This is a genomic window from Microcoleus sp. FACHB-1515, from assembly GCF_014696105.1.
Taxonomy (GTDB): domain Bacteria; phylum Cyanobacteriota; class Cyanobacteriia; order Elainellales; family Elainellaceae; genus JAAUTJ01.
Map to the genome: position 1 here is coordinate 1 of NZ_JACJPO010000078.1, position 57,083 is coordinate 57,083.

At 52.4% G+C, this 57,083-nt stretch carries 51 protein-coding genes, 1 tRNA gene and 1 pseudogene (1 of these 53 running past the window's edge); 28 read left to right on the forward strand and 25 right to left on the reverse strand.

Annotated features, from left to right (window positions below):
- Nucleotides 1-111 precede the first annotated feature (111 nt).
- From H6F67_RS25860 to H6F67_RS25875, 4 genes and pseudogenes are all read left to right on the forward strand, one after another.
- Nucleotides 112-507: pseudogene (locus H6F67_RS25860) on the forward strand (winged helix-turn-helix domain-containing protein); the annotation flags it as partial.
- Between the two features lie 9 nt (nucleotides 508-516).
- Nucleotides 517-1,905 carry a two-component system sensor histidine kinase RppB gene (gene rppB, locus H6F67_RS25865; protein ID WP_190769539.1) on the forward strand — a complete coding sequence of 463 codons (1,389 nt, stop codon included), beginning with the start codon at nucleotides 517-519 and terminating at the stop codon, nucleotides 1,903-1,905.
- 347 nt (nucleotides 1,906-2,252) lie between these two features.
- Entirely contained in the window at nucleotides 2,253-2,696 is a 444-nt protein-coding gene (locus H6F67_RS25870; protein ID WP_206753945.1) for a hypothetical protein, read from the forward strand.
- Nucleotides 2,697-3,016: 320 nt separating this feature from the next.
- Complete coding sequence (locus tag H6F67_RS25875; RefSeq protein WP_190769541.1) at nucleotides 3,017-4,504, forward strand: multicopper oxidase family protein; 1,488 nt, start codon at nucleotides 3,017-3,019, stop codon at nucleotides 4,502-4,504.
- 282 nt (nucleotides 4,505-4,786) lie between these two features.
- On the opposite strand, the gene arsH is transcribed toward H6F67_RS25875, so the two are convergent.
- The 6 genes from arsH to H6F67_RS25905 all read right to left on the reverse strand — a co-directional run bounded on the left by arsH (nucleotide 4,787) and on the right by H6F67_RS25905 (nucleotide 8,707).
- The gene (gene arsH / locus H6F67_RS25880) at nucleotides 4,787-5,458 is read right to left on the reverse strand and encodes an arsenical resistance protein ArsH (protein ID WP_190769542.1); all 672 of its coding nucleotides are present in this window, start codon (nucleotides 5,456-5,458) and stop codon (nucleotides 4,787-4,789) included.
- On the reverse strand, nucleotides 5,442-5,918 hold the full coding sequence (locus H6F67_RS25885) for a dual specificity protein phosphatase family protein (RefSeq protein WP_190769543.1): 477 nt from the start codon (nucleotides 5,916-5,918) through the stop codon (nucleotides 5,442-5,444). Before H6F67_RS25885 ends, arsH begins: the two co-directional genes overlap by 17 nt.
- Nucleotides 5,911-6,336, reverse strand: a complete 426-nt coding sequence (gene arsC / locus H6F67_RS25890; protein ID WP_190769544.1) for an arsenate reductase, glutathione/glutaredoxin type — start codon at nucleotides 6,334-6,336, stop codon at nucleotides 5,911-5,913. Before arsC ends, H6F67_RS25885 begins: the two co-directional genes overlap by 8 nt.
- A 27-nt stretch (nucleotides 6,337-6,363) precedes the next feature.
- On the reverse strand, nucleotides 6,364-7,122 hold the full coding sequence (locus H6F67_RS25895; RefSeq protein ID WP_190769545.1) for an MIP/aquaporin family protein: 759 nt from the start codon (nucleotides 7,120-7,122) through the stop codon (nucleotides 6,364-6,366).
- A 32-nt stretch (nucleotides 7,123-7,154) separates the two neighbouring features.
- Nucleotides 7,155-8,210 carry a PstS family phosphate ABC transporter substrate-binding protein gene (locus tag H6F67_RS25900; protein WP_190769546.1) on the reverse strand — a complete coding sequence of 352 codons (1,056 nt, stop codon included), beginning with the start codon at nucleotides 8,208-8,210 and terminating at the stop codon, nucleotides 7,155-7,157.
- Between the two features lie 173 nt (nucleotides 8,211-8,383).
- The gene (locus H6F67_RS25905; RefSeq protein ID WP_190769547.1) at nucleotides 8,384-8,707 is read right to left on the reverse strand and encodes a helix-turn-helix transcriptional regulator; all 324 of its coding nucleotides are present in this window, start codon (nucleotides 8,705-8,707) and stop codon (nucleotides 8,384-8,386) included.
- A 224-nt stretch (nucleotides 8,708-8,931) separates the two neighbouring features.
- On the opposite strand from H6F67_RS25905, the gene H6F67_RS25910 reads away from it, so the two are divergent.
- From H6F67_RS25910 to H6F67_RS28280, 5 genes are all read left to right on the forward strand, one after another.
- On the forward strand, nucleotides 8,932-10,587 hold the full coding sequence (locus H6F67_RS25910) for an efflux RND transporter periplasmic adaptor subunit (protein WP_190769548.1): 1,656 nt from the start codon (nucleotides 8,932-8,934) through the stop codon (nucleotides 10,585-10,587).
- 49 nt (nucleotides 10,588-10,636) lie between these two features.
- Nucleotides 10,637-13,795 carry an efflux RND transporter permease subunit gene (locus tag H6F67_RS25915; protein WP_190769549.1) on the forward strand — a complete coding sequence of 1,053 codons (3,159 nt, stop codon included), beginning with the start codon at nucleotides 10,637-10,639 and terminating at the stop codon, nucleotides 13,793-13,795.
- 27 nt (nucleotides 13,796-13,822) lie between these two features.
- Complete coding sequence (locus H6F67_RS25920) at nucleotides 13,823-14,308, forward strand: hypothetical protein (protein WP_190769550.1); 486 nt, start codon at nucleotides 13,823-13,825, stop codon at nucleotides 14,306-14,308.
- Between the two features lie 149 nt (nucleotides 14,309-14,457).
- Entirely contained in the window at nucleotides 14,458-14,781 is a 324-nt protein-coding gene (locus tag H6F67_RS25925) for a hypothetical protein (RefSeq protein WP_242020804.1), read from the forward strand.
- A gap of 470 nt (nucleotides 14,782-15,251) precedes the next feature.
- Nucleotides 15,252-15,977, forward strand: coding sequence for an acyltransferase (locus H6F67_RS28280; protein ID WP_190769552.1), 726 nt, complete (start codon nucleotides 15,252-15,254; stop codon nucleotides 15,975-15,977).
- A 206-nt stretch (nucleotides 15,978-16,183) separates the two neighbouring features.
- Here the strand turns inward: H6F67_RS28280 and H6F67_RS25935 are convergent, their stop codons facing one another.
- From H6F67_RS25935 to H6F67_RS25945, 3 genes are all read right to left on the reverse strand, one after another.
- On the reverse strand, nucleotides 16,184-17,593 hold the full coding sequence (locus H6F67_RS25935; protein ID WP_190769553.1) for an alpha/beta fold hydrolase: 1,410 nt from the start codon (nucleotides 17,591-17,593) through the stop codon (nucleotides 16,184-16,186).
- Between the two features lie 424 nt (nucleotides 17,594-18,017).
- Nucleotides 18,018-21,200, reverse strand: coding sequence for an exodeoxyribonuclease V subunit beta (locus tag H6F67_RS25940; protein WP_190769554.1), 3,183 nt, complete (start codon nucleotides 21,198-21,200; stop codon nucleotides 18,018-18,020).
- A complete protein-coding gene (locus tag H6F67_RS25945) occupies nucleotides 21,197-23,824 on the reverse strand; it encodes a PD-(D/E)XK nuclease family protein (protein WP_190769555.1) in 2,628 nt (875 codons plus the stop codon). The genes H6F67_RS25940 and H6F67_RS25945 overlap by 4 nt, the downstream gene beginning before the upstream one ends.
- Nucleotides 23,825-24,163: 339 nt before the next feature.
- Between H6F67_RS25945 and H6F67_RS25950 the strand changes: the two genes are divergently transcribed.
- The 4 genes from H6F67_RS25950 (at nucleotide 24,164) to H6F67_RS25965 (ending at nucleotide 27,611) form a co-directional block, all read left to right on the forward strand.
- The gene (locus H6F67_RS25950; RefSeq protein WP_190769556.1) at nucleotides 24,164-24,772 is read left to right on the forward strand and encodes a ParA family protein; all 609 of its coding nucleotides are present in this window, start codon (nucleotides 24,164-24,166) and stop codon (nucleotides 24,770-24,772) included.
- Nucleotides 24,765-25,781 carry a ParB/RepB/Spo0J family partition protein gene (locus H6F67_RS25955; RefSeq protein WP_190769557.1) on the forward strand — a complete coding sequence of 339 codons (1,017 nt, stop codon included), beginning with the start codon at nucleotides 24,765-24,767 and terminating at the stop codon, nucleotides 25,779-25,781. The genes H6F67_RS25950 and H6F67_RS25955 overlap by 8 nt, the downstream gene beginning before the upstream one ends.
- 100 nt (nucleotides 25,782-25,881) lie before the next feature.
- Complete coding sequence (locus H6F67_RS25960; protein WP_190769558.1) at nucleotides 25,882-26,874, forward strand: tyrosine-type recombinase/integrase; 993 nt, start codon at nucleotides 25,882-25,884, stop codon at nucleotides 26,872-26,874.
- Between the two features lie 521 nt (nucleotides 26,875-27,395).
- Nucleotides 27,396-27,611 (forward strand): helix-turn-helix transcriptional regulator, encoded by a 216-nt coding sequence (locus tag H6F67_RS25965; RefSeq protein WP_277874633.1) that lies wholly within the window; start codon nucleotides 27,396-27,398, stop codon nucleotides 27,609-27,611.
- Between the two features lie 87 nt (nucleotides 27,612-27,698).
- Here H6F67_RS25965 and H6F67_RS25970 read toward each other — a convergent pair whose 3' ends face one another.
- The 7 genes from H6F67_RS25970 to H6F67_RS26000 all read right to left on the reverse strand — a co-directional run bounded on the left by H6F67_RS25970 (nucleotide 27,699) and on the right by H6F67_RS26000 (nucleotide 33,515).
- The gene (locus tag H6F67_RS25970; protein ID WP_190769560.1) at nucleotides 27,699-28,466 is read right to left on the reverse strand and encodes an SDR family NAD(P)-dependent oxidoreductase; all 768 of its coding nucleotides are present in this window, start codon (nucleotides 28,464-28,466) and stop codon (nucleotides 27,699-27,701) included.
- A gap of 44 nt (nucleotides 28,467-28,510) precedes the next feature.
- Nucleotides 28,511-29,506, reverse strand: a complete 996-nt coding sequence (locus H6F67_RS25975) for an aldo/keto reductase (protein ID WP_190769561.1) — start codon at nucleotides 29,504-29,506, stop codon at nucleotides 28,511-28,513.
- 31 nt (nucleotides 29,507-29,537) lie between these two features.
- Nucleotides 29,538-30,389: an aldo/keto reductase gene (locus H6F67_RS25980; protein ID WP_190769562.1), complete on the reverse strand. Its 852-nt coding sequence runs from the start codon at nucleotides 30,387-30,389 to the stop codon at nucleotides 29,538-29,540.
- Nucleotides 30,390-30,455: 66 nt separating this feature from the next.
- A complete protein-coding gene (locus tag H6F67_RS25985) occupies nucleotides 30,456-31,100 on the reverse strand; it encodes a TMEM175 family protein (RefSeq protein WP_190769563.1) in 645 nt (214 codons plus the stop codon).
- Nucleotides 31,101-31,138: 38 nt separating this feature from the next.
- On the reverse strand, nucleotides 31,139-32,188 hold the full coding sequence (locus H6F67_RS25990; protein WP_190769564.1) for an NAD(P)-dependent alcohol dehydrogenase: 1,050 nt from the start codon (nucleotides 32,186-32,188) through the stop codon (nucleotides 31,139-31,141).
- 28 nt (nucleotides 32,189-32,216) lie between these two features.
- Entirely contained in the window at nucleotides 32,217-33,053 is an 837-nt protein-coding gene (locus H6F67_RS25995; RefSeq protein ID WP_190769565.1) for an SDR family NAD(P)-dependent oxidoreductase, read from the reverse strand.
- 54 nt (nucleotides 33,054-33,107) lie between these two features.
- On the reverse strand, nucleotides 33,108-33,515 hold the full coding sequence (locus H6F67_RS26000) for a cupin domain-containing protein (RefSeq protein ID WP_190769566.1): 408 nt from the start codon (nucleotides 33,513-33,515) through the stop codon (nucleotides 33,108-33,110).
- Between the two features lie 300 nt (nucleotides 33,516-33,815).
- Here H6F67_RS26000 and H6F67_RS26005 point away from each other — a divergent pair, with 300 nt between their 5' ends.
- From H6F67_RS26005 to H6F67_RS26020, 4 genes are all read left to right on the forward strand, one after another.
- On the forward strand, nucleotides 33,816-34,793 hold the full coding sequence (locus H6F67_RS26005) for an AraC family transcriptional regulator (RefSeq protein WP_190769567.1): 978 nt from the start codon (nucleotides 33,816-33,818) through the stop codon (nucleotides 34,791-34,793).
- 80 nt (nucleotides 34,794-34,873) lie between these two features.
- Entirely contained in the window at nucleotides 34,874-35,725 is an 852-nt protein-coding gene (locus tag H6F67_RS26010) for an AraC family transcriptional regulator (RefSeq protein ID WP_199304647.1), read from the forward strand.
- A gap of 133 nt (nucleotides 35,726-35,858) precedes the next feature.
- Nucleotides 35,859-36,749 (forward strand): NmrA family NAD(P)-binding protein, encoded by an 891-nt coding sequence (locus H6F67_RS26015; RefSeq protein ID WP_190769568.1) that lies wholly within the window; start codon nucleotides 35,859-35,861, stop codon nucleotides 36,747-36,749.
- 309 nt (nucleotides 36,750-37,058) lie between these two features.
- Nucleotides 37,059-37,571 (forward strand): quercetin 2,3-dioxygenase, encoded by a 513-nt coding sequence (locus H6F67_RS26020; RefSeq protein WP_190769569.1) that lies wholly within the window; start codon nucleotides 37,059-37,061, stop codon nucleotides 37,569-37,571.
- A gap of 77 nt (nucleotides 37,572-37,648) precedes the next feature.
- On the opposite strand, the gene H6F67_RS26025 is transcribed toward H6F67_RS26020, so the two are convergent.
- The gene (locus H6F67_RS26025) at nucleotides 37,649-38,761 is read right to left on the reverse strand and encodes a cell wall metabolism sensor histidine kinase WalK (RefSeq protein ID WP_190769570.1); all 1,113 of its coding nucleotides are present in this window, start codon (nucleotides 38,759-38,761) and stop codon (nucleotides 37,649-37,651) included.
- 144 nt (nucleotides 38,762-38,905) lie between these two features.
- On the opposite strand from H6F67_RS26025, the gene H6F67_RS26030 reads away from it, so the two are divergent.
- Entirely contained in the window at nucleotides 38,906-39,658 is a 753-nt protein-coding gene (locus H6F67_RS26030; protein WP_242020806.1) for a response regulator transcription factor, read from the forward strand.
- Nucleotides 39,659-39,926: 268 nt separating this feature from the next.
- On the opposite strand, the gene H6F67_RS26035 is transcribed toward H6F67_RS26030, so the two are convergent.
- The 3 genes from H6F67_RS26035 to H6F67_RS26045 all read right to left on the reverse strand — a co-directional run bounded on the left by H6F67_RS26035 (nucleotide 39,927) and on the right by H6F67_RS26045 (nucleotide 43,196).
- Nucleotides 39,927-41,060: a hypothetical protein gene (locus tag H6F67_RS26035; RefSeq protein WP_190769572.1), complete on the reverse strand. Its 1,134-nt coding sequence runs from the start codon at nucleotides 41,058-41,060 to the stop codon at nucleotides 39,927-39,929.
- Nucleotides 41,017-42,030, reverse strand: a complete 1,014-nt coding sequence (locus H6F67_RS26040; RefSeq protein ID WP_199304648.1) for a site-specific DNA-methyltransferase — start codon at nucleotides 42,028-42,030, stop codon at nucleotides 41,017-41,019. The genes H6F67_RS26035 and H6F67_RS26040 overlap by 44 nt, the downstream gene beginning before the upstream one ends.
- 296 nt (nucleotides 42,031-42,326) lie before the next feature.
- Nucleotides 42,327-43,196, reverse strand: a complete 870-nt coding sequence (locus tag H6F67_RS26045; protein WP_190769574.1) for a hypothetical protein — start codon at nucleotides 43,194-43,196, stop codon at nucleotides 42,327-42,329.
- Between the two features lie 187 nt (nucleotides 43,197-43,383).
- On the opposite strand from H6F67_RS26045, the gene H6F67_RS26050 reads away from it, so the two are divergent.
- The gene (locus H6F67_RS26050; RefSeq protein ID WP_190769575.1) at nucleotides 43,384-43,785 is read left to right on the forward strand and encodes a hypothetical protein; all 402 of its coding nucleotides are present in this window, start codon (nucleotides 43,384-43,386) and stop codon (nucleotides 43,783-43,785) included.
- Between the two features lie 18 nt (nucleotides 43,786-43,803).
- On the forward strand, nucleotides 43,804-44,430 hold the full coding sequence (locus tag H6F67_RS26055; protein WP_190769576.1) for a hypothetical protein: 627 nt from the start codon (nucleotides 43,804-43,806) through the stop codon (nucleotides 44,428-44,430).
- 157 nt (nucleotides 44,431-44,587) lie between these two features.
- On the opposite strand, the gene H6F67_RS26060 is transcribed toward H6F67_RS26055, so the two are convergent.
- Nucleotides 44,588-45,529 (reverse strand): DUF2891 family protein, encoded by a 942-nt coding sequence (locus H6F67_RS26060; protein ID WP_190769577.1) that lies wholly within the window; start codon nucleotides 45,527-45,529, stop codon nucleotides 44,588-44,590.
- Between the two features lie 181 nt (nucleotides 45,530-45,710).
- Between H6F67_RS26060 and H6F67_RS26065 the strand changes: the two genes are divergently transcribed.
- The 4 genes from H6F67_RS26065 to holA all read left to right on the forward strand — a co-directional run bounded on the left by H6F67_RS26065 (nucleotide 45,711) and on the right by holA (nucleotide 50,981).
- Complete coding sequence (locus H6F67_RS26065) at nucleotides 45,711-47,087, forward strand: ATP-dependent RecD-like DNA helicase (protein WP_190769578.1); 1,377 nt, start codon at nucleotides 45,711-45,713, stop codon at nucleotides 47,085-47,087.
- Between the two features lie 79 nt (nucleotides 47,088-47,166).
- Nucleotides 47,167-48,522, forward strand: a complete 1,356-nt coding sequence (gene dnaN, locus H6F67_RS26070; protein ID WP_190769579.1) for a DNA polymerase III subunit beta — start codon at nucleotides 47,167-47,169, stop codon at nucleotides 48,520-48,522.
- Nucleotides 48,523-48,621: 99 nt separating this feature from the next.
- Nucleotides 48,622-50,043, forward strand: a complete 1,422-nt coding sequence (gene dnaX / locus H6F67_RS26075; RefSeq protein WP_190769580.1) for a DNA polymerase III subunit gamma/tau — start codon at nucleotides 48,622-48,624, stop codon at nucleotides 50,041-50,043.
- Nucleotides 50,040-50,981 (forward strand): DNA polymerase III subunit delta, encoded by a 942-nt coding sequence (gene holA / locus H6F67_RS26080; RefSeq protein WP_190769581.1) that lies wholly within the window; start codon nucleotides 50,040-50,042, stop codon nucleotides 50,979-50,981. The genes dnaX and holA overlap by 4 nt, the downstream gene beginning before the upstream one ends.
- Before the next feature lie 272 nt (nucleotides 50,982-51,253).
- Here holA and H6F67_RS26085 read toward each other — a convergent pair whose 3' ends face one another.
- Nucleotides 51,254-51,481, reverse strand: coding sequence for a hypothetical protein (locus H6F67_RS26085; protein WP_190769582.1), 228 nt, complete (start codon nucleotides 51,479-51,481; stop codon nucleotides 51,254-51,256).
- Between the two features lie 121 nt (nucleotides 51,482-51,602).
- On the opposite strand from H6F67_RS26085, the gene H6F67_RS26090 reads away from it, so the two are divergent.
- Nucleotides 51,603-51,866, forward strand: a complete 264-nt coding sequence (locus tag H6F67_RS26090) for a hypothetical protein (RefSeq protein WP_190769583.1) — start codon at nucleotides 51,603-51,605, stop codon at nucleotides 51,864-51,866.
- Nucleotides 51,867-51,893: 27 nt separating this feature from the next.
- On the opposite strand, the gene H6F67_RS26095 is transcribed toward H6F67_RS26090, so the two are convergent.
- The gene (locus H6F67_RS26095; protein ID WP_190769584.1) at nucleotides 51,894-52,361 is read right to left on the reverse strand and encodes a hypothetical protein; all 468 of its coding nucleotides are present in this window, start codon (nucleotides 52,359-52,361) and stop codon (nucleotides 51,894-51,896) included.
- A gap of 217 nt (nucleotides 52,362-52,578) precedes the next feature.
- On the opposite strand from H6F67_RS26095, the gene H6F67_RS26100 reads away from it, so the two are divergent.
- The 3 genes from H6F67_RS26100 to H6F67_RS26110 all read left to right on the forward strand — a co-directional run bounded on the left by H6F67_RS26100 (nucleotide 52,579) and on the right by H6F67_RS26110 (nucleotide 54,534).
- Complete coding sequence (locus H6F67_RS26100; RefSeq protein WP_190769585.1) at nucleotides 52,579-53,994, forward strand: hypothetical protein; 1,416 nt, start codon at nucleotides 52,579-52,581, stop codon at nucleotides 53,992-53,994.
- 5 nt (nucleotides 53,995-53,999) lie between these two features.
- Nucleotides 54,000-54,065: transfer RNA gene (locus H6F67_RS26105), tRNA-Thr, on the forward strand.
- A 79-nt stretch (nucleotides 54,066-54,144) separates the two neighbouring features.
- The gene (locus tag H6F67_RS26110; protein ID WP_190769586.1) at nucleotides 54,145-54,534 is read left to right on the forward strand and encodes a hypothetical protein; all 390 of its coding nucleotides are present in this window, start codon (nucleotides 54,145-54,147) and stop codon (nucleotides 54,532-54,534) included.
- 22 nt (nucleotides 54,535-54,556) lie between these two features.
- On the opposite strand, the gene H6F67_RS26115 is transcribed toward H6F67_RS26110, so the two are convergent.
- On the reverse strand, nucleotides 54,557-55,129 hold the full coding sequence (locus tag H6F67_RS26115; protein WP_190769587.1) for a Uma2 family endonuclease: 573 nt from the start codon (nucleotides 55,127-55,129) through the stop codon (nucleotides 54,557-54,559).
- Nucleotides 55,130-55,333: 204 nt separating this feature from the next.
- On the reverse strand, nucleotides 55,334-57,083 hold the 3' portion of the coding sequence (locus tag H6F67_RS26120) for a type IV secretory system conjugative DNA transfer family protein (RefSeq protein ID WP_190769588.1). 158 nt of this gene lie beyond the right edge of the window; only the last 1,750 of its 1,908 coding nucleotides appear in the window; its start codon lies beyond the right edge, outside the window; its stop codon occupies nucleotides 55,334-55,336.

Here is a 57,083-nt window from a genome sequence, read left to right on the forward strand (position 1 = left end):
TCTCAAATTCATTGAGTACTTCAATTGCACGAGTGCAAAACCGTTCAACTGGAAGTTTGAAGGCTTCAAGGATGGCTAACAAGCTGGCTGCTTACTTTTGCCAGCTTGCACTACCTAGTCAAGCCGTTTGTGATGGCCGAACTGCTGGCGCGGCTGCGGGCACTCCAGCGGCGATCGCCCAGCCTGCAACCGCGATCGCTCACGGTCGGAAGCTTGACTTTGGACTACGCCAACAACGCCTTGCAGCGGGAGCAAGATCCATCTCCGCAAACGATTCCGCTGACGGTCAAGGAATTTCAAATTCTGGCCTACCTGATGCAAAATCCCGATCGCATCCTGTCCGGCAGCAAGATTCGCCATCAGCTTTGGGACATGGACGAAGAGCCGATCAGCAACGTCGTCGCCGCGCAGATGCGCTTGTTGCGCCGCAAGTTCGCCAGCTACGGCTGCGACTGCCCGATCGAAACGATTCCCGGTCAAGGCTATCGATTCAACACCGCGTTGTGAAGCATCCCAATGAACCGTCACCAGCTTTTTCGCCGCAGTCGCATTCGGTTCGCCCTGGGGTATGCCTTGGTCATGGGACTGATTTTGTGCCTGTTTGGGCTGGGCATGTCTCGATCGCTGGTGCAGTCTAACTGGGCAGCAATGGAGCGCGAACTCGAATCGATCGCCGGAACCCTGCACGATAGCTTGGAGCCAAGGCTGCCCGCGACTGCCGACCCCACGACTGTGCTGCGGCAGATTTTGCCAGAACTGTGTTTAGCAGGGCAAGCTTGCCCCGATCGCGCCACCTGGATTGAGCGGCACACGCTCGGCATTAGCGATCGCAGCACCTACTACATTCGGCTGTTCGATCATCAAGGCAAACTTCTAGCGTTTTCACCCCATCCGGCTTTGCCGCTGCCAAACGCCTTCGACCCCGCACCCTGGCAAACTCGCACCGCTGAGGGCATTCGCTATCACCAGTTCACGACGATTTTGCACCCTGCCCATACCCATCCGGTGTCACCTCAAAGTCACGCTCATGCGTCTTGGGGCTATCTGCAAATTGGCCGGACTCTCGAATCGTTTGATGCGCAAGTTAACCGCATGAAGTGGATTTTGATCGTTGGTTTTTTGATCGCCCTCAGCTTTATCGCCATTTCAAGCTGGTGGCTTTCGGGCTTGGCGATGCGACCGATTTATCAGTCTTACCAGCAACAGCAGCAGTTCACCGCCGATGCCGCGCACGAGCTGCGATCGCCGCTGGCTGCACTGTTAGCCACTGTCGAGGCGATTTTGCGAATGCCACGTCAAGGGACGGCGATCCAGCCGATGCTCCACACCATCGATCGACAGGGACGACGCTTGAGCCACCTAATTGCCGATCTGCTGCTGTTGAGCAGCCTGGAAGACAATGCCGCAGCCAAGCCCGTTCACCTCTGCTGTCTCAACGATTTGATCAGTGATTTGAGCGAAGAATTTCTAGAGCTAGCCACCCGCGCTGAAATTCACCTGATGCATCAAAGTCCTGACCGCGCCATTCTCGTGGCTGGAAACGAATCTCAGCTTTACCGATTGGTGTCCAACTTAATTGCCAATGCGATTCACTATACGCCCAGTGGCGGACAGGTGCGAATTTGCCTAACCGCCCGCGATCGCATGGCACTCATTACCGTGCAAGATACGGGCGTTGGCATTGCCCCCGACCAACACACGCGCATTTTCGATCGCTTCTACCGCGTGGACGGTGATCGATCGCGGCAAACGGGCGGAGCCGGATTGGGACTAGCGATGGCTCAGGCGATCGCGCAAGCCCATCAGGGCAAGATTCAAGTGCAAAGCGACATGGGCAAAGGCAGCGTTTTCACAGTACACCTGCCTCTGAATTCAGCGTTAGCTCAGCATTCGGGAACTCAATGAGATTGAATTAGCAAATTTGACCGCTCAAGCTACTCAACACCTTAGCTATCTTCTGCGGTGGTTAAGCGCGATCGTGTCAATTAAGCGGTTAAGTTGCTGATTTTCGATGGATTGACAATTGGCACAAATGGAAGGGCAAAATGGCGATCGATCTGAGGCGATCGCGAACCCTTGAAACCAAGCATTCTTGTCAATTTTGAATCAATGAAGCGGCAAGTTTCTTTCGCTTTGAGAAAGGTGTCAAACTTTTCAAAACCGAAAGATTTTTCATCTTCATTTCACTTTTGTGTTCCAGACTACATAGGAAGTAGTTCAAGATTAATTTAGTGAATCACCTAACCCTTTCGATGTTGCTGTCTTTGACCCTTAGTAGTCTCTTTGCCGCAACTGCTCAGGCAGCCAATCCACCCTCAAATCACGTGAATTCATCTAATTTTGGCAGCCTGACTGCTGCTACTGATGACCCACTTGCTGACAGACCTGAAACCGCGATTCAGGTTGCTGGCTTGCCTCCTTCCGGTGACATGAATCCTGCGGATATGCAGAACTCTACGGTCGATACGAGCGAGGTGCTTTCTCATGAGGCTAGACCACAGAGAGACCGTCAAGCAGCCAATCCTCCTTCCGGTGACATGAATCCTGCGGATTTGGGAAATGCGGCTGTTGATACCAGCGAAGTGCTTTCTCACGAAGCCCGACCAACGGCTCGCCGCGCAGGTTTTCCGCCTTCGGGTGATATGAATCCTTCAGATCGAGCAAATAGAACTGTTGATACAAGCGAGATTGATTGACCATTACTTCAGGCCACGTCAGTTTTAGTTTGAGTCCGCCCTAATTAGATTGGTGGACTTAAAGCAAAACTGCTTGGTGTTGAACCTCTAGGCAGTCTCGCTTGTGGGACTGTTACCTTCTTTTGAAGATAAACGCTGTAGCATTAAGCATTCAGCGTTTATTTCGTATTTCACAGCAATTTCATTTTCTTGCGTTTAGATAGAAGTTAAGTTCAGAAGCACTACAAAAAATAGACTTGACTATCTAGCTGACTGAAGCATTTAGGGCAATAGAACACTGAACTTGAGTTAACGCCTTATCGTAAACAGCAAGGGTCATTATGAAACTTCATCGTCGTCATTTTCTAGCGCTCAGTGTAGCGAGTGCAGGTGGCATTTTGCTTTCGCGCTGGGCAGTTGGACAAAACCAAACTCCTCATTCTGTGACGCTCTCTCCTGATGTGTACAAAAGCACCGGAGGACTGCTGGAACTGAGTCTGGAAGCTGGTAGCCAGAATTTTATCATCGGCGATCGACAAGTCAGTTTACTGAGCTATAACGGTCAGGTTCCGGCTCCGCGCCTCGAAGCAAAACCCGGAGACACAGTACGAATTCATTTCACCAACAAGCTTTCGCAGCCTACTAATCTTCACTATCACGGTCTACATGTTACACCAGCGGATAATGCAGACAATGTGTTTTTGAGCATTTCACCCAATGAGCAACTAACCTACGAATTTCAAATCCCGCAAAACCATCCGGCTGGAACGTTCTGGTATCATCCTCATCGTCATGGCACAGTTGCAGAGCAGGTATTTGGTGGGTTGGCAGGGCTTTTCATTGTTCGAGGAGATCTAGATGAAATTCCAGAAGTGAAAGCGGCTCAGGAAGAGTTTTTAGTGCTTCAAGACTTTGACCCGAATGCTAGCGGTCAACCAAATGCTCCAGATCCAATGACACTGATGAGGGGACGCGAAGGCGCACTGATCACCGTCAACAGACAGGTAAACCCCACGCTTTCGATCGCCTCTGGTGGATTACTGCGCCTCCGGCTGCTAAACGCTTCTCCTTCTCGCTTTTACCGACTGGCATTAGAAAACCATCCGCTATATCTGATTGCCACAGACGGCGGAGCCATTGCAAATCCGATTGAACTTGAAGAACTTCTGCTAGCTCCCGGAGAACGAGCTGAGGTTTTAGTCAGGGGCGATCGTCCGGTCAGGCAGTATCGGTTGCTGAACCTGCCCTACGATCGCGGCGGGATGGGTGGTATGACGATGCCCAACATGGCTAGCATGAGCGGCATGAACGGGATGAGCGGCATGATGAACCCCAGTCAAAGCCAGCCGCCTCAAACTTCTCTGCCACTGGCAACTCTGACCTATCAGGGATCAACAGCTTCTCTGAAGTTGCCCGAAAAACTGATTGAAGTTGAATCACTCCCAGAGCCGAGCAAAACTCGTCGAATTGAGCTATCGATGGCAATGGGCAACAAGATGTCATTTCTGTTCAACGGCAAAACGTTTGACCCAGAGCGGGTTGACGCCGATCCAAAACTTGGCACTGTAGAGGACTGGGAACTGGTAAACGTTGACCCCGATCGCATGGATCATCCATTCCACCTGCATGTCAATCCCTTTCAGGTCATTTCTCGCAACGGTCAACCGGAACCCGATCGCGCCTGGAAAGATACGGTGTTAGTGAAGGGTGGGGAAACAGTTCGGATTCGGATTCCATTTAGAGACTTTGCCGGAAAGACGGTGTATCACTGCCACATTCTCGATCACGAAGATCTGGGAATGATGGGTCGTCTCGATATTCAGTCCTGATCGGGTTCTCTCTTTAGTCAAACTGTTTTCCTGCTTCAGACTGTGCGTGAGACAGTTTCAAGGGTCGTCGAACCCTGAACTTGCTACCCTTCAGATTCTCAAGCCTAACCTGGATGCTGCAATTGCAGAGGCATCTAAAGTGTCTGACCTCAACTGCAAAATTTCATCTTGATTTTACATTTGCAGGAGAATCTGGGTCTTACGCAAAAGCGGTGACATAGGTGCGATCGCCCTATTGCCAGAACCCGTAAGCTGAGCTTCTGTGCTGAATCTTGAGGGTTTCTACATTGCCTTCAGGTTCACTGGATTTACCGCTGCGTCCACTGTTTCCAACGCTGCTTTTGCTGCTTTTTCTTTACGCTCACTGTGGCGATCGGTTAGATAATCCACCTGATCGCGCAACAGCAGGGTGAATTTGTAAAGCTCCTCCATTACATCGATGACGCGATCGCGGTAAGCCGAATCTTTCATCGTGCCGTCTTCATTGAATTCCTGATAGGCTTTCGCCACCGACGATTGATTGGGGATAGTGAACATCCGCATCCAGCGACCGAGCAGGCGCATGGTGTTGACGGCGTTGAACGATTGCGAACCGCCGCTCACCTGCATCACGGCCAGCGTTCTACCCTGCGTGGGGCGAACCGCTCCGATGCTCAACGGAATCCAGTCAATTTGGTTTTTCAGGATGCCCGTAATCTGTCCGTGCATTTCGGGACTTGTCCACACTTGACCTTCTGACCATTGGCTGAGTTCTCGTAGCTCCTGCACTTTTGGATGCGTGTCCGGTACACTGCCGTAGATCGGCAATTCACGCGGGTCAAAGAATTTGACTTCAGCACCAAATTCTTGAATGATGCGGGCGGCTTCTTCGGCGAGCAAGCGGCTGTAAGAGCGATCGCGCAACGAACCGTACAAAAACAGAATCCGAGGGGGATGATCAAATCTGCTTGCCAAATGATTCTCCTGCTAACTGTTGTAGAAACGTGGTTTGGGCTGTTCGCAATTCAGCGTTAGGGTTAGCCGTTTGGATGATTTGCATGGCTTCCTCATACGATGTTCCGGTGCGAATTAGGTAAGCCGCCAGCATCGTTCCGGTGCGACGATTGCCGCTGGTGCAATGCACGGTGATCGCATTGCCAAGCTGATGTTGCTGCTCAACAAAGGCTTGAAGCTCCTGAATTTGTTCGAGCGTGGGAGCCGTGCCGCCCTTGGTGGGCAGCCAGCGGAAGGGAAGCTTAGCCTGTTCATATAGGTCAAGATTCGAGGAATCATCCATGACTGAGACGATCGCTCCAACTCCTGCCGCCTGTAAATCAGCTAGCTCTTCCACTGTAGGTTTGCGAACTCCAGCGAGCTTGCCTGGAATCACCCACCACAGGTTTTTCGCGATCGGCTGTAGTTGCGGCTCACTCATGCGACTTGCCGGACACGACAGGTTCAGCATCTAGGGAGGCAATCAAGTCAACTACCCGTTCTCGCACTTGATCGCGCACTCTGGGGAAGATTTCAGGTTGCTCAGCCGGATCGTCTAGCTGCCAGTCTTCAAAGACTTCGCGTGTGACCCATTCGGGCGGCAGGTTGACCCCGCAGCCACACAGCGAAATGACGATATCGAAATCTGCTGGATCAAAGTCGCTTAACGGCTTAGAAGTTTTGCGGCTGATATCAACGCCCGCTTCTTGCATGGTGGCGATCGCTTCTGTCCGCACTTGACTCGCCTCTAATCCAGAACTAGTCACGTCGATTTTTCCGGCTCCCAAGTGCTTGGCGAATCCTTCGGCCATTTGCGATCGCGCCGAGTTCTTTTTGCACACAAACATTACTTTTTTCATGTCAATTCCTCTGAAAGCTTGAACGGATTAATCCAACGACTCCAACTCAATCCGGTCGAACGACCCTTTGGCGAACAAGCGTTTGTAAACCAATACGGCAAGTTGCGCTCCGACGATCGGTGCGACCCAATACACCCAATGGTGCTGCCAGAGATTGCCGACGAAGGCAGGCCCTAGCGATCGCGCCGGATTCATGCTCGCTCCGGTGATTGGCCCCATGACAGCGGCTTCCAGTCCGACCGTCAGGCCGATCGCAATGCCAGCAAAGCCCATCAGTGCCCGCCGATCCAAGCCCGCCCCCAGAATCACCAGCATCAAAATGAACGTCAAAATGCCCTCCAGCACCAACGACTGAAGCCAGTTGTCTTGAAGCGGCAAGGTTGCACCGAGATTGGCGACAAACCCGAAGGACAACCACAGCACGAATGAAGCGGCGATCGCTCCAACCGACTGAGCAAAGATGTAGGGCAGCACTTGATGTCCAGGGAAGAAGCCACCGCTCCACACCGCTAATGTCACGGCGGGATTCAGGTGTGCCCCGCTAATGTGACCGAGCGTGTAGATCAAAGCGGACACCACTGCCCCAAACACCAAACTGATCCCCAAATGCTTGATCGCGCCGTCTGTGATGTGGTTGACCATCACGGCTCCTGTGCCTGCAAACACCAGCACAAACGTTCCGATCGCTTCGGCAATCACAACGGCGGAAGTGAGTGGCTTAACGCCTCTGACCCAAACTTGGACAAGCGAGCGGGACTGCGAATAGCGGCTGGATTTCAAGCTCATCTTCGAGTGCAGTAGGTGGACAGCGATCGGGGTTAGAACGTCCGCTCTTTGCGGAGAACTTCTTCAATCGTGAGGTTGGGCTGCGGTTTGCCTTCGTAGGCACTGCCCACTTCTCCTTGATAAAAATGCACCTGGTTGATGTCGTAAGCTTCCTGCGGCAGCGGAATGTAGTCAACCGACTCGATCACAGTGATGGCGTCCTTCAGGTAGAACTCGACAAAATCACGCAGGGCTGGATTCTCTTGCGAGGCTTGGGCGTTGACGTAGATGAATAGCGGACGCGAGAGCGGCTGATACTTGGCATCCTCGACCGTTTGACGAGAGGGTGCAACCGCTCCGCTGCCGTTATCGATCGCCAGCGCTTTGAGTTGGTTTTGATTGGTTTCAAAGTAGGAGAACCCAAAGTAGCCCAAAGCATTCGGGTCGCGGCTCACGCCTTGAACCAGAACATTATCGTCTTCGCTCGCAGTGTAGTCGCGACGGGTATTGGCCTCGCCTGTGATCACTTCGGCAAAGTAGTCATACGTGCCCGAATCTGTCCCCGCGCCATATAAGCGCAGCGGTCGGTTGGGAAATGTCGATCGAATCTGATTCCAGTTGGTGATTTTGCCTTCAGCCGCAGCTTCCCAAGCTCGCTTTAATTCTTCGACCGTCAACTCCTGCGCCCAGTCGTTCTGCGGATTGACGGCGATCGTCAGGGCGTCAAAGGCGATCGGCAGTTCGAGAAAGCGAATCCCCGCGCGGTTGCAAGCGGCCATCTCCTCGGTTGAAATCGGACGAGAGGCATCGTTGATGTCGGTTTCCCCTGCACAGAATTTGCGGAAGCCGCTGCTGGTTCCAGAAAATGCCGCCGTCACTTCCACATCGCTACGTCGATCGCGAAACGCTTTCACGACCGCTTCGGTGATGGGATAGACGGTGCTGGAGCCGTCAATTTCGATCGCCTCGGTCGCGGCAGCAGTCGTGGCACTTTGAGGCTGAACCTGGTTGGGGCTTGAGGTTTGGGTTGGTGCGCTACAGGCGGTGAACAGCAGGAGCGTCGCGATACCAGTCAGAGCCGTTCGTTGAGTTCGGATCGCACAAGCCATAGATCTCCTTTACGAAGGATTTGCACCTATCGGAGTGTTGAGGTGGTCTTCGTGTCATATCTAAAAATATTGATACATCAAAATATGTTGATGAGTCAAGTAGCTAGACGGACTGCATCACACCTTGTCAACAAAGATTTAGACTTCGATTCTAAAAAAACTTGATGAAAAGTTCAGTCGTTACAAGGACGAGCAGGTGCAATTGGACTGAAGCGGCGGTATTCCGCCAAATACTGCTCCAGCACCACAAATTGCGGTAGATTCAGGCTGTAGTAAATCCAGCGTCCTGCTTGGCGCGATCGCACCAACTCGGCTTCCCGCAACACTTTGAGATGAAACGACAGCTTCGACTGCGGCAGGTTCAAGACCTCACACAAATCGCACACGCACAGTTCCTTGGTTCGCAGCAGATCCAGGACTTGCACACGCAGCGGTTCCGAGAGCGCATGAAAGCCAGCAGCAATTGAATTGGATGCGAGGGTGGACTGCTTTAACATCAACTTTTTTTGAAATGCAATTCATCCAGTATAGAACGCGGACGAATTGGACGCATTGAAGGACAGTCCGCTTGAAGTGTCTAACCTCAACTGCAAAATTTCATCTTGATTTCACATTTGCATGAGAATCTGGGTTTGACGCAAAAGCAGCGATTTTAGCTTGCTTCATAGATTTATTTCGATAACAATCCTTCTGACCCTTCTGATTTCATTCCAAAGTGCCCATGCTTCAAGTACTTTCACGTGCGGCTCGATCGAACTCGGCTTGGTGTTTCTTGGGTCTACTCCTGAGTTTGCTGTTGATCCCTTCGATCGCGGCGATCGCACATCCGGGGCATGGCAATGAGTTCGAGGACAGTGGAACTGCTGCGACCGCCGAATCGATTCAGGTGGATGAAACGACGGCTGAACGGTTGGGAATCGAAGTCGAAGTGGTGGAGCCGCAGCGCCTCGCGGTGGGCATCGAAACGACGGGGCAGGTGGAAGCCTTGCCAAATCAGCAAGCAAAAGTCACGGCTCCGGTCGGTGGAACGGTTGTGCGCCTGCTGGTGGAACCGGGCGATCGCGTCCGGGCGGGTCAGGCGGTTGCGCTGATGACCAGTCCAGATTTAGCCAGCTTGCGAACTGAAGCGCTCGATCGCCGCACGGATGCAGTGGGCAGTGTGCAGAGTGCTGAGGCCGATTTGCGACTGGCGCAACAAACCTATGCGCGACAACAGCAAATTGCCGCTGCCGAAATTCAAGAAGCGCAAGCCGCCTTCAATCTTGCTCAGGAACGCCACGATCGCAACCGCGAACTCGCTGCCCAAGGAGCGATTCCGCAGCAGCAGGTGATGGAATCAGAAGCCGAGCGAGCGACTGCCAGAGCCGCCCTGACTTCTGCCCAAAGTCGGCTGTCCGTTTCGGAAGCGGCGGCAGCACTGGAACGGGCGCGATCGCAAGTGCAGGTCGCCCAGTCTCGCCTGCAACTAAGCGACGATGCCTATCAAACTCGCTTGCGTCAGTTGGGCGTTCAGCCGCACAGTGACGGGCTGATTACGATCGTCGCTCCGATCGCTGGCACTGTTGCGGAACCGATGATTACGGCAGGGGAATCGATCGATGCCGCAGGTGCGGTGCTAATGACGCTGCTCGACGGGCAGGGCGTTTGGGCAACCGCGAATGTGTTTGAGAAGGATTTGCCAAAAATCTCGATGGGTCAGTCGGTGCGGGTGCGAGTGGCCGGATCGGACAAGACCTTTACGGGCAACATTGCCTTTATTGGCTCAACCGTGCAGGGTGACAGCCGCGTGGTTCCGGTGCGGGCGGAGTTGAACAATCCCAACGGCATCCTCAAACCGGGCATGTTTGCCGAACTAGAATTGCTCACGGGTCAAACTTCCGATCGCGTGTTGAGCCTTCCGGCAACGGCGATCGTCGATGCCAACGGGCGCAAGCTGGTCTACGTCCAGAACGGGCAGAATTTTGAGCCGACCGATGTGGAACTGGGGCGCACGGATGGCGATCGCGTCGAAATCAAAAGCGGCCTGTTTGAAGGCGATCGCGTTGTCATTCAGGGTGCACCGATGCTCTACGCCCAATCCTTACGCGGCGGCAGTGCAAACGCTGAGGCAGACCATTCCGAACCCGCTCCAGCCGCGACCGTGCAGGCGAGCAGTGCCAGCGGCGCAGCAATTCCCTGGTGGGCGATGGGATTGGGCGGCGGCGCGATCGCGCTGAGTACCTTTGCAGCAGGCATGGCGCTGGCAACGCATCGCAGCCGCAAAACGATCGCGCTGAGTGCTGCGGCACTTCAGACGGCCAGCCACTCTAACGGCTCGACTCCGCGTTTGAGCGAGCAAACGGGCGATGCCGCGTCGTCGCAACGGCCTCACCTGTAGTCATGCCCTCTTCCCGTCCCGCTGGATTCCACCTTAATTTTTTTAACCGATGCTAAGCGCTATTGTTCGGTGGGTGATCGATCGCCGCTGGCTGGTTCTGATTGCCACAATTCTGATTTCGCTGTGGACGGTGCGAGCCATTCCGCAGATGCCGCTGGATGTCTTTCCGGCTTTTGCGCCGCCGCAGGTTGAGATCGAAACCGAGTCGCCCGGTTTAGCCCCGGAAGAGGTCGAGTCGCTGGTGACGCTGCCGATCGAAAGCGCCATCAACGGGACACCGGGCGTAACGGCGGTGCGATCGTCCTCGGCTACCGGGGTTTCGGTTGTCGAAGTGGTGTTTGAGTGGGGAACCAATATTTTTCAGGCGCGGCAGCTTGTCACCGAACGCTTGCAGCAGGTGCAGGGCAATTTACCTGAAGGCGTTGAAGTGCCGCTCGTCTCGCCGCCCAGTTCCCCGATCGGCACGATCTTAAAGTTTGCGCTGACGATCGATCCGACCGTTCCCGTCGAGGGTAGCCCGACTTCTTTGATGGAACTGCGCCGCATCGTCGATTGGAAGATTTCTAATCGGCTGCTGGCCGTGCCGGGAGTCAGTCAGCTTGCCGTTTATGGTGGCGATGTCAAGCAGTATCAGGTACTTGCTGATCCCGCCAGACTCGCAGCGTTCAACGTCTCGCTCGATCAGGTGACACAAGCTGCTGCTGGAGCCAATCTCAATGCTCCAGGCGGGTATTTGATCACGCCCGATCGCGAACAAATCATTCGCGGGATTGGGCGGATTGAATCGATCGAGGATCTGGGCGCTTCGACGGTCGATGCTCGGCAGGGAACTCCGGTGCGGCTCTCGGACGTGGCTGAGGTGCAAATTGGCGCGGGCGTTAAGCGCGGCGATGGCAGCGTCAACGGTCAACCCGCCGTCATCATCATGGTCAGCAGACAGCCCCAGGGTGACACGCCAACGGTGACTCGTGCGGTTGAAGCGGCGATGGCGGAAACTCAGGTCGGACTGCCCCAGGATGTGAAGGTGGATGTCACCTTTCGGCAAGAGAGCTACATCGAATCCTCAGTTGACAATGTGCGATCGGCCTTGATTGAAGGCAGCATCATTGTCGCCGCCGTTCTGATTCCGTTTTTGATGAACTGGCGCACCCTAACCGTTTGCCTGCTCGACTTTTTCTTGACGCTGCTGTTTTCCCTGCTGGTGGCCGATCTAATCGGCTTGGGACTCAACACGATGACGCTGGGCGGTTTAGCCATTGCGATCGGCACAGCAGTCGATGATGCGATCGTCTATGGCGAAAACACCTATCGCCGCCTGCGCGAAAATCGATTTTCCGATCGCCCGCAGTCGCCCCTAGAAATCATCTTTGAGGGCAGTCAGGAAGTCCGCGAATCGCTATTGGGCGCAATGCTGATCGGTATCGTCGTGTTCTCTCCGATTTTCACGCTCTCCGGCGTGGAGGGGCGAATTTTTACGCCGATGGGAATTGCCTATTTGATCGTCGTCGTCGTGTCGAGTCTCGAATCGCTGCTCGTCTCTCCGGCTTTGTGTGCGCTCTTGCTGCCGCACGGACGCATGGCCGTTGAAGAACCCTGGGTGGCTCGCTTTTTCAAACGTCGCTATCAGCCGTTTTTGCTGTTTTCGATGCGGCGATCGACCCTAGTGATGGGCTTTGCCGCCGCCGCAATGGTCGCAGCCTTGGTAATCACGCCGAACTTGGGGCGCAGCTTTCTACCGGAATTTCAAGAGCAAACCCTGGTCAACACCATCACGCTCTATCCTGGCACTTCACTGGCCGCCACCAATCGGGCGGGTCACGCGCTGGAACTCGCCTTAAAAGACGATCCGCGCTTCACCTACATTCAAACTCGCTCTGGTCGTGCCCCCGGTGATGGCGATGCGGGCGGCGTCAATTTTGCTCACGTAGACGTGACGCTGAGCGAGGCAGGTTTGGAGAATCGACCCGCCACGATCGAAAAGCTGCGCGAAGAATTCACCAAACTTCCCGGCGTTGCCAGCGGCATTGGCGGCTTCATTTCGCACCGCATGGATGAAGTTTTGTCGGGCGTGAGAAGCCAAATTGCCGTCAAAGTGTTTGGCTCAGAGCTAGACGAACTGCGATCGATCGGTGAGCAGATTGAAGCGCAAATGCAAACGGTCGCAAACATTGTGGACTTGCAGCTAGAGCCGCAGGTGCCGATCGATCAAATTCAAATTGCCTTCGACAGGCAGGCTGCCGCCCGCTACGGCCTGACGGTGGGCAGTCTCGCCGAAGTGGTTGAAACGGCTCTCAACGGCAAAGTCGTCTCGCAGGTACTCGACAGCCAGCAAACCTTTGATCTCGTCGTCTGGCTCGATGAGCGCGATCGCAACAACCTCAGCACGATCGAAAACCTCTTAGTAGACACACCTGCCGGACAAAAAATTCCGCTCGGACAGGTTGCCACGATTCGCAACGGCACAGGGCCAAACACGATCAACCGCGAAAATGTCTCGCGTCGCATTGTGGTTTCCGCCAACGTCAGCGGTCGCGATTTGCGATCGGTGGTCAACGAAATCCAAGCCAAAGTCAAGGAAAATGTGACTGTGCCATCCGGCTATTTCATTCAGTACGGCGGCCAGTTTGAAGCAGAAGAGCGAGCCACGCAAAACATTTTGGTGTTCAGCCTGATCGCCGCTGTCGTGATCACCGTGCTGATGTATCTGTCCGTCAAGTCGATCGCCTCCACCCTCATGATCATGATCAACCTGCCGATCGCCTTGGTCGGCGGTGTGATCTCGGTTGCGCTCACGGGCGGCGTGCTTTCGGTTGCGTCTCTAGTCGGCTTCGTCACCCTGTTTGGCGTCGCCACCCGCAACGGCCTCCTGCTGGTGGATAACTACAACACCAAATTCGCTGCCGGAATCCCGCTGCGCGAAACCTTGATCACTGGCTCAATGGAACGGCTCAACGCCATTTTGATGACGGCTTTTACCTCAGCTTTGGGACTGCTTCCCCTCACCTTGAGCGACGGCCCCGGACGCGAAATTCTGCGACCGCTGGCGATCGTCGTTTTGGGCGGGCTGTTCACCTCGACGGCACTCACCTTGCTGATCATTCCCGCCCTCTACTCGCGGTTTGGCAAATACCTGATTCCCAACCACCAACCCGCCGCCGCACCCGCTGAAACTTCCGTACCCGAAACGGTCGGAACTGCCGAAGTCTAACCAACAACTCTAAACCAGGAGACACCCATGCCCCTCAAAACAACCGTCGCGCTACTGAGTGGAATCGCCTTGCTTACCCTGAGCGCCTGCAACTCAACTTCACCCGCCCCGACAGAAACACCCGCCGCTTCTGCCTCTGCACCCGCCGCCAGCCCTGCACCCACTACCGCAACTTCAGCAGATACCGCTCAAACCACTGCTCAAAATGGCGGCCAGGTCGTTGAAGTGGGCGACTATCATCTAGAACTGCTCGCCGCCCCAGAAGGAGACGGCCTGCACGTTGATTTTTGGCTTCAAACTGGCTCTGACCATGCCAGCATTTCAGACGCAGAAGTAACGGCTAATATTCAATTCCCAGACGGCACAAGTAAACCCGTTGATCTGACCTACGATGCTGCTGGCGAACACTACAAAGCGTTTGTTTCTGGCTTTGCTGCTGGCGAATATCGAGTTGTCGTGCAGACAGATATTGATGGCGAAAAGGTGAATGGACGGTTCAATTTCAATCTGTAACCACAATCAACGATTCCATTTTTCTTAACGCTGCGATGTTGAATTCACCGGAATGGAACATTAGCCTATTTTCATTTCTGCTGTCTTTCGTTTGGGAGATTCAGCAGATGCCATTCTACCGAATATCTCCTACTCTTTCTTGCTTCGATATGAATCGAAATTGTACGCTGGCAACCGTTGGTGATGTTGGAATTTCGCTGGTCTCTTTCTGGGTAGTGGCAGCCTTATTAAACTCGCGGCGATGGGTTCGTCAACCGAGTCGCTGGCAAGTTAATGTTTTCATTCTGGTCGGAGTTCTAATCACGATCGCTTTTGAAGCCTTAGCAACGCAATCGCTCGGAATCTGGTCATATGCTGACTCCATGCCATCAGTTCCGATATTGGGAACCGGACTGCTGCCGCTACTTATGTGGCTGGTCATTCCACCCGTGACTCTCTGGCTCGTCAAACGTCAACTTCGGGCAGCGAACTGAGTAACCAGTCGATCGCGCTACGGTCGATCGACTGGTTGACTGATTGTATTACCTGGCGGTCGCAGAATAATTCTTCAAAAACTGAACAAATTCGCAAAGCTTTCATAAAGGCTGCCGCTACTAATTTTTTAGACACTATTAAATTGATAGATTGTGAAAGAAGTCGGGAATACTTTCGTTAGTGAATCCCGAAGAAATAGTCTCATCTTCTCTGCTCTATGGAAGCGATTGAAAAAATATTATGAACAACGCTTGACAACTTTGTAATACTCGAATGGGTTAAAGTTTTCGCATTTTAAAGCGAAATTAGTCGCAACACAAGAAAGCACAATCTGATTTAGACAAAAGGCAGGCTTCAAGCAATTCTTCACGGTTTGATGAGAGAAATGTATCTCGATCGCTGCTTTTTCGACTTCACAATTCCACAGCTTTGAATTGAAACTTTCTAACCACAGGAGTCCTTAAACCCCATGAACTCACCTTCTTTTGTTTCTCGTGTGCAGAAATATTGGAAAGAGTATTTGATCACTGGAATGTTTGGAGGAATTTCAACGCCGATCGGTCAGCTTTTCCGCAATTCTGTTTACCGCTTCATCCTTAGCAAGATGGGCAAATCGGTTTGCATTTTGCCCAACGTTCGCCTGATTGGTACAAGTCACATTGCAATTGGCGATCGCGTCAAACTGCAACCCAGCGCATATCTTCACACGCACGGAAACCCGATTCATCTAGGCAATCACGTTGTACTTGATCAGGGCGTAAACATTCGGGCAGGCGGCGGCGAAATGGGCGTCTACACTGACGGCATCTCGATCGGAGAAAACACTTACATCAGCGCTTATGCGTTTATTGCAGGTCCCGGTTCTGTTCGCATTGGGCGCGACTGCCTGATTGCGTCTCACTGCTCAATTTACGCGAGCAACCATATTTTTGCTGATCGAAATACGCCCATTCACGCGCAAGGATTAACCATGAAAGGCGTGACGATCGAAGATGACTGCTGGCTCGGTTCAGGTGTCCGAGTCCTCGATGGCGTCACGATTGGCCGAGGCAGCGTAATTGGTGCAGGAGCCGTCGTCACCAAAAGCATTCCGCCCTTTTCGATCGCGGTGGGCGTACCTGCCAAAGTCATTGGCACACGAGGTTCTGACGATCGCAGTGCAGCTTTAGAAAAAGCGCTGGCACTACAGAATTAGCCCTTTTGTACTCCTTACTTTCTCATCATCTCAAATAGCAATCATGCGCCTATCGAGTGGCGGATAAATGGCGACGGAAGAATTTTAGCTACGGGCGGAAATGAAATTGCAGTACCTTTTTCCTCAACCTCTGAGAAGGCGAGAAAGAGCAAAGTAACGCGCAGTATTGTTACGCTGTAACTTTTGATACTAGCATTCTTGCAATATTATCTGTTCCAAGTCACACTCTGGCGCAAGCCGCTAGAAGTTTTGCGCTCGACATAAAGCAGCCTTCTAACTTTTCCTGTACGAGTTGCAATCACGCGGCCTTCGTGCAATCCGTTCCGCTGTACTAGCCTTCCAGAATTGTTGTAAACATCATCCAAACCAGATGGCAAAGCAAGATCGTTTTCTAACTTTAGATACTGCTCGGATAGAGTATTGCTAAAAACATCGATGACTGTTGTATGAGCTTTCGTAGCCCCTAAATTGGCCGCTCCATTATATTGAACCAACAGCGAATCTGCTGCCGTGCCTGCTTGGGTGTTGTCTCCAGCAATTGAGTCACTGGAGGGAAACTCATCTTCAACCACTAAAGCGATCGATCGCTTTGCTACGGCTTTGAGGTCCGATGCTTTTTGGTCGCCGGGTTCATTTCCGTTCAGATCATACTGGTCAGCCGGAAAAGCTGGATCTAGCGCCACAAGTTGATCAACCCCTCTGAACTCTCGACCGATTTCAGCACTCACATAAGCACCTAAGCTATGACCAAAGACAGTAATCTTATTTCTAGTCAATCCCAAATTCTTTAGCGTTTGCGTTGCCCACTGAGCAACAGGCGTAATAGAACGAGCCGCCGTAAACGGTACAGGAATTGGATCGTTGGCTGGTTCTCTCCAATCGAGAGCGAGTACCTGATAATCTTGGTTTTCATACAGTCTTGCCGTCGTCTGTAATAGCTTTCTAATTCGGCTACCCTCGCTGCTATCGCCGCGACCATGAACTACAACAACTGTTTTCTTGCTGGGGTCAATTCCAATATTTGTTCTACCGTTCTTAGTATATCGGTAGAGGTTGACGCCATTCTCGTAGTTCAGGTCGGGATAGTTTTGAAGAAATGAAAGCCCTTTGTTTTCAATATTACCGACTAGACTGACAGGTTCTAACCGCAGATTATATCTGGCTCTACCAGTCGTTTGATTGACTTGAATATAGTAAGTGCCTGGATTCAAAATTCGGGTATATCCGATCGATTGCTTCGCTTCAGCTAGCTTAGAGTTGTTGCGAAAGAGGTTGCTGCCGTTTACACCGAAAAGCCTTAGATTGGGGCCAGAGCTTACCCCGGACAGAACAGCTTTGAGGTTACTTCGAGTACCAACTGTGAACGTGTAATAGTCGTTCCGATCAGCCCTGCCCACTTCATCTCTGAAGCGGTAGGGTCGGTTGTCTGTTAGAGTGCCGATTTGTTTCGCTGAGTTTCTGTTATTTCCTGCCGAATCACGCGATCGCCTTGCAATGCTTCGCACCGCAACTATGTGCGTCAAGTTGTTTCCCTGAACGGCTGCATCGCCTAAATCACCTGCTAGCTTTAGAGAAGAATTTGCGTTTTGAGAACGCTTCTTAAATTGAATTCCCATGATGCTGCTTTGTGGTGACTGCTCAAATAACTGGCAATTTAGCAGATAGCTCACTTAGCCAGAGTCGCCTGTCACGACCAACAGAAGCCATCATTCATACCGTGAATTATAGTTTGCTGCAATTTTCGGCAAAACCACTCTGAAGGCGGATTTAGGGCTTTCTCCCACCCAATGACATACTCTTATATTCAGCAGTGAGCCGAGCCAAAAAACGGGAGTCGATCGCTCCTCCTCGACCTGTCCCTTAAGAATTGCGCCGGAATTACGATATCGCGCCCATCGATCGCGCCTCAGTGTCGTCGGGTTTCTGGTTTGGTTTCGCATAGATAGTAGACGCGATCGAAATTCGTCTTAGATTTTTATATTCAAGATAATGTTCGTTATCTTGAATTAGCACGGCGCGATCGAACTACCCCAAGCTACTTTAACCGCTGCCTACCTGATGCTGGCAGACTTCACCATAAGGGCAACCCTGGCAGCTTATAGGCGTTGGATTTGCAGGATATCGTCCGCTGATGATGCCCTGCACGATCGCTTCAGATGCCAGTCCAACCTTTTCGAGATCGGCTGCTGTCCACGAGTGCAGGCGATCGTGTCGCAAATAAGCAATGTGAGCAGTCGATCGATTCAATGCTCGCGCATATGCCCAAAGCTGAAAGCGGTGATGGGCTGGGGCAACAATGCGATCGGTCTTGAAGTCCAAAATCCAATCTGTCCCGACTAAATCTACGATTCCCCGGAGCCTGAGTTTGCCTATTTTCCAGGAAATTGACTGTTCTCGCTCGATCGCAGTCGATCGCAAGGCTGCAAATGCCGCCGCTTGATCGAAGCGTTTCGCCAGCGCGATCGCCTCATCGACCAGCAGTTGAGCGGCAGTTGGGTCAAACTGGGCGAGGGCGATCGGATCGCGGATATCTAGCTCTAGGGCTTTGTGGGTTAGTGTGCCGACGCGACGAGCCGCGCTGCTGCCTTCTCCTGCACCCGGATGTCCGTCCACATAGCGAAACTGGAAGCGCTTGGGGCAGAGTGCGTAGTCGCTGAGCGCAGTGACGGGCAGGTCAGACAAGCCCGGAGCGATCGCGCCGAGCAGCAGTTGTGTTGGCTGGGCGGGTGGAAGCGGGTCGGGTGGCAAAACGGGCAGGGCTGCTTCAGCCGAGAAGGGAACTGCAACAATTTCAATACCTGCCACAGCCAAGCCGGGACGCAGAATTTCTAGTCCGCCGCCTGTGCTATCTGCTGCCGTCAGGAGCAGGTGATCTCTGGCTCTGGTGAGGGCGACATAAAGGACTCGCTTGGCTTCTGCCGCTTCGCGCTGCTGTCTTAACTGCTTGAGGTGGCGGTAAAGGACGGGCTGTGAATCTTCTGTCTCTAGCGCTTTTAAAGCCACACCGACTTTCGGGTCAAAGTAGATGGCAGGCGAATCGGAGGCGGCAGCGCGAGTCAAGTCGGGCACTACGACGATCGGCCATTCCAGCCCCTTTGCGGCGTGGATAGTCATCAGTGCGACAGCTTGCGCTTCTAGTGTCGGGCGGGGCACTTCGATCGCGGCTTGAACAAGCTGTTTGCACTGGCGCACCACGCCAAACAAATCGAGATTGCGGCGCTCTAGTTTGCCAACGAGTTCTCGCAGTCCGCGCCAGTCGGCCAAACGACGATCGCCCCCGCTCAAGTTGGTAATCACGGCAGTATAGCCCGTGAGCCGATCGGCAATTTGCAGCAGGCGGCTGGGCGATTCTGCTTGTCGATCGCCCAATAGCTGACTGAACACTCGAATCGGGAAAGCGAGTTCGGGCGCATGGCTTGATCGAATTCGCTGCCACCAAACAGCGTTCGACGTTCTCTCAGCCTGCATCACCTCAAACAGCAGGCGATCGCTGATCGCGAAAAACGGACTGCGGAGGACAGCAATCAGCGCCAAATCGTCTTTCGGATCGGCTAAAAACCGCAGCAGTGCGAGTCCATCTTTGGCCGTGCGCGTTGCCAGCAAATCGCCGCCTCCCGTTTCAACAGCGGGAATTCCCAGCGCTTGTAGCGTTTCGCCATACAGTGCCAGCGGTTCGCGAGTGCGTGACAAAATCGCAATGTCTCGGTATTCGACTGGACGCAGGCGATCGCTGGCTTTGTCGTGAATCATTGTGCCGCGATCGAGCATTTGCCTGAGCGTTTGGGCAATGTGGAGCGCTTCGGCCTGCTGACGCTGCGGCTTGTTGATTGCTGGCTCAGCCTGAATTGCGAAAACGCGCAGATGCGGTGCAAGGTGAGGAACTTGCTGACGGTGGGCGGTGAGGTTTTGGTGCAGGTTCGCTAGAACGGGCGCAAAGATTTGGTTAACCTGACCAATCAGGCCGTGATGGGTGCGGAAGCTTTGCGCCAAACCGACTGCCAAACCATCCCCTGAAACGATGCGATCGCGAAACTGCTGAAACACCTCGACATCCGCTCGCCGAAATCCGTAGATCGACTGTTTAACATCGCCCACGATTGTCAAATAGGTGGCAGCGGTCGAGATTTGCAGCAGTTCGGCCTGAACCGGATTGGTGTCTTGAAACTCGTCAATCAAAAAGACTTTCCAGCGGCGGGCGTAGTAGTCACGAACTTGAGGATTCCGCAGGGCTTTGAGCGCTCCCACTTCGAGATCGGCAAAAGTGAGAATGCGCCTGCGCTGCTTTGCCGCATTGAGAAAATTCTGCACAAGCTGAAAGGCTTGCCGCAGTGCGGACAGACAGATTGATAAGCGATCGTCTGCTTCTCCTAATTGCAGCGTAATCAATTGACGCTCCAGCGTTTTTTGAACAAGAGTTTTGAGCGCCTTTAGGCTTTCCTGCACAAATGCCTGTGGGCCCGCCTGCCAGTTTTTCGCACTGCCTTTGGAGCGCAAATTCAGGTCTCGAATCGTCTGCAAGCTGAATTCAATTTGGCTGGACTGCTCGATCGATTCGATCGCCCCAACTGCAAGTCTACGATTGTTCTCTAGACTGTCACCTGCTGCACCTTCATGAGCGTTAAGCGTTGATTTTGCCGAGCGCCAGACGGAATGATGCCGCAGTTCCATCAGCGCATTTTGGCGTATTTGCGCGGCGAGATCTGCCCAAGTGCTGCAATCGTGCTTCAAGGCATATTCAGCCGCGATCGGATCGTCGAGCATTGCCTGTAGCGCTTCTGCCATCTGCGAATGAGGAATCTGGGCATAAAGTTCAAGCGGCAATCGATCGAGGGCGATCGCAAGCTGTTCGGCCTGCCAAAGCTGGCTGTCGATTTCATCGAGCATTCCAAAGCTGAAAGGGACGCTGGCGGCTGTGGGATGTTCGCGGCAGACACGAGCGGCGATCGCGTGGAGTGTGGTAATTTGGGCGGCTTCTAGCTCAGCGAGCAAATCCGATCGCTGCGGTAGCTGCTGAGCAACCAAGGCTCGAATGCGCGATCGCAATTCGGAGGCGGCTTTTTCGGTGAAGGTTGCTGCCACAATTTCGAGCGGCCTGTAGCCCTGCCGCAGATGAAACAAATAGCGCTCGGCGAGCATATGCGTTTTGCCCGTGCCTGCTCCGGCTGTGACGGCCACACTTGCTTCCGCATGAGCGGCTTGCTGCTGCTGTTCAGTCAGGCTCATGCGAATTCTCCTTTGCGCTTAATTCTGCTGCCGCCCCGACAGGCCAAATCCATCGAGCAGTATTTGCAGGCGGCTCGATCGCGATCGGGGTGGACGGGGTAGTGTCCCTGCTGCAAGTGCTGTTTGACGCGATCGACAAATGCTTGCAGTGCAGGTTCATCGATCGTGACGCGCTGCAAGGTTTTTCCCTTGGTGAGCGAGTAGTAGTAGGCGTGATGCGGCGATCGATCGGGAAACAGCGAGGCGGCAGCTTGAACGTAGAGCGGTAATTGCAGGTCGAACGTTGCCTTGCCTGCGGCATCTTTGGCTCCGATCGGCGGGCTGGAACTTGTTTTGTAGTCGAGAAAAATCAGACCGTTTTCGCTCTCATCAACGCGATCGATCACGCCTTGAACATTGAGGCCGAACCAGGTTGCGGTGAAAGCTTGCTCCTGGGCAATCACGGTTGCGTCTGGATGTAGAAAATCTGAAGCCGCGATCGCCCGTCGCAGCTTGATTAGATGTTCCTGCCTGCGGGCAGACCAAGCTGGAAGGGGAGGGAGCGAAACTTCAATCTCGGCAGCTTCAAAAGCGGCATCGAGGCGATCGAGGATCTGCTGGCGAACATCACCAGCTTCGATCGGCTGGCGAAACGCAACTTCGAGCGCTTTGTGATACAGCCGTCCGCGCAGAGAAGGACTGAGTTCTGTTTCTGCTTCCTCTGCGTCTCGCAGCTTCAGCAGGTAGCGAGTAAACCACTTGAATGGGCAGTGTCCCAAAGCTGTTAGTTGAGAAGCGCTAAACACCCAATCGGCAGGATCGATCGCCTGCCCCACAATGCCGTCAAATTCATCCCATGTGGTCGATCGCTCTCGCCGCTGCTCAACTGTCCACGCACGGATTGCACTGGGTAAAACGTCATCTTCGAGTAAGTTGCCGTGCTGAAGCTGGATCGATCGCATCTCTTCGCGGCTGGCAATTGGTAGGCTAGAACGTGATGGCTGGAGTTTGAGCCGAGCTAGATAGGGACTGGGCAGAACTGCCGCGTCTTCAATCAGCTTGGGGTAAGAAAGCGTTAGCCTGTCGATCGCCGTTCCCAGCAGGGCATAAAAAGACAGCGTTTCTCGTCGGGCAGTTGCGGCAGCATCGTCGAAGCGGAACCCCTGCGCGATCAGTTGTTGACGCTCATAGAAGTCCAGCACCGGATCATCTCGCACGATCGCAGGCAGCATTCCTTCTGCCATGCCCAACACAAACACGTGACGATACTGAGCGCCCATGACTGAAAGAGGAGTGTGCAGTTCAACGCCGCCTCGTCCCGGTTGGGCTGGAACGGTGAGCAGCGAAAGCAAGATGGCAATTTCTTCTGTAAATTCGATTAGCGTCAGGCGATCGGCTTCTGGCTGAGCCAGTTCGACAAGTCCAGCTTGCAGCTTGTAATAGGCCAGCATTTCACGCGGCCATCGCCTGCACCGCTGCCGCAAGTTAAACGCTTTTAGGGCAAGTTGCAGTCGCTCTACCCAGTTTTCGCGAGTGTCTTGCCGCTGCCAATCGAGCATGGTCAAATCGACGCCGCACCGTTCCCAGGCCGATCGCCCCTGCGGATGGCTGCGTCTGGCGATCGCCCAAGTCTCATCCGGCAGCGCTTCAGACAAGACGTGGTTCAGCAGCTTTGCGGTTGCTTCAAAAGCAAAATCGCTCTGCACAACTTCAATCAGCAGTTGCAGCCACGCACCCAAACGAGTTTCGTGCAGAGGCACAGCGTACAGCGCCCGAATTGGAATTTCATATTCCCAAGCAACATCCAACAGCGTCGAGCCGTAAAAGGCATCATCTCGCGCCACCAGCACGATGTCAGCCGCCGCGCCACCTTGATGCAGAAGCTGTTTCACCTGCGCCAAGGCACCGCGCACTTCTGCTTCGAGATTGTCGTAGACCTGAGCTTGAATGGCGGCCAACGGCATATCCGTTTGCTGCAAAAAACGCTGCTGAGCCGGAGTGCTTGTTGCTCCCGAAAGCGGTTCGATCGCCCAGCCCCGCTGCTGTAACCAGGCGATTGTCTGCTGATTGTCCACATCACTCGATCCGGCACAAGGTAAAAACAGGACGCTACCGTCAGCGGCGATCGCATCGAGAAACGCCAGTTCGTCCCAGCGCGGCTGCACATAGCCGTAGACGCAAATTTGCTGGCAATCCTGCTCTTGTATGAGATCAGTCGCTCGCCAAAGTAGTTCTGCTGGATCGATCAGGCTAGCTGCTTGGAGTTGAGCTTGATAGGCAATCGCCAATTCTGCCAGCGATCGAATGCGCTCAGAAGTTCTTGCTGCAAGCGCTTGAAGTGAAACTCCAGAGCGCAAAATGGTGGCGATCGCTGGCTGGATGCGCTCAGCCATGCCTGCCACGTCGATCGTGGGTGACTGCTTGCGGATAGTGCTGCTTAAACTGCGATGGCTGGCGATCGCGGAGGCAATATGCAGCCCGTGCCGCTGACAAATTTCTTGCGCGAGTTGCTTAAGGCTGCAATGCGGCTGATCAAATAGTCGAGCCGCTTGGGGAGTTGCCGTAACGCTTCTCAAATTCGGCGCTGCCGCAATTTCTCGTACTGCATCGCTAAATGCTGAAGTGAGGTACAAAGTCCGGCTCATGCTTGGGAATGCTGTGAGTTTGGTAGGCGATCTACTTCAAGCATTCCCAAAATTTCTTCAAACTCCCGGAGGACGAGTCTGTCCCTATCGAAGCAATATGTAGTTCACTGGCCTGCTTGATGATTGCTTCAAAGTTGAGGGATGCGATCGCACTTGAAAGCCCCATTTCGTTTGGCGATTGAGTAGGAGTGATTGGATGATTGATGCTAATTTCGATCGCTGCTTCAGAAATTTCACTATTGTGGTTCCTCGTTCGGGTATAACTATAATTTGAATTCACGTTACGTCCAACGTTGGACGTAGCTGCCCCAGTCGGTAGTTTTAGCTGGAGCGCACCGCATGATTATTACGACTGCCTCGATGAAAGGCGGTGTTGCCAAGACGACTACGGCGATTCATCTTGCCGCCTACCTGCAACTACAAGGAACAACACTATTGATTGATGGAGACCCCAACCGCTCGGCAACGCGCTGGGCAGAACGAGGCATGGAGCAAGATGGGCTTCCCTTCAAAGTGGTTGGTGTCAATCAGGCTGCGCGATATAGCCGAGGAATCGAGCATTTTGTAATTGATACCGAGGCGAGCGCGGAGGAAGAGGAAATGAAGGAAATTGTAGACGGTTGCGACGTGCTGGTTCTGCCAACCACGCCTGACTCACTCTCGCTCGACGCGCTGATTCAGACTGTCGAGTTACTCAAGAAACTGAAAGCCGACAAGTATTGTGTTCTGCTTACGCGCATTCATCCCCCTCCTCGACGCGAAGGCGAAGAAGCACGGGAGTTTCTTGAACAAATGGAATTTCCGCTGTTCAAGGGCAAGATCCGAGAGGCGGTCGCTTTCCAGAAGGCGGCCAATCAGGGCACGATTGTCAAGAACGTGAAAGACCAGCGAGCAAAGACGGCTTGGAAAGACTACTGTGATATTGGCAAGGAGATTTACGGTGGCTGACATCAAAAAACCAAATCGCTTCAGCGGCTTGATGCAGACGATTCGCAAAGAGTCGGAGGCGGTGTCTGTTGAGCCTGCTGCCTTGCCCGCTCCGCTTCCTCAAGCGATCGCTTCCCCAGATCCGATCGCTCCCCCAGATCTGATCGCCGCTCCCAGCCAAGCTGAAGTACTTTGGGTGGCACGCACTAAAATCCACCGTGATCTCGACCAAGACCGCCGCTACTTTGATGAAACCGAACTAGACAACATGGCTGCGTCCATGCGATCGGTTGGCATGATCGATCCGTTATCCGTTCGTAGGCGGCCTGGAACAGTGGACGAGTATGATCTGCTCGCGGGCGAAAAGCGTCATCGAGCGGCTGAACGAGCAGAACTTGACTTGGTTCTGGTACGAATTTTTGAAATTGATGACCAGACAGCCGATGATATCAAATCGATCAGCAACCTTCAGCGCAGCGACCTGAATGCTTGGGAAGAAACGGCTGCGATGATGAAAATGCTGATGAGGCATTTGGGGCGATCGCAAGCCGAAGTCGTCAGCCTGCTCAATCAGGCAGCAAATGAGAAGCGCGGCCTTACGTCCAACGTTGTCCGTAAAGAAGATTGGGCAATTGTAGAAGACGTCTTTGAGATTGCTGGACGACTTTCGCCAGAAAGTTTCCGCAAGCATCGTCTGCCTTTGCTGCGGCTACCTGACGAGGTGCAAACTGTCTTACAGCAAGGCAAACTGCACTATACTAAAGTCAATGAAATTCTCAAAGTGAAGGATGCCGACTTGCAGCAACAACTGTTGCAAGAGGCAACCGAGCAGGAACTATCTTTCGATCAGCTTCAAGAAAAAGTTAAGGCTCTGCGGCCTGTGCGAATTGAGAAACCGATCGATTTGCCGCAACGTCTGGTCGCGGTGCCCAGGCAGTTGAAGCAGGCTAAGGTCTGGACTGATCCAGGCAAACGCAAAAAGCTCGAAAAACTGCTAGCTGAGATGGAGCGATTGCTTGAAAAAGGCTAGGCGAAGTGCGACTACCTGATTGATTTCGATCGCGGTCCCTATCAACTCCCGCTGCAAAATCAGCAAATTGAGAACACTCTTTCAATAACCAGTCCTCATTATGCCTTTACCTGATCCGGTTCCTCGTCTTATCCATCCGCTTCCTACTTCTGCCTCGCAAGCTCGATCGAAGCCCATACTGCCAACAGATTTAAGGCAGCTTCGGGTTGACGAATTTCTTCAGGCGCGATCGCTCAACCCCCACAGCCGAAGAGCCTATCGGCAAGACTTGCAGTGCTTCCTTGACTGGACACCAATCGCTTGGGTAGACCTGACCCCTCGACTGATCGCCCAGTACAAAACCTATTTGCTGAGAATCAACGGCGAAACCGGAGAGCGCTACTACTCGGATGCTACGGTTGTCCGCAAGCTGGGCACACTCAAAACCTTTTTCGGATGGCTGGTAAACTGCCGATACATCGAGTTTGATCCCACCCTGGAAGTGCAAGTGCCGAAGCTGCCAGAGCCGAAGGCAGACAACCTGAGCGATGAGCTTGTCTCGCAGCTTTACACTTGGGCCGCGACGAGTTCGCTACCGGAGCGCAACATCGCTTTGCTCTCAGTTCTGGGGCAAGGTTTACGTGCTAGTTCCGTCTCGCGTCTTGACCTGCAAGACTACGATGGCAAGCGGCTTACGGTTGAACACGACAAGCGCGATACGAGTCGATCGGTTCCGCTCTACCCGCATACGCAAACTCACCTGAACAACTATTTGGAATGGCGATCGCACCAAGGGGAGGCATTGCAACCCGATCGTCCTTTGTTTCTATCACACTCGCGGCGCAATGCAGGCGATCGCTTGAGCTATGCCGGAATTCACAGCGTTATGCAGGCGATCGAGCGGGACACGGGCATCAAAGTTCATGCCCACCAATTGCGGCACACCTTTGGCACGAACCTCGTAGCACAGCGCCTCAATCCTTATCATGTCAAGACCATCATGGGCATTAAGTCTGATGCAGTTCTGCACCGCTACACTCAGGCTGCCGAAGCCCAAGCTGCTGAAACGGAATTTTGGGAGCTTGCCTGCAAGCAGCAGCCTCCAACCGAGTGAAACTCAATGCCCGGTTAAGATATTTGCATGGTCTAGTGGCTACACTTGAGCATTCGGTCGAATGCTGGACTAGATGCAGCTTGCGCCCAAAGGCAGCGTATCGCTGCTTCTCAATACTGCCGCAATTTGCTTGCTTATTCGGCTTTTGCCATAGATTTTCCTATAGATTGCCGAAAATTTCCTATTTTGCCTCACCACAGTCTTAACGTGAAACGCGAGGTTGACATGGAAAGCTGAAAGTGGCTGAGGCTGTACGACTGAGCGATCGCTGATGACCTCAAGGACTTTGTACGGCAAATCGGAATTGAACCGAGCAAAATCAAAGAGCTAAACAAGCTGAGTGCTGAAGCTCTCAATTTGGATGAGCCAACCGCCCAGTAGGTGCGACTGCAAACAGCCCAAAAGGTTACATGCAGCTTGACCCAGGACTGATCGAAAAGGCGCTTAGCGCATAGCGCAACTCCGAAGGGATCGCCTTCACCCAAACAGTAGAACCGTCACCCGCTTGTCTCCTGCCGGAACTGACAGGATTAACCGCTCGCGAACGCGAAGTTTTGAGCCTGATTGTCGCGGGGCAAGCAATCGAGAGATTGGGGAAAGGCTCTACATCTCAGGACGAACAGCGAACCGTGAAAAATCACATCACGCATATTCTCAAGCAGTTGAGTGTGCGCGATCGCACTCAAGCAGCCGTGTTCGCCAACGCTTTCTTACCTTTGCTAGAACGGCTTAAATGACCGCGATTAGCGCAATGCACGAAAGAAAATTGGACAGATCGAGGATCGTTTGCCTCTGATTCTAAAACGATTTATCGTTGGTGCAAATCAAATCGACTGACCGCCAGAAACTTCAATTCTTTGGGCGTTTACCCATCGATTGTCGTCTGATAGCAAAGCGGCGATCGCACCGCCAATATCATCCGGCTCACCCACGCGACCTAAAGCCGTTTGTGACGCAATAAACTTGTTAACTTCTGGATTGTCTCGCACCACGCCACCCCCAAAATCAGTGGCGATCGCCCCTGGAGCAATCACGTTCGCTGTGATTTGCCGCTGTCCCAACTCTTTCGCCAGGTATCGAGTCAAAACCTCGATCGCGCCCTTCATGCTGGCATACGCTGAGTAGCCCGGTAGCGTAAATCGCGCCAGACCCGACGAGAGATTTACAATCCGTCCGCCGTCTTTGATCAAGGGCAGGAGCTTCTGGGTGAGGAAGAAAACGCCCTTGAATTGAATATTCATCAACTGATCAAAGTCTTCCTCAGTCGTTTCGGCAAACGGCTTATTAATCCCAATGCCCGCATTATTGATGAGAAAATCAAATTGCTCAGTCTGCCAGGTCGTTTGGAGTGACTGCTTGAGTTGTTCAACAAAGCGATCGAAGCTTTTAATATCTGACACATCGAGTGGCAGTGTAACGGCTTGACTGCCCATTTCGGTAATCGCAGCAACAACGCTGTTTGCTTCCGCCTCATTGCTGCGATAGGTCACGATCACACCGACCCCTTTTTTGGCTAACGCCAGAGCAGTATTTTTGCCCAGTCCTCGGCTCGATCCGGTCACTAGCGCAATCTTTGCGTTGTCTTGTGTCATTGCTTTATCCTTTCAGCTTTGTGTTTCAGAACGATAGGTGTCGTTTAGCGACCCGTCATTTGCTCCAGCTTTTCGGGGTAGCGATCGCCCTGCACTGTAATTTGAGAGGCAGCATGACCAATGTCGCGCAGATCATCGGGCGTGAGTTCGACGGAGACTGCTCCAATGTTTTCGTCTAAGCGATGCAGCTTGGTCGTGCCTGGGATCGGGACAATCCAGGGCTTCTGGGCAAGCAGCCAAGCGATCGCAATCTGAGCTGGAGTCGCTTGCTTTTGTTCTGCAATACTGCCAAGCAGATCAATCAAGGCCTGATTTACCCTGAGCGCCTCCGGTGTGAAGCGAGGTAGAGTGCTACGGAAGTCGGAACTGTCGAAGGTTGTGGTCTCGTCGATCGCACCTGTGAGAAAGCCCTTACCGAGTGGGCTATAGGGGACAAAGCCGATGCCAAGTTCCTCCAGGGTTGGGATGACTTCCGCTTCAGGCTTTCTCCACCACAGCGAGTATTCGCTCTGGAGGGCAGTGATCGGCTGGACTGCATGAGCGCGACGGATCGTTTGCACGCCTGCTTCAGAAAGTCCAAAGTGTTTCACCTTCCCTGCCTCAATGAGATCCTTGACTGCTCCTGCCACGTCTTCGATCGGCACATTTGGATCAACCCGGTGCTGATAGAGCAGGTCGATCGCCTCCACCTTGAGGCGCTTCAACGAACCCTCTACCGCCTGCTTGATGTGTTCGGGTCGGCTGTCCAATTCACTCCATCTTGATTCGCCGTTGGAAGCAGGTTTGAACCCGAACTTAGTCGCGATCGCGACTTCCCCCCGAAAAGGAGCCAGCGCTTCGCCCACCAACTCTTCGTTCAAAAACGGGCCGTAAACTTCGGCGGTGTCAAAGAATGTAATGCCGCGATCGACCGCCGCCCGCAGCAGAGCGATCATTTCCTGCGTGTCTTTGGGCGGCCCATAGGAAAAGCTCATGCCCATACAGCCCAGCCCAATCGCTGAGACTTCTAAGTTGCTGTTGCCAAGTTTGCGTTTTTGCATTGTTTTCCTCTTTGATTGGTTTTAGATCGGCTCAGTCATGGATTTTTCTGGTGCCCAACGATTTCACCATCGCAGGATCACGGTGGTCGAAGAAAGCGCTTTGCTTGCTATCCAAACTCGCAACTGCGTTCATGTCGTCGGCGCTTAGCTCGAAGTCAAAAACGTTGAAGTTTTCGGCCATCCGTTCCCTGCGAACCGACTTGGGAATCGCCACCACGCCGCGTTGCGTCAGCCAGCGCAGGACGACCTGAGCCACGCTTTTGCCGTGTCTTCCGGCAATGGACAGCAAAACATCGTTGTGGAAGATGTTGTTTTTGCCTTCAGCGAACGGTCCCCACGCTTCGATCTGGACGTTGTTTTCCTTCAGAAACTTCTGGGTTTCGATCTGCTGGTGGAAGGGGTGGGTTTCGATTTGGTTGACTGCCGGAACCACTTCGTTGTGGATGATGAAGTCTACGAGCCGATCGGGATAGAAGTTGCTCACACCGATCGCTTTAACGCGACCCTCTTGATACAACTCTTGCATCGCCCGCCACGCACCGTAAACATCGCCGTAGGGCTGGTGGATCAGATACAGGTCGAGGTAATCCAATCTCAGATTGTCCAACGATCGTTGAAAAGCCTGCTTAGTGCTTTCGTAACCCGCATCCTGAACCCAGAGTTTGGTGGTGACGAAAATCTCGTTCCGCGCCACGCCACTTTTTTGGATGGCTTTGCCAACGGCTGCTTCGTTGCCGTAAGACGCTGCCGTATCAATCAGACGGTAGCCAACTTCGATCGCGTCCGAGACGCTTCTTTCACACGCCTCCAGATCGCTCATCTGGAAGACACCAAATCCCAAAATGGGCATTTCCAACTTGTTGTTTAGAACAACTTTCTGCATGATTTCTCTTGTTTTTTCCGTTGATGTGGAATTGATCGTATTTGCTGTCAATCGACCTCATCGTTGTTAGTCGTTTTCGCTGCGATCGCGGCTCATTTCAGGGTCATCAATGCCGGATTGAGCGGTCTTATGACCCCAGCGAGGCCACAGATAAAAGAGGTTGAGGACGATGAAGAGCAGCACTGCCAGCCAGGGAAAGACCAGCGCGATTAGAGTGGCGATCGCGTAAGTAATTGGCCCAATCAGAAACTGCCGATCGAGTTTCTGTATCTTGGTTGCCGTGATGTGGGGACTGAGCAATTGACCGTCACGCGCCGCATACCGCCACATGACATTGACGAAGATACCGAGGACAGTCAAGATGCCACCGTAGAACGCAGCGGCGATCGACTCGTCCACGCCCCGGTGAAACGCTTCAGCGAGGACAGCAGTGGGGAACGGCAGAAATGCAATCAGCATCAGGTTGAGGATGTTCAGCAGCAGCAGCGTTCCATCCACGCGGACGATGTGGTGGAACATGGCGTGATGGTTGATCCAGATTGCGCCGATCACCAGGAAGCTCACCACGTAGGCAAGGTAGGACGGCCAGAGCTGGAGAAGTTCCGCCCCAAGCACTGTGTCGGGTGGCGGCACTTTGATTTCGAGGACTAGCAGAGTGATGGCGATCGCAAAGACACCATCACTGAACGCTTCTAAGCGGGCGGTATTCACACTTCCTCTCCTACGAATCGTTCTTCGAGTCCTCCCAGTTATGCAGATTTGAGAGAGGCCATATCGATCGAAAAGCGGTACTTCACATCAGATTTGAGGAGGCGATCGTAGGCTTCGTTCACCTGCTGAATCGGAATGACTTCGACATCAGCGGTGATGTTGTGTTCGCCGCAAAAGTCAAGCATCTCCTGCGTTTCCGCAATGCCGCCAATGTTTGAGCCAGAGAGCGATCGACGCCCTATGATCAAGCTAAATGCCGCGACCTCCAGCGGCTTCGGGGGTGCGCCGACCAGGGTAAGATTCCCGTCACGAGCCAGTAGATTGAGATAGGCGTTGATGTCGTGATCGGCAGCAACCGTATCGAGAATGAAGTCGAAACTACCCATGTGCTGCTGCATCTCATCGGGATTGCGGGAAACCACGACTTCGTGAGCACCAATGCGGAGTGCGTCTTCCTTCTTGCCCTCAGACGTAGTGAAGACAACCACGTGCGCTCCCATTGCATGAGCTAACTTCACGCCCATGTGCCCTAAACCGCCAAGACCAACTACGCCGACCTTCTTACCTTCGATGGCTCCCCAGTGACGCAGCGGCGAATACGTGGTGATGCCTGCACACAACAGCGGTGCAACGCCAGCCAGATCGAGATTCGGGGGAACGCGCAGCACAAAGCGCTGATCGACAACGACGCTATCCGAGTAGCCGCCATAGGTGACGCCGCCCAAGTGCTTATCTGGGGAGTTGTAGGTGAGGGTCATGTTCGGGCAGAACTGCTCAAACCCTTCTTTGCACTGGCGACAGGTTCCATCCGAATCGACCATGCAGCCCACTCCGACTTGATCGCCGAACTTGAACTTCGTCACTGCTGAACCGACTTGTGTGACGCGACCGACGATTTCATGACCGGGCACGATCGGGTAAACCGCGCCGCCCCACTCGTCTCGCACCATATGCAGGTCAGAATGACAGATGCCGCAGAAGAGGATTTCGATTTGAACATCGGTTTCGGTTAAATCGCGCCGCTCGATCGAGTCAGCCGCGAGTGGTGCGGTCGCACTGGCAGCAGAGTAAGCTTTGGCGTTGTACATGGATTGATGCTCCTAAATGATGAGTGTGCTAGAAATTTCCGTCTGTAGACTTGGAAAGCGCCTCGTGGTCTTTGATCTCTTGCAGGCGGGACTCTAGAGCTGGCTTGATCGATGCGACAGCATCACTGCCCGCATAGAACTGCTTTGGCGGGTTCGGCAGGGCTGCAATTTTGACGAGAGCCTCGCCCAGCTTCGCTGGGTCGCCCTGCTGCGTGCCGTTGTAGACTGACCACGTCTCTTGGGCGTTGGCTTCGTCGGCATAATCTTCGATCGCCTGGCTAGACCATTTGGCGTTCTGCGCGTCCAGCAGTTCGGTGCGGAAGAAGCCCGGTTCAACCAGCGTGATCTTGATACCGAAGCGCTCAACCTCTGGTGCGACTGACAGCGAAAGTCCCTCGATCGCGAACTTCGATGCGGCGTAGGCGGCGCAGTGCTTGAACCCGATCACGCCCGCCATCGAGCTGAGGTTGATGATGTGACCCGATCGCTGCTGACGCATGATCGGCAGCACGGCGCGCATCACGTACACCACGCCGTAGAAGTTTGTAGACATTTGGCTGTCGATGTCGGCCATAGTCATCTCTTCAAAATTACCCAGCAGGCTGTAGCCCGCATTGTTCACCAACACGTCAATGCGATCGAACTGTTTCACTGCCGCTTCGATCGCCGTTTTCGCCTGTCTCTCGTCGGCAACGTCCAACTGGACAAAGGCAAGATTCTCGCTAGCAACATCGCTTAAGGCACTTCGCACTTTGTCGAGGTTTCTTCCAGTTGCAACAACACGATCACCCGCTTTCAATGCTGCCTTGGCGATTCCGGTGCCGATCCCGCTGCCAGCGCCTGTAATGAACCAAACTTTATTCATAGTTGCATTCCTTACCTTTGGTTTTTATGCTGATTTTCATCTTGTCTGCTTGAGTCAATACTCAGATCGGCCTTCGTACTGCTCGTCGCTGACCTGTTCCAGCCAATCTACGGGTTTGCCGTCGATCGCTTCTTGAATGGCAATGTGCGTCATGGCTGTCGTCGGTGTGGCTCCGTGCCAATGCTTTTCACCGGGCGCAAACTGAATCACGTCTCCCGGTCGAATTGGCTCGATCGATCCACCCCAACGCTGTACCAGGCCACAGCCCGCCGTCACGATCAGAGTCTGTCCCAACGGGTGAGTGTGCCATGCGGTTCTCGCCCCTGGCTCAAACGTGACCAGAGCGCCAGAGCTGCGGGCTGGATCATGCGCCTGGAATAACGGGTCAATGCGAACCGTGCCCGTGAAATAGTCGATCGATCCTTTGGTAGAAGGCTGGGAGCCACTTCGTTTGATGTCCATTTTCTTGACTCATACCAGTGAGGTTTGATCATCCCGTTGTAGAAGCTGGGCAGCGATCGCTTGCTCTATCGATCGGGACAGGAATTTTTCAGGAACTAGGGTTAGCCTTGATGTCATTGTGGGTTGTCAGTCGGCAAGACGCTCGCTGAATTAACCGGACTTTACTTCTTGTATAAAAGTCTAGAAAGTTTGCAAAAAATTGGTATCGTTCCTCACTGCTTTAGTTTCATGTTAGAGACTTTTACGGGCAAGTCATAGAACGATCGTCTAGGATCGTTGTACAATCCTGCAAACTTATCGATGAATGCTGCAAAACCCAGTGAAATGTTCGATCGAGATTTCACCCACGACCCGCAGGCCAAGCGCGAGGCAGACAGAGCGCAAGCCAACCGAGACGAACTGATCGAATGCATTGCCCAGGCGATCGGTCAAGATGGCACAATCGAGCCGCTCAAAGGGCTGCACTTTAACCGCTTCTCCTCGCCTTCGGAATGCCTGCATAGTGTCTCTATCCCTGCTTTTTGTGTGATTGCTCAGGGCAGCAAAGAAGTTCTTCTAGGGGGCGATCGCTACCAGTACGACCCGATGCACTATCTGCTGGCAACGGTTGAACTGCCGATCGCCAGCCAAATCCTGGAAGCGTCCCCGGCGCAACCGTTCCTCAGCCTGCGCTTCGATCTCGACCCTACTCTGGTTGGCTCAGTCATGGTGGAGGCGGGGCATTTTTCGTCTCGCAGTCGCGCCACTGTAAAAGCGATCGATGTGAGTCCGCTGGATGCCAATCTGCTGGATGCTGTGGTGCGGCTCGTCCGGCTGCTCGATTCTCCTGCTGAAGCTCATGTGCTCGCACCGCTGATTAAGCGGGAAATCATTTACCGACTGCTGATCGGAGCGCAAGGAGATCGACTGCGTCAGATTGCCGTTCTGGGTGGCTACACTCACCATATTGCGAGAGCGATCGATCGACTTCGCAAAGAGTTCAATCAGCCGCTTCGCATTGAAACGATCGCACGTGAGCTTGGCATGAGCGTCTCAGGCTTCCACCATCACTTCAAGTCGGTCACGGCCATGAGTCCCTTACAGTTCCAGAAGCAACTGCGGCTCCAAGAAGCGCGTCGGCTGATGCTGGGGGAAAACCTGGACGCAACCACTGCGGCTTACCGTGTCGGTTATGACGACGCCTCGCACTTCAACCGAGAATACAAGCGGCTGTTTGGTGCGCCACCGATTCGCGATGTGGAGCGACTGCGAGAAGCGGCTGTTGAACAGGGAACGTGAGGAATATATGACTGCGAATACGACTCAATCATTTATGGCAATTCTGACTTTTCAAACGTCCTTTCAAGCAGCTTCCTCAAATGATGACAGCAAATTCATTCAACACTAGAGTTTGGCGATCGCAGCATCTGCAATCGATCGAGCTGGTACATGGTGTTTCTAAAGACTATTCACTGCCCCGACATTTTCACGAAGAACTAGAGCTTGGCATTCGGCAGGGTGACGGCTGGCAGTTTAACTACCGGGGCGAAACGCATAGTGTTCCATCGGACATCTTGGTGGTGACGCAACCTGGAGAAGCACATGACGCTAATTCTTCAAGCACTCAAGACTGCACATTTCGAGGCTTACGAATTGGTGCAGATTTACTGCAACAGGTCGCGATCGAAGTGGCAGGACACCAAATTGATCTTCCATTTTTTCCGCTGCCGCTAGTCCACAACTCTGCCTTGAATACACAAATTATTCAAGTTCATCAAGCCTTAGAGCAACCCATTTCTCAGCTTGAACAACAAGCATTAATGCTGGATTTTTTAGCACAATTAATTCTGCGCTGTGCAGAGAATCCACCTGGCTTGATCAAGCTAGGAGAAGAACGTCAGCCTGTCGATCGCGTTCGAGCCTATTTAGAAGATCATTACGATCAAGAGATCTCATTGAAGCAGTTAGCACGGGTCGCAAACTTGAGTTCCTTTCATCTCAATCGATCGTTTCGCAAAATATTTGGAATGCCGCCGCACGCCTATCAGATTCAAGTCCGAATTTTGCGGGCAAAGCGGCTGCTCAGAAGGCAGTGGTCGATCGAGCAAGTCGCGATTGAAACTGGGTTTGCGAGTCAAAGCCACTTCGGTTCACACTTCAAGCGATTAGTCCGTGTGACTCCGAGGCAATACATTCAAGACAGCAAGAACATGATAAATTCTCATCCTTAAATTGATTAAGCTCTAGATAGGCGAAGATGATTGATCTTTTGGTGGCGACATTTACTGTTGCATCCCCTTAAAAAAGCAGATTTCTCAAGCCACAATCGTTCATCCAATACAAAGCTTAAATAAGCAGAACATTATGAAACCAACAGTTTTAGTCGCAGGCGGAACAGGTAATCTTGGCGAACGCATCATCAAAGCACTAATCGCAAGAGGGGCAGAAGTTCGGGCGATCGTCCGTAAAGGTAGCAAACCGGAAAAAGTCGAATACCTGACGGAACTCGGCGCGAAGGTCATTACAGTTGATCTGTCGAATGCCGAGGAGCTTAAACAAGCTTGTCAAGGTGCATCATGCGTGGTTTCAGCTTTGGCAGGACTACACGATGTCATCGTTGATTCGCAAACCAAACTGCTTGATGCCGCGATCGCAGCCAATGTCCCACGCTTTATTCCCTCAGACTATTCTTCTGACTTTACCAAACTGCCTGAAGGTGAAAACAGAAACTTCGATTTGAGAAAAGAATTCCATCAATATCTGGATCAATCGCCGATCGCTGCCACTTCGATCTTAAATGGAGCTTTTGCCGATATTTTGAGCTACGGTACGCCGCTTTATAGTGTGAAAAATTATAGCGTTGGTTATTGGGGAGACAAATCTGACTGGAAGATAGACTTTACGACGATGGACAACACAGCCGATTACACTGCCGCTGCTGCGATCGATCCCTCAATTCCAAAGATTCTGCGGATTGCCAGCTTCCAAATTAGTCCGAACGAATTAGTTTCTGTTGGCAAAGACGTTAAACAGCAAGAATTCAAACTCGTCCCGATGGGAAGTCTAGAAGATTTTTCCGCTTCAACTAAAGAGGAGCGGGCGGCTAACCCTGAAGGAGAAAAAGAATTGTATCCAAGCTGGCAAGGCAAACAGTATTTACACAGCATGTTCAGCGTTCAAAATACACCGCTTGATAACAATCGGTATCCTGATGTGCAGTGGACGAGCGCGATCGAGGTGATTTCCAAAATTTAGTTGCAACTCAACTGATGATTGAATTGCGATCGCACTAGAGCTGAGCTATTGGTCTTAGCTCAGTCCGCATTGCCTATTCGATTTATCTCACAGACAACTCGACAACCAAGACTAATGTAGCTGCTGTCAGAGAAATAGAGGTGGCGATTTGCAGAACGGCAATCTCGTAAAGGTCGCAAGCGATCGCGGCAAAGACCAAAATTTCTAAAGAAAATAAGGTTCACACCAAACTCATCAAAAAGGCGAACTCGATCGAGAAAATCAATCGGCGATCGCGCTGTCATTGTCAGCTTAAGTAAAAGAGTCAAAATGAGCGTACAAAACAAACCACAAGCTTTTGAAGTCAACAATACTGAAGCTCGCATATATTGGGGCATGGGCATTCTTTGGATCATGCTGGCAACTGCCGAAGATACCAGTGGAGCGTATTCCTGTATCGAAGAATTGATCCCACAAGGGCCAGCAGCACCGCCTCACATTCATGAGGCCGCAGATGAAACTTTTTATATTCTGGAAGGCGAAGCAACCTTCTTTGTGGAAGATCAGCCAATTAAGGCAACTGCCGGATCGTTTGTGTCGATTCCACGAGGCACGAAACATGCTTTTCAAATCGATTCTGAAACGGTACGACTCCTCAATACCTATGTGCCCGCAGGGTTTGAGCAGATGATTATGGCAACGACTGTGCCCGCAGAGGCACGTACACTGCCTTCCGCTTCGATGTCTTTGCCTGAGCGAGAACAGTCCGATCGCACAATGGAGCAAATCCTTCAGAAGTATCCTGCGGCTAAAACCAACTTTCTAAGAGGGTATGAAGGTTAAATGACCCAGCAGGTTATCGTCTCTATTCCACCAAGTCGATCGCTCAGATTTTGACAATCCCTAGGGCGAGGCAAACGTCAGTTAACGCTGGCTGCGGTAGTCAGCAGCGGCAATTGCACTCGAAACGTTGTTCCGACACCAAGTTCACTTTCGACTTCAACTTGTCCTTGATGCAGCTCGACAATGCGCTTGACTACGACCAATCCTAAGCCTGAGCCGTGACGCCGCAGTCGCCGCGACTGCTCGGAGCGCCAAAAGCGATCGAACACGAAGGGCAAATCCTCCGGAGCGATGCCGATGCCCGTATCGCTGATTGCCACCCAGACTTCTTGCTGGTGCTGGCAAACGCGAATTGTGACTTGTCCTTGCGGCGTATAGGCGATCGCATTGTGAATCAAGTTGATAAATACCTGCTCTAATCCATCCACATCGGCTAGCACCACGATCGCGTCGGGGTGCGGATCAAGACAGGACAGATTTAGCCGTAGTGTGAGCCTCTCAGCAGGAATATGTGGCTGTAGCGTTTTGACGATGAATCTCAGCAGATCAATCAGCTTGACCTCTTGGAGATGAAGTGCTAATGGTGCTTCCATGCGTGTGAGCTGTTGTGTTGTCTTCAACAGGCGCATCAGGCGATTGACTTCATAGCTGAGCGTTCGTCCAACTTCTGGCGTGTACGGCTCGATACCATCTTCGATCGGTTCGACATAGCCCTGCATAATCGCGACTGGTGTACTGAGTTCATGCACCAGTTCTCCCATCACCTGGCGTTTTTGCTGATCCGCATCTTGCAAGCTCAAAACCATGCAATTGAGCTGCGTAACCAATCGATCGACTTCCGGCAGCAAACTGGGACTCACTCGCACTCGCAAGTTGCCTGCTGCGATTTGCTGCATGGCTGCTTCTATCTGTAACAAAGGCTCGGTGATCAATTGGGACATCCACAGCGCTAGGACAACAATGACGGCAAGACTGCAAACGAGTGCTAGCCCTGTGCCCTGGTTGTTGATGTGATGAAACTGCTCGACGATTTGATCGGTTGATACCGAATTCTGGCTAGGAGCTGAATTTAGACCCTGTGCGATCGCCCAAGCTCCATATTGGTAGGCAATCGCAGTCGGTAGCCCGACCCCAAAAATCGCTCCGGCTACATAGGTCACAAACAGCCAAGCTCGTAAAGTTAATCGCATTCTCACCACACTGCTCGACGGCCACAACGACGCTTCAAACAAAATGTTCACCCTTAACCTATTCTAGAAGGCGCGATCGTCAACCGTTAAAACTTGTTAATGTCATTCAAATTAGTTTGAAGAACGCTCTCTATCTTGAGTAGGATGGAAAAACTGCTTTCTCTTGAACTTTGCTTAGTCATGCCCGACATTTTGATCATTGAAGACGAAGACGAGATCGCCAAGTCGATCGCACTGTATCTAGATCGCGAGAGCTATCACACCCAGCGCTGTCGCGACGGAGTGACGGCATTGACCTTGGCCCAGCAGATGCAGCCGGATTTAATTGTGCTGGATTTGATGCTGCCGGGAATCAATGGGCTAGAGGTGTGTGCCCGCATTCGTCAGATGCCGAAGGTGAAAGACCCGTATATTTTGATGCTGACCTCGAAGGGCGAAGAAGTCGATCAGCTCATTGGTCTCTCGACCGGAGCGGATGACTATGTGGCGAAGCCCTGTAGCTACAAGATGCTGGTGACGCGCATTCAAACGCTGCTGCGGCGATCGCTCAGGCAGGGCGGCAAAACGGCTAGCTATCGCACCCAGCACTTCACCGCCGACCTCGATCGCCGCATCCTCTACCGCCATCTGCACTCGGAGCGCGAGGAAATTACGCTCACCAGTTTAGAATTTGAGCTGATGGCAACATTTATGAGCTACCCAGGGCGTGTTTGGACTCGCGCTCAACTGATCGAGAAGCTGTGGGGTGACGATTACTTTGGCGACGATCGCGTGGTGGATACGCACGTTGCTCGCCTGCGGAAGAAAATTGAGGCAGACTCGGCTAATCCCGTCTTTGTGCAGACGCTCATTGGCATTGGCTACAAGTTTGAAGACAGCAAGCTTTCAGCAGCTTGAAGGGTGGGACTGGTAGGGCAAAAGTGCTTGTCACATCAATATTCGTCCATAGGTAGGAAATGAGACTGTCTGGTTCATTGTGAACGATCTTCTGCTTCTTAGCAGTTAGCACTGCTGACAAGATTGGAGGACAATTTATCTATCATTACCCTCCAAATTAGTCGGATGAAACACGAATGGCTGACATAAGCAACTACTATCAGACGTTCTGTGAAAGCCTGATAGTAGTTGCGAACACAAAATTCGATCGCTGGTACTTCTTTGCTCTTTACTCGTAGGCTATCAGCTCTTGAAGAAAATTCTTGGCTTGCTCAACGTTGATATTTTCGTAATGGTCAGGTGAAAATATGAACGACAAATCTCCAGTAAGTTGTGTGACGCCTCTAGAATTTCTTCCTGCCCAATGAAACTGAATTCTAGTTGAGTTGAGGACAGAAGAATCTAATGCGGAGATTAAACGAGTAGAAACAGCTTGCCCTTCAAGACTCAACCCAATGAAGAAAAAGCAAAACACGGTGTTCCCAGTTCCTAAGATTTTAAGAGCTTTGTCGATGTTGTAACCTTTTGGGCTAGAAGCAAGCGTCAGAATTTTTGTTTTAATGTCAATTAATACTCTTGATCCAAAGCTCAAAGTATAACTTAGATCTTCAACTCCATGAAAGTTTGCTGCGTTGGTAACAATCTGTTCAATTTGATTGCCACGCACATTAACATTGTTGATTCTACCTGCCTCTAAAATTGCTGTTTTATTTTCTTCTACAAGTTGGTTCAGAGTTGTACCGAGAGAGATGTACTCAGAATTGCTTGAGAGCATGTGAGCTAGATCAGCAGACGCGAGAATGTTGCTTTTCTCTTGAGGCGTTGGTGTGTAGCGACTTCCTGTTGGCACAATGTTATTAGTCGCTTCAACTAATCTAGCTAGATTTTCTTCCCAGGTGAACTCTTGGTGAATCAAAAATAACTGCTCAAAATTCTGAGGAATATTTGCAATGCCTTCATATTTTCGTAGAATATCGTGACCTAAAAAACTACCACATACATTATCAAATCGTAGTCTTTGAGAGCTATGGCTAATTTTTTTGAGAAAAGTAGAATTTGCCAAAAGTAATTCAATATCTTCAGGTCTCACAACACAAACAAAAAAAGGAAGCTGATCGTAAAGCCTTAGCCTTGAAAGTCCCGCGATCGTATTTGAAAAGGAAGAGCCGCTTGCTGCGGAGAAACGAATTGCAAAGCGATCGTTGTAGTAAACAGATCTATTTTTTCTCAAATTAAATTTCTCTGTCGTTGCAGAAACAACAGCGTCCTTCGAGAAGCTAGAGCGCTGTTGTTTATACTGTTCAAAGAATGCAATCAGTTCAGAGATTGAGGAGATGTAGCTGCTCTCGACTGGGCTTGGCATGACTGGCTGCTCCTTTTTGCTGAATGGAGAGCGTATTGCGCTCCCAGAAGACGCCGTCTGAAAAGCCTTGGATTTCAGGCTCGGATTCTGCAAGCTCTAGTCTTCGCTCCGCAAGCAAGCTATATTCTTCGTCCAACTCAATGCCCAAATACTTCCTCCCAAGCTTCTTCGCAACGACTGAAGTTGTGCCACTGCCAAGAAATGGATCGAGAACAAAATCACCAGAATTCGTGCTTGCTAGAACCAATTTTGCAATTAGCTTTTCGCTTTTCTGCGTTGGATGATCCGTGTTCTCTGGCATTGACCAAAATGGAATGGTGATGTCTGTCCAGATGTTAGAAGGATGAGTATCTCGGAAGTTACCATCATCCGTTGCCTGCCAATCTTTCGGTGTGCCGTCTCCATTTCGATAAGGCGCAATCACTTTTCGACGCAGCTTAACTGCGTCAACGTTGAAGGTGTAATTTTCTGACATTGTGCAGAACCAAATATCTTCACTGGAGTTTTTCCAGTTCGATTTGGCTCCTCGCCCTTTTTCTCGCTCCCAGGTGATTCGATTCTGTACAAAAAAGTGTGACGAAGCAACGGTGAATATTGAGGCAGAGGAAAGCCAGTCGCCGCAGATGTAGATAGATGCCGTTTGCTTTAACAAAGGCTTAAGTGTGCAAATCACCTCATCTAGCCAAGTCGAGTAATCATCAACCGTTCGTCTTGAGAATTTGCGCCCGTTGAAACTCTTATTGAGATTGTAGGGCGGATCAAGAACGAGCAAATCTACAAACTGTTGAGGGAGCAGCTTAGCAACCTCAAGACAATCGCCTTGGATTGTGCCGATCGGTAAAGGGGAAGCAGAAGCAAGATCTTTTAGAAGTCGAGGAGCTAATCTGGCTCTATCTTGATCATCCAAGCTGAGAGTGCGGTTCATGGGTGCGCGTTGCTTTCCCTGTGTAGCTTGAATAAAGTTAGACATTATAGTCCTCCATCGAATTTTGCTGAGGTCTTGCTTAAATTTCACTCAGGTAGTCTGTTTGTATAGTACAAACGATCTGACAGCGTTGCTAGATCGTTTGTGGTTTAAGCGAGTTAGCAGCCTGCTCGCAGAATTATACACACCTTCCTCTGAAAAAGACGGGCGATCGCAAATCATTCCAATCGCTGTAAAGATCGAGTCATTCACTTTGACAAACTTATAGGATGCGAAGATAAACCAATTTCGCCCACCACGCTGCGCTCTCAGCCACAACCAATTGTTTCGATGCGGTTGCACTAGGAGCAGCGATATTGGGCGACCTGCTGCGGTATCACTCGCTGCTGTAGCCACTCGACGATGTCGTCACTGCCGACGATTGCCGTGTTGGGTAAAGTCAAGATCGGCCAAATTTGGTCGAGAAAATACACCGATCGCTCCACCTCTAGGTATCGATTTCGCTGCCGAGAACGGTAATGCGTTTGAACATCGAGCGGATGCGATCGATAGTCCCAGCTCCAATCTTCACCCGTTGTCCCATCAACGTTACGTTGACCCACTTCAAAGATGACTCGTCCTTCATCCAGGTTGCTGCGCCAAGCTTGAGACTTCCCTTTCTGAATGGCGATCGCAGTCGGTAAGGCATCGGCTACCTGAAGCTGAACATTGTGTGCGATCGAAGCAGGCAGATTGGGCTGGGCAACGTCACACCAGCCCTGAATTCCAAATCCTTGTGGCAACAGTTCTGCGTAGTAAAAACAGTAGGTCTGGTTGTCCCATTGCAGTTGAAACGGGCAGCGATCGCCAATGAGGGTAGCAATCTTCTCAAAGCTCACTAGCGACTGGTTCAGCCTTTCTAGTGGCTCTGCTAGGTCAAACCAAACTGCGGATTGCGACTGCATCAGGTCATGTAGCTGCCTTAGCTCAAGAAGCGACAGCATCGACTGAGCCACCTTGAGCGCATGAGCGATCGCCTGCTGCTGCTCTTTGCTCGGTGGCCGCGTCACCACGAGTTCACGCTGCGCCAAAGCGGTGAAGTAGCGCTGCAAATTAGCGACCTGCCCTCGACAATAGCCAGCAGCGATCGCATCGTCGTAGAGCTGCGCCTTCACTGTTGCATCGTCAAACGTCAGCGCCAGTCGCGGATCGTCCCGGTTAAATCGTGCCATCGTGCTGCGTGACCAATCTAGAGTCGTACCATATACTTGCAAAAAGTGTATGATACACGCGAAAAAGCTTGCATTCATACCGTAGCACTTGCCTATCTAGCCTTTGAGGGGTAAGCGCAAATTGAGTGGTTAGGGTGCAAATCGATTCGTGAACACAGGATTCTTTTGCGCCCTAACCATTACGCCAATGCCTCGACGTACTTCCAATGAACCGAATGAGCGCCCCCAAAACGTCAACCGAGCGGTTGAGCGCTTGTTCAACTTGGCGCTTGACGAACTATCGAAAGCTGAGCAGGAAGACTTGGGGAATGCTCTGCTTGCCAATCTATGGGCGGAACGGCTAGAGCAAGAACGAGCGATCGAAGCACAACAGCGAGCGATCGCAGCGAACAAGGGAAAATCGAGTCGTGATGGCGGCGGCTATTTTGAAGACAAGCTGGTCTACAACACTAAAAAGGGCAAGCGCTATGGGCCGTATGGTCCCTATCGCTACTTACGCTTTCGATCGCGAGGCAGCTTGCGAAGTTTGTACCGAGGTAAGCCTCCGCAAGGCGATCGCGATGATCCACCAACTGATCAGCCGCCTTGAAACTCAAGAGGCGCTAGAATGCCAAACAGTATTAGCCTCGACAATATGGCCTCGTTTTGTCAGCAGTGGCAGATTGCCCCCACTCAGCCTGATCCGGCTCAGCTTGCTGCGATCGTCTCGCGGCTACAGCAAAATCGCGCTGTGGCGGCTGAAGTGCTGCCTTGCCTCTGTCGAGGTCATGAAGCGATCGCTTACAGTCCGCTGCTGACTTGTCCAATTCCGGTTGAACAAGTTCTGGTCGAATCAAGGGATCACGATCGGCTGCATGAGTGTCGATCGCTGCTGGCTCAAGGCAAGATTCCCCCTTCCATTGAAGCGTCAATTTACCTACTGCACGGCATAAGCTGGTTCATTGTAAGCGACGGCATCCACCGCACCGTTGCTGCTTATGAAGCCGGAAACCCAAAGATCGAAGCGCGGCTGAGTAGCGTCAACTATTGCCGCCCAGAGCAATACCGCTTGGTTAAGGATCAGTTTGTTCAAATTGAGCAAGTTGCAGCGGACGGAATCGTTTCCACTGCGACAATCTCCCGCCGAGTTTCTCCCGCCGAGCGATCGCTGCTGCTGAAAATTGGCATCCAGACTGAAACTCGACTGAGCGGTTTCCAAATTCCGATCGCTGCGATCGTGCCCAGCAGCTTGTAGCCATCTGTATTTTGCGAGTAAAGCGCATGGTGTCAGCGCAACGTTCGGCGATCACCAGACGCATATAACCTTTGCAATTCAACCGACCCTGTTGAAGCGTTCCGATGCAGCACAGTTGTTATATTGCTGTTAGAGTGTCGCAGTTGATTCCTGTTACTTACGTAATAGCAGATGATTCACTTCGATAATTTTCCAGCAATTCACCTTGCTCAAGCATTAATCCCAGCCAGATAAACTGCGGAACCCAATGGGAGATAAGCTCAAAGCTACCTCTCCATTGGTCAGGCTGTGATAAGATTCCCTCCAATCCCTTGAAAAATCTACTGCTGCCACCTTTGCTCGGACTGTCAAGAGCGTAAGGCCACAATCGAACGACATTTATTCCCGCCTGGTGACAATTTTTGAAGCTGAGGTTTTGGTTTAATTGTGGTGTCGCATCATCGCAGTAGGAAAAGATTTTCTCACTTGGTTCCTTCGTTTGGTCAACCAAGAATAAAATCGCTGGGAGATAAAAGGAGTCAGATTCTTCTGCTTGTGTGGTGGTGATAGTTTCCCTGACATTTTCGATTTGGGGTCGTAGCGCCTCAAGCCTGTGGAGCGTTTCAAGTTTGGGCTGGCTCAATTGAAGCAAAAGAAAAATAAAAAGCCATGGTTGATAAGCGCCGTTCAAAATAACTTTGTCCGATGCACTGTTTTTCTCCAACCAAAGAGTGAGTTGCTGTTCAAGTTCTTCTCGAAAAGAATCTAAGAGCAAGTAGTTACTCTCCTCATACTTAGACAATTCAGCCAGCATGAGCAACAACCAAGCTCTGCCATAAGGCATCTCGAATCCAAGATTTTCTACATCGTTGAGAAATGTTCGCTCTGCTTCAATGTTTTCGGGTGTCAGGCGAGACAAAAGTTTACGCTGAAGCGGCACGTCGTGAGTGAGACGCGCCATCGACAAAAGCGCCCAGTGCGCGTGAACACTCGAATGCCAATCAAAGCTTCCTGTGAAGACTGCTCCTGCTCCTACGCCTGTAAAACAGTGAGGCTCCACACGCACTAAGTCAGCATAAATGATGCGTTTTAGTTCATCAACAACCCTATTTCTATTCATGAATATGAGTATTACGCACATTCACGCTGCGCGTAGCAAGATAATAACCTGCTCACAAGCGAGTTGTTTGAAGCTGTGATTGCTACAAAGCTTTCGGCTACAAAAACCGAGCTTTGCCAGAGATAACACCATCCCTGTCGCTATCGCGCTGGGGGAGCGTGATTGTTTTTCTGCTCAAGCGATGTCATCCACTTTCAAACCTTTCGCTCCTTCTTTGCCTGCTCTTCAACTCGATCGCACCTTTCCCTTCAGCACTCAGCAGCACTTGGCCTTGGCTGCGATCGAGCAGTTCTTGAATATGCCAGAGCGCAAACTTTTCCTGCTCAAAGGCTTTGCGGGAACTGGCAAATCAACCGTGCTGTGCTTGCTGATGCAGCATCTGCGACAGCACGGCTGGAGGATTGCCATGACTGCTCCCACAAACAAAGCCGTCAACGTGCTGCGCCAGATGGCGGCTCAGGTGCAGCTACAGGGCGTTGACTTCATGACAATCCATCAGCTTTTGGGGCTATCGCTCAAAAGCAGCGGTGGCGAAAAGCGACTGGAGCCAACCGGACAGCCCTTGACGCGACTGTACCATCTAGTTGTGATTGATGAATGCTCGATGATCGGAACGGCGCTGTGGGCAGAAATTGCCAAGCTCGATTCGCCCCTGCTGCCCACAAAGATCGTTTTGATGGGCGATCCGGCTCAACTCAATCCAGTCGGTGAAGCAAAATCGCCGAGCTTTCGCGTACCGCTGGCGGCAACCCTAACCCAGGTGGTGCGCCAGCATCAGGGTAGTCCACTGGCCGAGTATATTGCGGACTGTCGGCGCAGCGTGACGCGCAGTCAAGCACCGTTTCAGCCGTACTCCCATCATCGTCAGGGGCAAGGCGTGTTTCGAGTTAGCCAAGCAAAGCTGCTCGATTACGCCTGCCACACGATCGCCCGCCAGTTCGAGCAAGCGCCAGATTGCTTTCGCATCCTTTGTTTCACGAACCGCCAGGTCGATTATTACAACCAAATTGTGCGGCAGGCGTATTATGGCACTGCTGCGCCGCGATTTGTCGTGGGAGAGCGCCTGATTACCCGCGACCCGATTATTGGGGCAGACAAGAAAACCATCGTCGTGCCAACCGCGACTGAAATTGTCGTGCAAGGCGTAGAGCTTGACGACTACTGCGGCTACTCGGTGTGGCGCTTACAAATCGAAATCGATCGAGACAGCAAGCAAATCTATGTGCTGCACGAGTCGGAGCAAGACCGCTTCGATCGCGAAACAATTCGTCTTCAAGCAGCGGCAAAGCGCAATCCGTATCTGTGGCATGTTTACTACAAGCACCTGGAAACCTTTGCCCAGGTCAGACCGTGCTTTGCCCTGACGATTCACAACGCTCAAGGCTCGACATTTGCTGAAGTCGGCATTGATGCCAACGACATTCTCAAGCGGCTTGCCCATACGAACGAAGATCGATCGAGCCGCCTCAAAGAATACAACCGCCTCCACTATGTCGCTGCCTCCCGTGCCCAGCGCCGCGTTCTCGTCGTTTACTCACGCCGTCCCGTTGCGAATTGAGCCTACTCACGCCGTCCCGTTGCGAATTGAGCCATCGCTGCTATCGCAGCCTTCTCGCACCGTTATTCTCCCTTGATTCATGCCAACAATTGCTTCTCCCCCGATCGCCGAACCCGAATCGACATCAACGACGAAATCTAAGCGTCGTCAGAAACAAACGATCGAAGAGCGATCGCGCCAATCTACGAAGTCAAAATCCGCCTCAACCCCTGAACCTGCTTCGATTGAGGTTGATACAGCGCTGCGGTTGCACTGCTCCAGTTCATATCTCGGCACAGCGCTCGACATCGCGCTAGCGGCGGTGGCAGGCAAACCCACTCAGCCAATTTTGAGCAACGTTCGGCTGGTTACCACAGGCAAAACGCTGGTTCTTACGACAACCGATATGGCGTTTACGATCGAAGTCACGCTGCCAGCCACAATTGCAGCGTCTGGAGCAATCACCGTTCCCGCCAAGCTGCTGCGCGACACGGTCGATCGCGCCCCCAAAGGTGACATTTCCTTAGCCGCACAAGACACGGATTTGACGCTGACCGATGTTCAAGACGGCGATTACTTGCTGCGCGGCCTCAGCGCCGAAGATTTCCCTGCTACTGTGCCATTGGGTGACTCCAAGTTCACGCATCGTGTCGCTGCGAAACGCTTGCAGGCCGTTTTGACGGGCACAGCCTTTGCTGCCAGCAGCGATGAGCAGAAGAAGATTCTAACCGCAGTGCGCTGGCAAATTGACGCAGACCAGCTCAACTGTCACGCGACTGACGGCCATCGGGTCGCTACCACAACGATCGCTGCGAATCCCTCCAAACGGCGCAAGGCGGCTGAGGCTGACTCGATCGCCTGGTTGCTGCCAGTCAAAGTCGTGCAGCACCTAATGTCGCTGATCGACAAGATGGGCGTTGAGCAAATGGTGAGCTTGGAGTATGCCGCCGCGACCAATCAGGTTTGCTTCAAGCTGACTGTCGATGAATTGGAAGTCAAGCTCTCGTGCATCTGCATGGACTTGACGCTCTACCCGAACGTGCAAACGGTCTTGGCAAACTTTGACTACCCCCACGAAGTTTTAGTCGAGCGCCGCGATTTGATCGCCAAAATTGAGCGGCTACTGCCAATTTTGGGCACAGGTAAAAGCCGGACGATCGAATTGCGCTTTGATGCCCAAGCCCGCTGTATTCATCTTGCCAGCGAGAATGACGCGATCGGGCGATCGACGCAACGCCTCCAGTCGCTCTCAATGTCTGCCGATCTGCATGACCAGTGCTGGCTGATCGATGCTGCCTTGGCGCTGACGATTCTCAAAGCTGGCATCACAACCGGGACTCGTTTGCGGTTGGGACTGCCTTCGACGGCGATCGAGTTCAACCTGGCTGGCGACTCGGAACAGCCGGATTTGCAGCTTGAAGCGACCTACTATCTGATGCCGATGAGCCGCGAATAGCATTTCAGGTTCGCTGCTCATTTGTGCGACGTTGCACCGTTTGCTCTGGCTAACTGCCGGGGCAAACGGTGCTTTTCCCTTGTCTATTCATCCAACTCCATGCCGAAAACTCAATCTCTATCCAACTCTGCTGCCGAATCGATCGCGACCGCAACTGTCTCGCTTGCCCTCAAGTACCGCCCCCAAACGCTCAATCAGGTAGTCGGACAATCGGCGTTGCGACAAACGATCGCCAACGCCATTGACCTCAACCAAATCCACAAAGCCTATTTGTTCTACGGCCATCGAGGAACGGGCAAAACTTCAACCGCCCGCATCCTTGCCAAGTCGCTCAACTGTCTGGAGTTCGATCGTCCCACTAACCGACCTTGCGGAGTTTGCGTGTCCTGCCGAAGCATCCAAGATAGTTCCAGTCTGGATGTTGAAGAAATCAACTGCGGCGACCACAACGGCGTCGATCACGCCCGTGAACTGATCCAGCACGCGCATTTGACTCCGGCGATCGGGCGGTTTCGCGTCTTCATCTTGGACGAAGCGCACTGCCTCACCGCCAACGCTGCCAGTGCTCTGCTCAAAATCTTGGAAGAGCCGCCGCGCCATGTCGTATTCATTCTTTGTACGACAGATGCCCACAAGCTGCTGCCCACGATCGTCTCGCGCTGTCAGCGATTCGAGTTTCGCCGCCCCACTCCGAATCAGGTGGCCGCTTACCTAGAGCGCATCTGCAACCGTGAGCAGATTCCAACTGAAGCGGGTGCGCTACATGCGATCGCACAGGCGGCAAACTGCGGACTGCGCGACAGTATTGAACTGCTCGACCTGCTGCGCCTCACCTATCCCCAAGAGGCAATTACGATCGATCAGGTAGCCGCTCAAGTCGGCGCTTTGAGCGAATCGCAACTGCTGCCGCTGATCCAGGCACTCTCAGGCCGCAGCGTGTTTGCCGTGCTGCGCGAAGTGCGAATCCTCGTCGAGCAGCAGGTTGAGCCAAGCATTATTTTGATGCACCTGCTTCAGTGCTGGCGCGATCTACTGCTGCTGAAAACCGCTGATGCGAGCGAGCAGTGGTTACGTGGCCTGATTCGACCGGACAAGCTTAAAGCGATCGCAACGAGTTGGACGATCGCCGATCTCAATGCCAGCCTCGATCGCCTCCATCAGCTTGAAACCTGGCTGCGCCACACGGCTCAAGATAGCCGCAATGCCGAGGTTTACCTGGAAACTGCCCTGATCATGATGATGCAGGATCGATCGGAGCGATCGATCGGCGCACGGAAGCGATCGCAACCCACAGCCGCCCAGCGCTGGCAGCAGGCGATCGACACCGCGCCTCCCAAACTCAAGCTGCTGCTGCAAGCGGCTCAGTTCACTCAGTACCAAGACAATAAAGCCGTTTTGCGGGTTGCGCCCGATCAGGTGGCTCGCTACCAGCGGCATCAAGCTCGAATTGAGCAATTTCTGATGCAAGCGCTTGGGCAAGAGGATTTACAGCTTGTGATTCGCGGGGTGAAATCATCATGAGCATCTTAATTTTGGTAGGAGACGATACTCAGGCGATCGAGCAGGCGATCGAGCAAGCGCAGCACAAACTTGATCCAGCTTGGCGATCGCTCAACTTCCATCGCTTTCCAGATGGCAACTTGGCGGCTGCGATCGCCACAGTCCGCACCCTGCCCTTGTGCGACACGCGCAAAGTCGTGGTGATTGATTGTGTTCTGCGGCAGTGGAATGAGGAAGAGTTTGCCCTGCTCGATCAGCTTCCCCGCATTGCCCTTAACCATACGCTAATTGTCGTCACGCCCGCATTCGACAAGCGGTTAAAAGTTGCTAAAGCGCTGCTGCGCTACGGAACGCTGCAAGAGTTTTGGCTAACTCCCCCTTGGCGGCTTGATCTGATTGAGCAGGCGATCGCACGACAGGCGCGATCGAAGCGGCTGAAGCTGTCAGCGGCCATGCTTGCCTACCTTGCAACTGCGATCGGCAACGATACGGTTCGTGCCGCAACTGAACTGGACAAACTCAAGCTCTACACTCAGCGATCGACTTTGACACTATCGGTCGTCAAATCGCTAGTGCCCATACTCACGCACACAAGCTTGCAACTGGCGGCAGCAGTGCGCGACCATCAAACGATCAGAGCGATCGAACTTTTAGAAGCGCTGCGGCAGCGCGGCGACTCGCCCCAAGTCATTTGCGCCACGCTGATCACCCAGTTTCGCCTGTGGCTCTCGGTGAAAGCGGCGATCGCCCATCGCACTTGCGATCGCGACATTGCCAACTTCTGCAATCTGACCAACCCCAACCGCCTGTACTACCTCAAGCAAGAAATTCAAGCGATATCGCTGCGATCGCTAACGCAAACGCTGCACCAACTGGTCATGCTTGACGTAGCGCTGCGGCAGGGACAGGTCGATCGGCTAGAAACAGCGATCGTTCGCCTCAGCGGTAGAGCGGCTTAATTGTGGTTAGGGTGCAAACTAACACGGTTTTTCAGGACATAGTTTGCACCCTAAGAAAAGCGATTGCCTTGGTGCAGCTTTCCGGCTTGCAATTCATCCAATCTCTAGCACTGTGGGAGCGATCGCCCTTCAGCAAGCTGCTTCCACTTTCTTAGGGTGCAATTTGATTGCCAATTCTGGAAATAATCTTGCACCCTAACCATAATCGCTCGAACGACGGGCGAAGTAAGAGCCAAGCTGCCTGACTTCGACAGTGTCAGGATCGCGCATCTTCAGCGTTCTTCGTAGATAATTCTTCGCTTCCCAGGCTTCTGGGACTGAACCGATCGCTCCGGTAACGGTGGTGCAGGCTGCTTTGGCTCAGCACTGGCAACGGGTAATGAGCTTTGGGGTGGCAGAGTGGCCTTTTGCGATCGCAGTTCTTGCCTCAACTGCTCAAGCAAACGGCGATGCCGGAATTGCTCTTGCGCTTCCCAGTCTGCTGAAAAATCTGAACTCACGCTCTACGCCACCCACTTTTGCTTCTGCATCATAGCGCGGCGAGATTCACCCCGAATCTTCACGGTTTGGGGCGGTTGTGCCTTCGTCGCCTCAAGCTTTGCAACGAAAAGGAATTCACCCATGACTTTGACCCCTGAGCAACTGGCAGAGTGCGAAAACCTGTGGAACCAGGCGATCGCCGCTGCCCAATCACAAGACCCGCCTCAACTAGATATACTGCTCAATCGGCTCACTCAGTCTCAAGCCAACTACTTTGCCGATCGCCTCGATGATTGGCTCTCAACTGAGCAAGTTAAGCAGCTCACGCCCGAAGCACTCACAACACTGCAACAAATCGATCGCCGTTTGGACAATCTGGAAATTTTGCTGAAGTGGGAATGGTAGCAATCACTTCCAGCGGTTGCCTGGATGTCACCGCAGTGCAACTTGCTCAAAGAGATGGGCTTGAATAATTTCCGTTGCGGTCTGAGCGATTTGCTGCCAGTCAGCTTGGTCGAGCAATGAACAAAGCTCCTGTCGCAGCGATCGCGCCTCAGTTGAGCTTGAATCCTCTGCAATTAGCGCTTTGAAATACTGATGTTGCTCTGGCGTCAACTGCTGAAGTCTTGCTCGAATCCGTCGTCGTCCCTCGGTAAACGCAGCTTCCATGCCAGCTCCCAAATCTGCTTCGACTAGCAGCGCACGCAGTTCCCCAAATACCAAAGACTGAAGGTTTACTTGGATGAGCTGGGTCTGAAGATGGCTAGGCTCGATCGCCCGAATCGAGGCATTTGCTGCCTTGCTGCCGATTTGGATATCACAACTCGCCTCCGCTTCAAGCTGCACCGCCTCTCGTAACCAGAGTGCATCGTAGGTGAAGTTTTCCCAGTCAAATGACATCCTCATCCTCCTCACGTCTTGGCGGATTCAACGGTTCATATCCAAAATAGACTGTCTCTCGATCGGGATTGTAATCAAAATTGAGCAGATTGCGAGCTTCATATCGCTTTTGTCTGTGGAAATAAGAGATGATTCGTGAAGTTGGAGCAGAAATTGTTTTGGAGTAGAACAGAAATAGATTGCGTCTTGCTTGTTTGACTGGTTGACGAGGTGAAGAATGACAAATTTTGAGCGAATGCAGTGGCTTTATCGTTCGCTAAACCAGCGCAGACGACCGGAAGATGTGGCAGATCATATTCTTGAGCTATCGAAAGATCAGCTCGATCGAGCAGAACGCGATCGGTTGCAAAAAGTAGCAAAAGGCTCGTTGCGGCAAAGCTTCTTCGGCTACACCTCAATGCTCGAAGAATTTGCTCAGCCTGTGGACTTGCAGCGTCAGGTTGCCAAAGCGATCGAGCTATTCACCACCGCTCATCCGCTCGAGGCGCAATTGTGCGATCAGCCAGATGCCGTCGAGCAATTCATTCGGCATATCAGCCAGGAGATTCATAAGTCGTTTGGCCGCAACGACTTCAAAGCCGATCGCCTCAATCGGCAGATGCGCCATGAGCGCGGCATGGATATTTCTAAGCGGCGCTACAACAAGCTGTTTCGCCATCTCACGCGCATGGAAGCCAAGCTCACTAAGCTCATTGGTGAGTTGAAAAAGCTGATGTTTACCAAAGTGGGTAAGTCGGGGTTAGCGCACAGACTGTCGTGGGAAGACTTCTCTGCGGATCAAAATAGCGCCTGTTTCATTGCTTACTACACGGCGCAATCGAACTTGAGAAGCGAATTCACCATTTACGGCCAGCAGCGTCCCTATGATGAAATTGCTGACTTGCTGTTTCGTCGTTGCCGCAATCGAGCAACGACGAACTGGTGGGCGATCGCACAGGTTTATCCCACTCAGGAAGTTTTGGCGCACTTGAGCGACAGCCAGAAGGGAGAACTGCTGGGGCAGTGGTACGGCATTCTTCAAGAAATTGCTCAACTGCTCCAGCAGGTGTGGGAGCGATCGAACATCAACCGAGCCACGATGGTTGTGCGGCGGGGCAACGACTCTAGCACCTGGAACAATACAGCGAGTGCCTGGAATACCGCGAGAAATCACTGGATTTCCCTGCTGTATGCGATGGGAGCCGAAGGCATTCTTGAGACGATTTGCTTTGGCAAAGTGCTGCGGCTGATGGCAGCGGATGTCGTGGCATGGCACTACCGCGCGGGCGGACAGCTCGACCCCGACACCGCGATTTGGAATGAGCTGCCGCTGCCCTGGGAAGTTTTATCCGGCCAACATTCCTGCAACCTCGCGCTGGTTGAATCAGTTTGTCGCAAACATAACGTCGATCCGGTGCAGAAGGGCTGGACGGTTCCGCGCCCGACAGGTCAGCCTGTGCCGTTCACGCCAACGCCCGAATTGGTGCATGGCGTTTCCGTTACCAATCCGATGCTTGCTGAGGCGTTGCGACAGGCAGGATTCTTCTCTGGCAAAGCAACGAAGCGATCGATTCCCCTGGCCGCTGAGATTCATCACAGTACGTTGCAGGAACATCATGAACGCTTGCTCGACCAAAACGATCGAGTAGAATAGGACACAGGGTAGCTCAGCGGTAGAGCAGTCGGCTCGTTTCCGACCGGACGCAGGTTCGAGCCCTGCCCCTACAATCTTCCAAACCATCACGAACGGCAATTGACACAATAGCTTCTATACTAGGGTGCTACTGTTTCGTGCTTGCCTGTTATGAGAGCCACACTTCCCTCAATTATTCCTACTACGCGCACGGGTCGGCCTTTGGCAAAATGGCTTGATCCGGGCAAAATCCTGATGGTGCGCGATCGCACGATCAACCTGCAAGAGTGCCAAGTTGTGCTGCATCCCACGCGCTTAAGCATCATTCCCGATGATGACGCGATCGTCTCCACCCAATTTTGGTTTCGTCATCCGGTCGTCGATGGCATCCTCTACCGCTTCGACCTCGCAACACAGATGCTCCAGCCAGTTCAGCCTGATGAGGATCTTCGTGCGATCGCCCCGCAGCATTTGCTGTGGCTGATTCAGTTTACTGGCAAGCCTGCGTTGGCTGTACGTCGTCTACTGAGTCAGTTCCAGGTTGAGGAGTCCATCTTTTGAATTTGAGTAGGTAAAACGACAATCACCAGAACGTATTGAGGCGAAGAATAAATCCAGGCAACAGGTTTTCACCAGACAAAGTAGCCGGAGATTCTAATATTTCTTTTGCTTGATTCGATCGATAGATTTCAACTTGTCGATCTTGGTGATTGAGCAGCCAGCCGAGCCGTGCGCCGTTATCAAGGTATTCTTGCATCTTCTCTTGCAGCGGCTTAAGTGAGTCACTAGGAGAACGAAGCTCAAGGACAAAATCAGGACAAATTGGCGGAAACTTTTCTTGCTGTTCTGATGTTAGTTGATTCCATCTTTCTGATATGACCCAAGCCGCATCGGGCGATCGATCTGCTCCGTTGGGCAATCGAAAACCGCCAGATGAATCAAACACTTCTCCTAGTTTTGCTTGTTCGTTCCACAACCAAAGCTGCGCGTTGAGGTTGGAGTTGCGCTTGCTTGTGTTTCCTCCAGTCGGCGGCATGATCAGCAGTTCTCCAGTTGCAGTGCGCTCAATTCTCAAGTCTCGATTGGCCTGACAAATTTCGTAGAACTGCTGGTCGGTCAGTTTAGCAGAGACAGGAACATTCAAAGTCAGAGTCATAGAAATGCTAGGTATTACGTTATCGGCATTACAAAGTTACTCTACCTGCTAGATATCCTATCTCAAGCTTCGATCGGAATCTTTCAACTGAACTGTAGGCTTACTTGATTCGATTACAAGACAAGCAACCAACTGATTAGAGCATTTTTGTTTCTGTTCCTGACTGCTAATGCCGATTGGTATTTCTATTTCGCGTATTATTTCTTAGTTTGGGGGTGTGGTCTTCGAGAAACCGGGGAACTGATATTTGTATTTGTCTCGCATTGAGTCCAGCACATCGATCGAACCTGTCTGTCCGCTTCCCCCAGTTGCCTGCTGCATCGTCGTTTCATTTGGTAGCGGCAGCAGTTGCTCAGCGAGTTCCATGCGATCATAAAGCGCCTGCGTTAAAGCTTGGTTGTGCGGATCGTCCACGCTGCGATAGCGTGAATCGACGCGCAATTCGAGGCTGGGCATTACGTGCGATTCCCAAAGCTGCTCAGAGTCTTTGCGGCGCTGTTTGTCCGACTTGGAAACTGGAATTCGTACCGGAAAGGGAATTGACCCTTCACCGCCTGAGCTGTAGCCGGGATTGGTGATCACACACTTGCCAGCCGGAAAGCGCAAAATTTGGTCTACGGTAAACAGCGGCAGACGCTGAAGCGATTCGTTGAAGCTGGTCGAAACACTCGACTGCGCCCCACTCGATCGACTAGTGGACTTGCTTTTGATTAGCACTTCTTTTTCCCCGTAGCGCTTCGAGTATTCTTCTGCTGTTTTCGGTTCGCCTGGATTGAACAAGATATGTGTGCTGCACGCGCTGGCGATCGCTGCCCCCATCTTCTCGCCATACGTTTCGTAAAGCTGGTTGAGCGATTGCGCCCCCAGAATGAAGCAGCCGCCGTTCGATCGATACTCGTTGATTTTCTTCTCGAACCCGTCGAACTTGAGCGAGGGAAATTCATCGAGAAACACAGCTAGCGGGTCAGGCCGGGGCGTACTCAAATTTGACACGATGCACAGGTGAATAGCTGCTGCGAGCAGTGGACCAACAACCGTGCGCCGCGCATCATCGAGCTTGAAGAAGATTACCTGCTTGCCCGTGATCCGGCGAGGAATGTTCGATGGTCCCAAAAACGCCCGCAGCAAATCGGCCTGGATGAATGACGAGAACGTTCCGGCGGCGGTGGTTAAAATTCCCGACACCGTTTTTTCGGCTTCTTTGGAAGCGAGAAACTGGTTGAAGCTGGCGGCCACCCAAGGCTCGATCGATCGACTTTGCACCGCATGGTCGATGCGCTTGACGAGCTGCGGAAGCTGCATGACGGCGTACAGCATTGCCATGTCGCAATACTCCGCTGAGGGCATTCCTTTGACAAGCTGCAACAGGGCTTTTGCCAGCATATCTCCAGCTTTTGAGAAGAATTCATCAGTCTTGCCGCCGCTCGAAGCGTTGCGGTTAATCACCTGTCCAATTTCTCCAGCCATGACCGAATCTTGCTCATCTTTGAGATAGTCGAGCGGATTGATCACGCCGCTGAACGATTCTCCTGGCGCAAACACAAATACCTCATAGCCGTAGCGCGAGGCGAGCGGCGCGTGCAGGCGCATCTGGTCGCCCTTCTTGTCATAGATTAAGCAGGGCACACCTTGCTGAAAGGCACTTTCGATCGCCGGGTCAATCACGCTAAACGTCTTTCCTGATCCGGGCGCACCCAGCACAAGGGCACTGCGCTGAGCATCCGGCAGCCACACGGTCGGCATTGCGCCCAAGAGCGTTTGGGCGATCGCGATCGCCTCATGTCCCCAGCCCTGCCGCCAGTATTGCGGCGTTCCACACCACAGCGTTAGCTCGTTGTGCTTGGGGCGGGGGCGCTGGGCGAACTGTTCGGGATGCCGCTGGAACTGCCGCAGTGTGCGAATGTTTTGCACCTGCCGCAGTGCCTGCCGAGTTGCAGCTACCTTCTCGATCGAG

Bases quoted from the DNA above. Each gene is read 5' to 3' on its own strand.
- rppB (WP_190769539.1), top strand. From the start codon at position 517: ATGAACCGTCACCAGCTTTTTCGCCGCAGTCGCATTCGGTTCGCCCTG.
- H6F67_RS25870 (WP_206753945.1), top strand. From the start codon at position 2,253: ATGTTGCTGTCTTTGACCCTTAGTAGTCTCTTTGCCGCAACTGCTCAG.
- H6F67_RS25875 (WP_190769541.1), top strand. From the start codon at position 3,017: ATGAAACTTCATCGTCGTCATTTTCTAGCGCTCAGTGTAGCGAGTGCA.
- H6F67_RS25885 (WP_190769543.1), bottom strand. From the start codon at position 5,918: ATGAGTGAGCCGCAACTACAGCCGATCGCGAAAAACCTGTGGTGGGTG.
- arsC (WP_190769544.1), bottom strand. From the start codon at position 6,336: ATGAAAAAAGTAATGTTTGTGTGCAAAAAGAACTCGGCGCGATCGCAA.
- H6F67_RS25895 (WP_190769545.1), bottom strand. From the start codon at position 7,122: ATGAGCTTGAAATCCAGCCGCTATTCGCAGTCCCGCTCGCTTGTCCAA.
- H6F67_RS25900 (WP_190769546.1), bottom strand. From the start codon at position 8,210: ATGGCTTGTGCGATCCGAACTCAACGAACGGCTCTGACTGGTATCGCG.
- H6F67_RS25905 (WP_190769547.1), bottom strand. From the start codon at position 8,707: ATGTTAAAGCAGTCCACCCTCGCATCCAATTCAATTGCTGCTGGCTTT.
- H6F67_RS25910 (WP_190769548.1), top strand. From the start codon at position 8,932: ATGCTTCAAGTACTTTCACGTGCGGCTCGATCGAACTCGGCTTGGTGT.
- H6F67_RS25915 (WP_190769549.1), top strand. From the start codon at position 10,637: ATGCTAAGCGCTATTGTTCGGTGGGTGATCGATCGCCGCTGGCTGGTT.
- H6F67_RS25920 (WP_190769550.1), top strand. From the start codon at position 13,823: ATGCCCCTCAAAACAACCGTCGCGCTACTGAGTGGAATCGCCTTGCTT.
- H6F67_RS25925 (WP_242020804.1), top strand. From the start codon at position 14,458: ATGAATCGAAATTGTACGCTGGCAACCGTTGGTGATGTTGGAATTTCG.
- H6F67_RS28280 (WP_190769552.1), top strand. From the start codon at position 15,252: ATGAACTCACCTTCTTTTGTTTCTCGTGTGCAGAAATATTGGAAAGAG.
- H6F67_RS25935 (WP_190769553.1), bottom strand. From the start codon at position 17,593: ATGGGAATTCAATTTAAGAAGCGTTCTCAAAACGCAAATTCTTCTCTA.
- H6F67_RS25940 (WP_190769554.1), bottom strand. From the start codon at position 21,200: ATGAGCCTGACTGAACAGCAGCAGCAAGCCGCTCATGCGGAAGCAAGT.
- H6F67_RS25945 (WP_190769555.1), bottom strand. From the start codon at position 23,824: ATGAGCCGGACTTTGTACCTCACTTCAGCATTTAGCGATGCAGTACGA.
- H6F67_RS25950 (WP_190769556.1), top strand. From the start codon at position 24,164: ATGATTATTACGACTGCCTCGATGAAAGGCGGTGTTGCCAAGACGACT.
- H6F67_RS25960 (WP_190769558.1), top strand. From the start codon at position 25,882: ATGCCTTTACCTGATCCGGTTCCTCGTCTTATCCATCCGCTTCCTACT.
- H6F67_RS25970 (WP_190769560.1), bottom strand. From the start codon at position 28,466: ATGACACAAGACAACGCAAAGATTGCGCTAGTGACCGGATCGAGCCGA.
- H6F67_RS25975 (WP_190769561.1), bottom strand. From the start codon at position 29,506: ATGCAAAAACGCAAACTTGGCAACAGCAACTTAGAAGTCTCAGCGATT.
- H6F67_RS25980 (WP_190769562.1), bottom strand. From the start codon at position 30,389: ATGCAGAAAGTTGTTCTAAACAACAAGTTGGAAATGCCCATTTTGGGA.
- H6F67_RS25990 (WP_190769564.1), bottom strand. From the start codon at position 32,188: ATGTACAACGCCAAAGCTTACTCTGCTGCCAGTGCGACCGCACCACTC.
- H6F67_RS25995 (WP_190769565.1), bottom strand. From the start codon at position 33,053: ATGAATAAAGTTTGGTTCATTACAGGCGCTGGCAGCGGGATCGGCACC.
- H6F67_RS26000 (WP_190769566.1), bottom strand. From the start codon at position 33,515: ATGGACATCAAACGAAGTGGCTCCCAGCCTTCTACCAAAGGATCGATC.
- H6F67_RS26005 (WP_190769567.1), top strand. From the start codon at position 33,816: ATGAATGCTGCAAAACCCAGTGAAATGTTCGATCGAGATTTCACCCAC.
- H6F67_RS26010 (WP_199304647.1), top strand. From the start codon at position 34,874: ATGATGACAGCAAATTCATTCAACACTAGAGTTTGGCGATCGCAGCAT.
- H6F67_RS26015 (WP_190769568.1), top strand. From the start codon at position 35,859: ATGAAACCAACAGTTTTAGTCGCAGGCGGAACAGGTAATCTTGGCGAA.
- H6F67_RS26020 (WP_190769569.1), top strand. From the start codon at position 37,059: ATGAGCGTACAAAACAAACCACAAGCTTTTGAAGTCAACAATACTGAA.
- H6F67_RS26025 (WP_190769570.1), bottom strand. From the start codon at position 38,761: ATGCGATTAACTTTACGAGCTTGGCTGTTTGTGACCTATGTAGCCGGA.
- H6F67_RS26030 (WP_242020806.1), top strand. From the start codon at position 38,906: ATGGAAAAACTGCTTTCTCTTGAACTTTGCTTAGTCATGCCCGACATT.
- H6F67_RS26035 (WP_190769572.1), bottom strand. From the start codon at position 41,060: ATGCCAAGCCCAGTCGAGAGCAGCTACATCTCCTCAATCTCTGAACTG.
- H6F67_RS26040 (WP_199304648.1), bottom strand. From the start codon at position 42,030: ATGTCTAACTTTATTCAAGCTACACAGGGAAAGCAACGCGCACCCATG.
- H6F67_RS26045 (WP_190769574.1), bottom strand. From the start codon at position 43,196: ATGGCACGATTTAACCGGGACGATCCGCGACTGGCGCTGACGTTTGAC.
- H6F67_RS26050 (WP_190769575.1), top strand. From the start codon at position 43,384: ATGCCTCGACGTACTTCCAATGAACCGAATGAGCGCCCCCAAAACGTC.
- H6F67_RS26055 (WP_190769576.1), top strand. From the start codon at position 43,804: ATGCCAAACAGTATTAGCCTCGACAATATGGCCTCGTTTTGTCAGCAG.
- H6F67_RS26060 (WP_190769577.1), bottom strand. From the start codon at position 45,529: ATGAATAGAAATAGGGTTGTTGATGAACTAAAACGCATCATTTATGCT.
- H6F67_RS26065 (WP_190769578.1), top strand. From the start codon at position 45,711: ATGTCATCCACTTTCAAACCTTTCGCTCCTTCTTTGCCTGCTCTTCAA.
- dnaN (WP_190769579.1), top strand. From the start codon at position 47,167: ATGCCAACAATTGCTTCTCCCCCGATCGCCGAACCCGAATCGACATCA.
- dnaX (WP_190769580.1), top strand. From the start codon at position 48,622: ATGCCGAAAACTCAATCTCTATCCAACTCTGCTGCCGAATCGATCGCG.
- holA (WP_190769581.1), top strand. From the start codon at position 50,040: ATGAGCATCTTAATTTTGGTAGGAGACGATACTCAGGCGATCGAGCAG.
- H6F67_RS26090 (WP_190769583.1), top strand. From the start codon at position 51,603: ATGACTTTGACCCCTGAGCAACTGGCAGAGTGCGAAAACCTGTGGAAC.
- H6F67_RS26095 (WP_190769584.1), bottom strand. From the start codon at position 52,361: ATGTCATTTGACTGGGAAAACTTCACCTACGATGCACTCTGGTTACGA.
- H6F67_RS26100 (WP_190769585.1), top strand. From the start codon at position 52,579: ATGACAAATTTTGAGCGAATGCAGTGGCTTTATCGTTCGCTAAACCAG.
- H6F67_RS26110 (WP_190769586.1), top strand. From the start codon at position 54,145: ATGAGAGCCACACTTCCCTCAATTATTCCTACTACGCGCACGGGTCGG.
- H6F67_RS26115 (WP_190769587.1), bottom strand. From the start codon at position 55,129: ATGACTCTGACTTTGAATGTTCCTGTCTCTGCTAAACTGACCGACCAG.